At 55.0% G+C, this 57,318-nt stretch carries 48 protein-coding genes, 1 tRNA gene and 4 pseudogenes (2 of these 53 running past the window's edge); 34 read left to right on the top strand and 19 right to left on the bottom strand.

The annotated features are described in order from the left end of the window. Positions 1-58, bottom strand: partial view of a class Ia ribonucleoside-diphosphate reductase subunit beta gene (gene nrdB / locus JDW22_RS01985; protein ID WP_200521943.1) — the start only. It extends 1,076 nt beyond the left edge of the window; only the first 58 of its 1,134 coding nucleotides appear in the window; its start codon is at positions 56-58; its stop codon lies beyond the left edge, outside the window. Between the two features lie 239 nt (positions 59-297). On the opposite strand from nrdB, the gene JDW22_RS01980 reads away from it, so the two are divergent. Both JDW22_RS01980 and dinB read left to right on the top strand, forming a co-directional pair. Next, complete coding sequence (locus tag JDW22_RS01980) at positions 298-1,116, top strand: tetratricopeptide repeat protein (protein WP_200521400.1); 819 nt, start codon at positions 298-300, stop codon at positions 1,114-1,116. 78 nt (positions 1,117-1,194) lie between these two features. After that, on the top strand, positions 1,195-2,277 hold the full coding sequence (gene dinB / locus JDW22_RS01975; protein ID WP_003795471.1) for a DNA polymerase IV: 1,083 nt from the start codon (positions 1,195-1,197) through the stop codon (positions 2,275-2,277). On the opposite strand, the gene JDW22_RS01970 is transcribed toward dinB, so the two are convergent. Beyond that, on the bottom strand, positions 2,256-2,456 hold the full coding sequence (locus tag JDW22_RS01970; RefSeq protein WP_200521398.1) for a hypothetical protein: 201 nt from the start codon (positions 2,454-2,456) through the stop codon (positions 2,256-2,258). The two genes, dinB and JDW22_RS01970, sit on opposite strands and share 22 nt — an antisense overlap. A gap of 48 nt (positions 2,457-2,504) precedes the next feature. Here JDW22_RS01970 and fabI point away from each other — a divergent pair, with 48 nt between their 5' ends. Further along, entirely contained in the window at positions 2,505-3,293 is a 789-nt protein-coding gene (gene fabI, locus JDW22_RS01965; RefSeq protein WP_200521396.1) for an enoyl-ACP reductase FabI, read from the top strand. Between the two features lie 78 nt (positions 3,294-3,371). On the opposite strand, the gene JDW22_RS01960 is transcribed toward fabI, so the two are convergent. From JDW22_RS01960 to JDW22_RS01950, 3 genes are all read right to left on the bottom strand, one after another. After that, positions 3,372-3,761 carry a hypothetical protein gene (locus tag JDW22_RS01960; protein WP_200521394.1) on the bottom strand — a complete coding sequence of 130 codons (390 nt, stop codon included), beginning with the start codon at positions 3,759-3,761 and terminating at the stop codon, positions 3,372-3,374. 123 nt (positions 3,762-3,884) lie between these two features. Further along, positions 3,885-4,379 (bottom strand): Holliday junction resolvase RuvX, encoded by a 495-nt coding sequence (gene ruvX / locus JDW22_RS01955; protein WP_200521393.1) that lies wholly within the window; start codon positions 4,377-4,379, stop codon positions 3,885-3,887. Continuing rightward, positions 4,372-4,920: a YqgE/AlgH family protein gene (locus JDW22_RS01950; RefSeq protein ID WP_003795484.1), complete on the bottom strand. Its 549-nt coding sequence runs from the start codon at positions 4,918-4,920 to the stop codon at positions 4,372-4,374. The genes ruvX and JDW22_RS01950 overlap by 8 nt, the downstream gene beginning before the upstream one ends. Before the next feature lie 200 nt (positions 4,921-5,120). Between JDW22_RS01950 and JDW22_RS01945 the strand changes: the two genes are divergently transcribed. Beyond that, positions 5,121-5,921 carry a flavoprotein gene (locus tag JDW22_RS01945; RefSeq protein ID WP_200521391.1) on the top strand — a complete coding sequence of 267 codons (801 nt, stop codon included), beginning with the start codon at positions 5,121-5,123 and terminating at the stop codon, positions 5,919-5,921. A 289-nt stretch (positions 5,922-6,210) separates the two neighbouring features. Here the strand turns inward: JDW22_RS01945 and proB are convergent, their stop codons facing one another. Beyond that, the gene (gene proB / locus JDW22_RS01940; protein WP_200521389.1) at positions 6,211-7,332 is read right to left on the bottom strand and encodes a glutamate 5-kinase; all 1,122 of its coding nucleotides are present in this window, start codon (positions 7,330-7,332) and stop codon (positions 6,211-6,213) included. On the opposite strand from proB, the gene JDW22_RS01935 reads away from it, so the two are divergent. The 5 genes from JDW22_RS01935 (at position 7,331) to JDW22_RS01915 (ending at position 10,732) form a co-directional block, all read left to right on the top strand. After that, positions 7,331-7,561, top strand: coding sequence for a hypothetical protein (locus tag JDW22_RS01935; protein WP_200521387.1), 231 nt, complete (start codon positions 7,331-7,333; stop codon positions 7,559-7,561). The genes proB and JDW22_RS01935 overlap by 2 nt on opposite strands. Before the next feature lie 86 nt (positions 7,562-7,647). Further along, positions 7,648-7,723, top strand: a tRNA-Phe gene (locus tag JDW22_RS01930). Positions 7,724-7,859: 136 nt separating this feature from the next. Next, a complete protein-coding gene (locus JDW22_RS01925) occupies positions 7,860-8,999 on the top strand; it encodes an ATP phosphoribosyltransferase regulatory subunit (RefSeq protein ID WP_200521386.1) in 1,140 nt (379 codons plus the stop codon). 3 nt (positions 9,000-9,002) lie between these two features. Then, a complete protein-coding gene (locus JDW22_RS01920) occupies positions 9,003-9,311 on the top strand; it encodes a CBU_0592 family membrane protein (protein WP_003795498.1) in 309 nt (102 codons plus the stop codon). A gap of 122 nt (positions 9,312-9,433) precedes the next feature. After that, positions 9,434-10,732 (top strand): adenylosuccinate synthase, encoded by a 1,299-nt coding sequence (locus tag JDW22_RS01915; RefSeq protein WP_200521384.1) that lies wholly within the window; start codon positions 9,434-9,436, stop codon positions 10,730-10,732. A 363-nt stretch (positions 10,733-11,095) separates the two neighbouring features. Here JDW22_RS01915 and apbC read toward each other — a convergent pair. Continuing rightward, a pseudogene (gene apbC, locus JDW22_RS01910) lies at positions 11,096-12,169 on the bottom strand (iron-sulfur cluster carrier protein ApbC); the annotation flags it as partial. A gap of 253 nt (positions 12,170-12,422) precedes the next feature. Between apbC and JDW22_RS01905 the strand changes: the two are divergent. Together JDW22_RS01905 and JDW22_RS01900 are read left to right on the top strand one after the other, a co-directional pair. Beyond that, on the top strand, positions 12,423-13,298 hold the full coding sequence (locus tag JDW22_RS01905) for a DMT family transporter (RefSeq protein ID WP_200521380.1): 876 nt from the start codon (positions 12,423-12,425) through the stop codon (positions 13,296-13,298). A 364-nt stretch (positions 13,299-13,662) separates the two neighbouring features. Beyond that, positions 13,663-14,283, top strand: a complete 621-nt coding sequence (locus tag JDW22_RS01900) for an FmdE family protein (protein WP_200521942.1) — start codon at positions 13,663-13,665, stop codon at positions 14,281-14,283. A gap of 93 nt (positions 14,284-14,376) precedes the next feature. Here the strand turns inward: JDW22_RS01900 and JDW22_RS01895 are convergent, their stop codons facing one another. Continuing rightward, positions 14,377-15,627 carry a D-alanyl-D-alanine carboxypeptidase family protein gene (locus JDW22_RS01895; RefSeq protein WP_200521378.1) on the bottom strand — a complete coding sequence of 417 codons (1,251 nt, stop codon included), beginning with the start codon at positions 15,625-15,627 and terminating at the stop codon, positions 14,377-14,379. A 324-nt stretch (positions 15,628-15,951) separates the two neighbouring features. On the opposite strand from JDW22_RS01895, the gene ilvA reads away from it, so the two are divergent. Further along, a complete protein-coding gene (ilvA, locus tag JDW22_RS01890; RefSeq protein WP_200521376.1) occupies positions 15,952-17,487 on the top strand; it encodes a threonine ammonia-lyase, biosynthetic in 1,536 nt (511 codons plus the stop codon). On the opposite strand, the gene JDW22_RS01885 is transcribed toward ilvA, so the two are convergent. Next, entirely contained in the window at positions 17,436-17,627 is a 192-nt protein-coding gene (locus tag JDW22_RS01885) for a hypothetical protein (RefSeq protein ID WP_200521375.1), read from the bottom strand. The two genes, ilvA and JDW22_RS01885, sit on opposite strands and share 52 nt — an antisense overlap. A 65-nt stretch (positions 17,628-17,692) precedes the next feature. On the opposite strand from JDW22_RS01885, the gene JDW22_RS01880 reads away from it, so the two are divergent. From JDW22_RS01880 to rlmB, 6 genes are all read left to right on the top strand, one after another. After that, the gene (locus JDW22_RS01880) at positions 17,693-18,337 is read left to right on the top strand and encodes a hypothetical protein (RefSeq protein WP_200521373.1); all 645 of its coding nucleotides are present in this window, start codon (positions 17,693-17,695) and stop codon (positions 18,335-18,337) included. A gap of 505 nt (positions 18,338-18,842) precedes the next feature. Then, the gene (locus tag JDW22_RS01875) at positions 18,843-20,033 is read left to right on the top strand and encodes an amino acid aminotransferase (protein WP_200521371.1); all 1,191 of its coding nucleotides are present in this window, start codon (positions 18,843-18,845) and stop codon (positions 20,031-20,033) included. 169 nt (positions 20,034-20,202) lie between these two features. After that, complete coding sequence (locus tag JDW22_RS01870) at positions 20,203-20,694, top strand: hypothetical protein (RefSeq protein ID WP_003795521.1); 492 nt, start codon at positions 20,203-20,205, stop codon at positions 20,692-20,694. A 77-nt stretch (positions 20,695-20,771) separates the two neighbouring features. Next, positions 20,772-21,437 carry a 2'-5' RNA ligase family protein gene (locus JDW22_RS01865; protein WP_200521368.1) on the top strand — a complete coding sequence of 222 codons (666 nt, stop codon included), beginning with the start codon at positions 20,772-20,774 and terminating at the stop codon, positions 21,435-21,437. Between the two features lie 6 nt (positions 21,438-21,443). Then, entirely contained in the window at positions 21,444-22,835 is a 1,392-nt protein-coding gene (gene nhaC, locus JDW22_RS01860; protein ID WP_200521366.1) for a Na+/H+ antiporter NhaC, read from the top strand. A 285-nt stretch (positions 22,836-23,120) separates the two neighbouring features. Continuing rightward, positions 23,121-23,873, top strand: coding sequence for a 23S rRNA (guanosine(2251)-2'-O)-methyltransferase RlmB (gene rlmB / locus JDW22_RS01855; RefSeq protein ID WP_200521365.1), 753 nt, complete (start codon positions 23,121-23,123; stop codon positions 23,871-23,873). Positions 23,874-24,361: 488 nt separating this feature from the next. On the opposite strand, the gene JDW22_RS01850 is transcribed toward rlmB, so the two are convergent. Beyond that, complete coding sequence (locus tag JDW22_RS01850; protein ID WP_200521363.1) at positions 24,362-25,690, bottom strand: MFS transporter; 1,329 nt, start codon at positions 25,688-25,690, stop codon at positions 24,362-24,364. 269 nt (positions 25,691-25,959) lie between these two features. On the opposite strand from JDW22_RS01850, the gene JDW22_RS01845 reads away from it, so the two are divergent. The 4 genes and pseudogenes from JDW22_RS01845 to JDW22_RS01830 all read left to right on the top strand — a co-directional run. After that, complete coding sequence (locus JDW22_RS01845) at positions 25,960-26,526, top strand: peptidylprolyl isomerase (RefSeq protein WP_329610684.1); 567 nt, start codon at positions 25,960-25,962, stop codon at positions 26,524-26,526. A gap of 76 nt (positions 26,527-26,602) precedes the next feature. Next, the gene (locus tag JDW22_RS01840; RefSeq protein ID WP_200521361.1) at positions 26,603-27,112 is read left to right on the top strand and encodes a peptidylprolyl isomerase; all 510 of its coding nucleotides are present in this window, start codon (positions 26,603-26,605) and stop codon (positions 27,110-27,112) included. 226 nt (positions 27,113-27,338) lie between these two features. Continuing rightward, positions 27,339-27,884: a DUF4189 domain-containing protein gene (locus JDW22_RS01835; protein ID WP_200521359.1), complete on the top strand. Its 546-nt coding sequence runs from the start codon at positions 27,339-27,341 to the stop codon at positions 27,882-27,884. Positions 27,885-27,967: 83 nt separating this feature from the next. Further along, a pseudogene (locus JDW22_RS01830) lies at positions 27,968-28,243 on the top strand (Y-family DNA polymerase); the annotation flags it as partial. A 591-nt stretch (positions 28,244-28,834) separates the two neighbouring features. On the opposite strand, the pseudogene coaBC reads toward JDW22_RS01830, so the two are convergent. Next, a pseudogene (gene coaBC / locus JDW22_RS01820) lies at positions 28,835-29,998 on the bottom strand (bifunctional phosphopantothenoylcysteine decarboxylase/phosphopantothenate--cysteine ligase CoaBC); the annotation flags it as partial. Between the two features lie 377 nt (positions 29,999-30,375). On the opposite strand from coaBC, the gene JDW22_RS01815 reads away from it, so the two are divergent. Then, complete coding sequence (locus JDW22_RS01815; protein ID WP_200521350.1) at positions 30,376-34,200, top strand: DUF3683 domain-containing protein; 3,825 nt, start codon at positions 30,376-30,378, stop codon at positions 34,198-34,200. A 107-nt stretch (positions 34,201-34,307) separates the two neighbouring features. Continuing rightward, positions 34,308-34,793: a DUF4303 domain-containing protein gene (locus JDW22_RS01810; protein ID WP_040558194.1), complete on the top strand. Its 486-nt coding sequence runs from the start codon at positions 34,308-34,310 to the stop codon at positions 34,791-34,793. Positions 34,794-35,086: 293 nt separating this feature from the next. Here the strand turns inward: JDW22_RS01810 and JDW22_RS01805 are convergent, their stop codons facing one another. Continuing rightward, positions 35,087-35,710, bottom strand: a complete 624-nt coding sequence (locus JDW22_RS01805) for an L-threonylcarbamoyladenylate synthase (RefSeq protein WP_407929570.1) — start codon at positions 35,708-35,710, stop codon at positions 35,087-35,089. 644 nt (positions 35,711-36,354) lie between these two features. Next, positions 36,355-37,851, bottom strand: coding sequence for a ribonuclease G (gene rng / locus JDW22_RS01800; RefSeq protein WP_200521348.1), 1,497 nt, complete (start codon positions 37,849-37,851; stop codon positions 36,355-36,357). 275 nt (positions 37,852-38,126) lie between these two features. Between rng and erpA the strand changes: the two genes are divergently transcribed. From erpA to JDW22_RS01780, 4 genes are all read left to right on the top strand, one after another. Then, positions 38,127-38,474, top strand: a complete 348-nt coding sequence (erpA, locus tag JDW22_RS01795; protein ID WP_003795554.1) for an iron-sulfur cluster insertion protein ErpA — start codon at positions 38,127-38,129, stop codon at positions 38,472-38,474. Positions 38,475-38,663: 189 nt separating this feature from the next. Further along, positions 38,664-40,814: a polyribonucleotide nucleotidyltransferase gene (gene pnp / locus JDW22_RS01790; protein ID WP_200521346.1), complete on the top strand. Its 2,151-nt coding sequence runs from the start codon at positions 38,664-38,666 to the stop codon at positions 40,812-40,814. A 216-nt stretch (positions 40,815-41,030) separates the two neighbouring features. After that, positions 41,031-41,222: a hypothetical protein gene (locus tag JDW22_RS01785; RefSeq protein ID WP_235964668.1), complete on the top strand. Its 192-nt coding sequence runs from the start codon at positions 41,031-41,033 to the stop codon at positions 41,220-41,222. A gap of 53 nt (positions 41,223-41,275) precedes the next feature. Continuing rightward, complete coding sequence (locus JDW22_RS01780) at positions 41,276-42,277, top strand: quinone-dependent dihydroorotate dehydrogenase (protein ID WP_200521344.1); 1,002 nt, start codon at positions 41,276-41,278, stop codon at positions 42,275-42,277. A 369-nt stretch (positions 42,278-42,646) separates the two neighbouring features. Here JDW22_RS01780 and rfbC read toward each other — a convergent pair whose 3' ends face one another. The 3 genes from rfbC to JDW22_RS01765 form a co-directional block, all read right to left on the bottom strand. Continuing rightward, positions 42,647-43,189: a dTDP-4-dehydrorhamnose 3,5-epimerase gene (gene rfbC, locus JDW22_RS01775; protein ID WP_003795563.1), complete on the bottom strand. Its 543-nt coding sequence runs from the start codon at positions 43,187-43,189 to the stop codon at positions 42,647-42,649. 101 nt (positions 43,190-43,290) lie between these two features. Further along, complete coding sequence (surE, locus tag JDW22_RS01770; RefSeq protein WP_200521342.1) at positions 43,291-44,049, bottom strand: 5'/3'-nucleotidase SurE; 759 nt, start codon at positions 44,047-44,049, stop codon at positions 43,291-43,293. Between the two features lie 3 nt (positions 44,050-44,052). After that, complete coding sequence (locus JDW22_RS01765; RefSeq protein ID WP_200521340.1) at positions 44,053-44,739, bottom strand: tetratricopeptide repeat protein; 687 nt, start codon at positions 44,737-44,739, stop codon at positions 44,053-44,055. 167 nt (positions 44,740-44,906) lie between these two features. Here JDW22_RS01765 and JDW22_RS01760 point away from each other — a divergent pair, with 167 nt between their 5' ends. The 4 genes from JDW22_RS01760 to JDW22_RS01745 all read left to right on the top strand — a co-directional run bounded on the left by JDW22_RS01760 (position 44,907) and on the right by JDW22_RS01745 (position 48,301). Then, a complete protein-coding gene (locus tag JDW22_RS01760) occupies positions 44,907-46,610 on the top strand; it encodes a proline--tRNA ligase (protein ID WP_200521338.1) in 1,704 nt (567 codons plus the stop codon). 74 nt (positions 46,611-46,684) lie between these two features. Further along, on the top strand, positions 46,685-47,164 hold the full coding sequence (locus tag JDW22_RS01755) for a DUF302 domain-containing protein (RefSeq protein ID WP_040558460.1): 480 nt from the start codon (positions 46,685-46,687) through the stop codon (positions 47,162-47,164). Positions 47,165-47,220: 56 nt separating this feature from the next. Next, positions 47,221-47,532, top strand: coding sequence for a hypothetical protein (locus JDW22_RS01750; RefSeq protein ID WP_200521337.1), 312 nt, complete (start codon positions 47,221-47,223; stop codon positions 47,530-47,532). A gap of 514 nt (positions 47,533-48,046) precedes the next feature. Continuing rightward, positions 48,047-48,301 carry a hypothetical protein gene (locus JDW22_RS01745; protein ID WP_200521335.1) on the top strand — a complete coding sequence of 85 codons (255 nt, stop codon included), beginning with the start codon at positions 48,047-48,049 and terminating at the stop codon, positions 48,299-48,301. Here JDW22_RS01745 and dinG read toward each other — a convergent pair. Then, positions 48,285-50,417: an ATP-dependent DNA helicase DinG gene (gene dinG, locus JDW22_RS01740; protein WP_200521333.1), complete on the bottom strand. Its 2,133-nt coding sequence runs from the start codon at positions 50,415-50,417 to the stop codon at positions 48,285-48,287. The genes JDW22_RS01745 and dinG overlap by 17 nt on opposite strands. Positions 50,418-50,774: 357 nt before the next feature. After that, entirely contained in the window at positions 50,775-52,424 is a 1,650-nt protein-coding gene (pqiB, locus tag JDW22_RS01735) for an intermembrane transport protein PqiB (protein ID WP_003795585.1), read from the bottom strand. A gap of 164 nt (positions 52,425-52,588) precedes the next feature. Here pqiB and purL point away from each other — a divergent pair, with 164 nt between their 5' ends. Next, positions 52,589-56,485, top strand: a complete 3,897-nt coding sequence (gene purL, locus JDW22_RS01730; protein ID WP_200521331.1) for a phosphoribosylformylglycinamidine synthase — start codon at positions 52,589-52,591, stop codon at positions 56,483-56,485. A gap of 5 nt (positions 56,486-56,490) precedes the next feature. Here purL and JDW22_RS01725 read toward each other — a convergent pair whose 3' ends face one another. Then, complete coding sequence (locus JDW22_RS01725) at positions 56,491-56,646, bottom strand: hypothetical protein (protein WP_155803079.1); 156 nt, start codon at positions 56,644-56,646, stop codon at positions 56,491-56,493. 378 nt (positions 56,647-57,024) lie between these two features. On the opposite strand from JDW22_RS01725, the pseudogene JDW22_RS01720 reads away from it, so the two are divergent. Continuing rightward, positions 57,025-57,318, top strand: a pseudogene (locus tag JDW22_RS01720) (GntP family permease) (it continues 1,095 nt past the right edge of the window).

Here is a 57,318-nt window from a genome sequence, read left to right as displayed (position 1 = left end):
GAAACATCGGTTCCAGCAGGGCGTTGTTGGGGGTTTTGGGGAAGGTGCTGTATTGCATGATGAGGTGTTCGCAAGACATTGGGGTATCCTTTTGTTTTGGGCGTGTCAAAAAACGGGCGGATTATAGCATTTTCAGGCTGCCTGATTGGGAACTTCAACCGGCGGGGCAGCCTAAAATGCGCACGCCCTTTTTCAGGCTGCCGCAAGTGCGCTAAAATCCGCGCTTTTGTTTAAACAAACGCAGCCTGAAAACGCGTTAACAGGTTTTCAGGCTGCCTCAATATACGAAAGACTGCCATGTCGTACTCGCTGAAAAATCTGCAACTCAACACTGCGTTCGCGCACATTGAAAAGGGCAACTACAAAGCCGCCGCGCCCATCATCCGCCGCTTTGCCGAGCAGGGCGATGTGGACGCGCAATATCAGCTGGCGTTTATGTATGAGCAAGGCTTGGGCGTGAAAACCGACTTTGCCGCCGCCGCCAAGTGGTACAACGCTGCCGCCGAGCAGGGCGATGCGGCCGCGCAAATGAACATCGCCACGCTCTACGAAGACGGGCTGGACGGGCTGCCGCAGGATTACGCCGCCGCGCTCAAATGGTACGGCGCGGCTTTTGAGCAGGGCGAATGGGACGCCGCCAATTCGCTGGCGCGTTTATACGCTGAAGGGCTGGGCGTGCCACAAGATTACGCCAAAGCGGTGCAATACTGGCAGGCCGCCGCCGAGCAAGACGACGATGAAGCCTTGTATAACTTGGGCGTGTGCTACGACGACGGCTTGGGCGTGAAAAGCGATTACGCCCGCGCCGCGCAGTATTACCGGCAAGCCGCCGAGCTGGGCAACAGCGATGCGATGGTGAATTTGGCAATGCTTTACCAAGAAGGCTACGGCGTGGAAAAAGACGAAGCCGTTGCCGCGCAATGGTTTCGCCAAGCCGCCGAGCTGGGCGATGCGGATGGGCAGTTGAACTTGGGCTTGTCCTACGCCGAAGGCTCGGGCGTTGAATGCGATTACCAAGAAGCGCAAAAATGGTGGCGGCTCGCCGCCGAGCAAGGCAACAAAGAAGCCGTTCGCGCGCTGGCGGCGTTGGACAAACTGCTTCAAGGCGAAAGTTGAATACTTTGAGGCAGCCTGAAAACGGGCAAAGCGAAACGCCGCTGCATACATTTTCAGGGTGCCTCCATACCATTAACCATGACCTCTCCACGCAAAATCATCCATATAGACATGGACGCGTTCTACGCATCGGTAGAACTGCGCGAACAGCCCCACCTGCGCGGCAAGCCCGTTGTGGTGGCGTGGGACGGCGCGCGCTCGGTGATTTGCGCCGCCTCGTATGAAGCCCGCAAATACGGCTTGCGCTCCGCCATGGCGGTCGCCACCGCCAAACGCCTGTGCCCGCATGCCGTTTTTATCCCGCCGCAATTCGCGCTCTACCGCCAAGTCTCCCGGCAAATCCACCAAATTTTCAGGCTGCATACCGACCTTATCGAACCGCTCGCGCTGGACGAAGCCTATTTGGACGTAACCTGCAACAAGCAAAACATCGCATACGCCCGCGACATCGCCCTCGCCATCCGCGCCGAAATCCACCGCCAAACGGGGCTAACCGCTTCCGCAGGCATCGCGCCCAACAAATTTCTCGCCAAAATTGCCTCCGATTGGCGCAAGCCCAACGGGCAATTTGTGATTGCGCCGCAAAATGTGAACGCGTTTTTGCACACCCTGCCGCTGGGCAAAATATCGGGCGTGGGCAAAAAAACGCTCGCCAAGCTCAACGCCCAAGGCTGGCGCACCGTGGGTGATTTGCAGCGCGTGCCGCTGGGCATGCTCATCAACCTGTTCGGCAGATGGGGCTACCGCTTGCACGACCTCGCGCACGGCGTGGACAACCGCCCCGTCGAGCCCGAGCGCGAGCGCGTGCAAATCTCCACTGAAATCACTCTGCCCGACGATTTGCCGCTGGGCCAAATCGTCCGCCACATTCCCGATTTGGCGCGGGACTTGGCGCAGCAGATGCAACGCCGCCACACCATCGGGCAAACGCTCACGCTCAAACTCAAAACCAGCGACTTTCGCACGCTCACCCGTTCGCAAACCTATTCGTCCGCCCTGCCCAGCGCGCAAACCCTGATTCAGGCTGCCCAACAGCTCGCCAAGCGCATGCCCAGCGAACACGAATACCGCCTCATCGGCATCGGCATCAGTCACCTGCAAGACGAAAACCGGCAGCCTGAATTGCCCGAACTGGCGTTTCAGGCTGCCTCGGCAGAGTAAAGCAGGCAGTCGCGCCAACGCATCGGGCAGCCTGAAAAACACCCGCGCGGAACGCTCGCCACCGCCACCGCCCGCCCGTTTTCAGACTGCCCGCCGCCTGCTGTTTTGACCCAAATCAAATCCGACCCATCCCAACAGCCAACTCCATTTTTCAGGCTGCCTAAAACCATAAAAACCACTATAATACGCGTTTTTCCCAATTTCCCCAATCAATCGAAGGATACAAAATGACCATGTTGCAAGGCAAAAAAATCCTGATTACAGGTATGATTTCCGAGCGCTCCATCGCCTATGGCATCGCCAAAGCCTGCCACGAACAAGGCGCGGAGCTGGCGTTCACCTATGTGGTGGACAAACTGGAAGAGCGCGTGCGCAAACTCGCCGCCGAATTCAATTCCGAACTCGTGTTCCGCTGCGACGTGCAAAGCGATGAAGAAATCGCGCAAACGTTTGCCAGCTTGGGCAAGCATTGGGATGGCTTGGATGGCTTGGTGCACGCCATTGCCTTTGCGCCCAAAGAAGCCCTGAACGGCGATTTTTTAGACAGCATCAACCGCGAAGCCTTTAACATCGCCCACGAAGTTTCCGCATACAGCCTGCCCGCGCTTGCCAAAGCCGCCCGCCCGATGATGCGCGGGCGCAACGCCTCCATCTTGGCATTGACCTACCTTGGCGCAGTGCGCGCGATTCCCAATTACAACGTGATGGGCATGGCAAAAGCCAGCTTGGAAGCAGGCATCCGCTTCACCGCATCCTGCTTGGGCAAAGACGGCATCCGCTGCAACGGCATTTCCGCCGGCCCCATCAAAACCTTGGCGGCATCGGGCATCGCCGATCTCAGCAAGCTGCTGGCGCACGTTGCCGCGCAAAACCCCTTGCGCCGCAATGTAACCATCGAAGAAGTGGGCAACACCGCCGCATTCTTGCTGTCTGACCTCGCATCGGGCATTACCGGCGAAATCACTTATGTGGACGGCGGTTACAGTATCAACGCGCTCAACGACGGCGACGAATAAGCCAAGCAAATAACGCAAAGGCAGCCTGAAAACGGAAATTCTCGTTTTCAGGCTGCCTTTTTGTGTTTTGTTTGGCGGTTATTCAATGCACACGGAAACTTTGCCGCCGCGGTCAAAGCGAACGGCGTAGCTGCCCGCTTCGGGCAAATCGGCAAAATGAAATGCTGCGCCGCTGTCGGTATCGATGCCGCGCGCCATGTATAAGGTTTCGCCGTCGGGGGCGGTGAGCACGCCGCTCGCGCTGCTGTGCAGGGCTTTGCCCTCATCGGGCACGAAAAAGCGGTAGCTGCCTTTGCCGGCGGTGAAGTGGGCGCAGCCGTTTGCTTTGAGCGGCAAGGCGTTGCCCGAGGCTTGGGCGGCGTGGCGGGCTTTGGGGCTTGCTTTGGCGTGGCGGGTTTTTGCTGTTGCCGTGCCTGCGCTTAGGCTGAGCGATAGCGCGCAGAAAATCAGGGCGAGGGATGTTTTCATGATGATTCCTTTGCTGGATGGGAGAAGTGAATGGTAGGGCGGATTGGCGCGTTCGGCAAGGTTTGCGGCGGATTGCGCCGTTGGCACGAACAACAGGGCAGCCTGAAACGCGCCCATCCGTTTTCAGGCTGCCTCTGGCTTGTCGCTGTCGTCCGCATCTGCTTGGCGGTCAAAAAAATCTACCGCGCCGCTGTCAAAAAAACTTTGCAAAATGGCTTGCGCGGCAACTTGGTCCAGCACGGGCTTTTGTTTGCGCCCGCGAACGCCGTTTTCGCGCAACAGCTCTTCGGCGTAAACCGACGATAGCCGTTCGTCCACCCAATACACGGGCAGCCTGAAACGCCCGTTCAGGCGATGCCCGAATTTGCGGGCGAGCTGAGTGAGCGCGTGTTCGCTGCCATCGATGTGTACGGGCAGGCCGACAATCAGGTTTTCAGGCTGCCATTCTTGAATCAGCGCGGCGATGCGGGCGAATTTTTCATCGTTGCTGTTGCCGGTAATCGTGGCGATGGGGTGGGCGATGCGGATGCGGCAATCGCCTTGCGCTGCACCGATGCGTGTTTCGCCGAAGTCGAAGGCAAGGCAGCCGCCGCTGGCGGGTGCGGCAAAATCAGGCATGACCCATCGCTCCGGCAAAGTTTTCGCGGCGGATGCCCAGTTTGCCGAACGCGGCGGCATAGCGTTCTTCGGGCGGGATGCCGAACAGAATATGCGGGTCGGCGGGCACGGTAAGCCACGAGTTTTGCGCGATTTCTTGTTCAAGCTGCCCCGCGCTCCAACCGGAATAGCCGATGGTGAGCACTGCGCCTTGGATTTCGTCGTCTTGGTGCAAGCCTTCGATGATGTCGCGCGAGGTGGTGAGTGCGATGCTGTCGGTGATGCTCAAACTGCTGTCCCAGTTGCCGATGGGCGTGTGCAGCACGAAGCCGCGCTCGGTTTGCATCGGGCCGCCCATCATCACATATTGGTTTTTAAAGCGCGCGGGCGTGTCTTTGCCGATGGCGGCGAACACCACGTTCATGGTTACAGGCGAGGGTTTGTTCACGATAACGCCCATTGCGCCGTTTTCGCCGTGTTCGCACAGGTAAATCAGGCTGCCTGAAAATAAGGAATCTTCAAGATTGGGCATGGCAAGCAGAAAATGGTTGGCTAGGTTCATGATGGTGCCGTGGTGGATGGTTTGGCTGTTTATATTGGGCGCGGGCGCGGTTTTTCAAGGCAGGCGGGGCCGCTGTTTTCAGGCTGCCGCGGCGGGGTGGGACGAAATTGTCTCTATAAATTGAGTAAAAGCAGTTGAAATTGTTTAGGCAAACTATTATATTACGCACTTCGTTTGTTAATCTTAACTCAGGGAAGAGTATGAAAACTGTACAAGAAATTCGTTTTGAAAACTTTGAATTGTTGATTAAAGAAGCGGGCACGATTGCCGAATTGGCGCGCAAAACGGGCTACGACAAGCCTGCGTATTTGTACCAACTGCGCGCGCAAGTGGTGAAACCCAACGGCAAGGCGCTGCAATTGGGCAGACGCGTGGCGTTGCGCTTGGAGCAGGGCATGAACAAGCCCGCGGGCTGGATGGATATTGACCACGCCAGCGAACCCACTTTGGCGGCCGTTGCGGTTTCAGGCAGCCTGAAATCAACCGGCAACAGAGTGGGCGTGGCATTGACTTCGCCCGAAAGCGCGGTTTACGGCGCGGCGGTGATTCGTGCGCTGCTGAGCGCGGGCAAACAAGTTTGCCTGGCATTTAACGATGCGGCGGAGCGCGCGTTTGCGCAAACGGGCATTGCGCTGGACGACGCGGCGGCGGTGCGCAAACATTTTTATGCGACCGAAGCGCAACTGAGTTTTGCCGATGAGCATTTGTCGCCTTTCGCTTTGAATGCGGTGGTAGTGCCTGCGGCGCGTGGCGGCAGCTTGGCTTTGATTGCCAACGGCGCAACCCAATCGCCCGCCGCGCGCATGGCGGAATTGGCGTTGGCAACCAAACGCCCTGTGGTGATTGCGCCTTGCGAAGCGGTGCTTTCCGCGGCGCAGTTGCACAATCTGCAAACTTTGTCGGCGCAAGGCGCGGTGATTTTGCCCGTTTCGGCAGCCGCTTCTGCGGAGCAGGCCGAGTTTTTGACTGCTTGTGTGTTGGCACAACTGGGCTTGCAATAAGCGCGCATGGAAGGCTTGTATGAACTCGTTTCGCTGCTGGTGCGCTTTGTGGCTTGGTTGATTAGCTTGCTGCCGCGCGGCGATTCCTGAAACGGGTAAAACGATTTTCAGGCTGCCTCAACCCTTGTTTGCAAGGGAAAGGCAGCCTGAAACGTTTGTTGCGAACGGGTTTTGCGGCGTTTGATTGACCATTGAGCCTTTGGGCGTTTTCAGACTGCCTCCGGTTTAACCGCCGAGGCAGCCTGAAATCTAATCTAAATAGAGCGGCGGCTCGTTGCCGATGGCTGCATCACCAATGCGCCATATTGTCTCGATGCACCAGCTCGTCTTCGTGCGCGTAGCCCAGTTTGGCGGCGATTTCGTCGGCATGGCAGCGCAGGATTTTCTCCGCTTCGGCGCTGCTGTAATTGCTCAACCCGCGCGCGATTTCCTTGCCCGCGCTGTTCACAATGGCGATGAGTTCGCCGCGCTGAAAATGCCCGTTCACGCGCACGCAGCCCACGGGCAGCAAGCTGCTGCGGCTTTGTTGCAATGCGGTTTCCGCGCCCGCATCCACCACAACGCTGCCTGAAATTTGGATATGCCCCAGCAGCCATTGTTTGCGCGCGTTCACGCGGCTGAATTCGCTGGTGAACAGCGTGCCGATGCTCTCGCCCGCGCACAGCCGCACCAACACATCAGGCTCGCGCCCCGAGGCGACCACGGTGTTGGCGCCGCTCAATGCCGCGCGTTTTGCCGCCAGCACTTTGGTGTACATCCCGCCCGTGCCCACGCCTGTGCCCGCGCCGCCCGCCATGCTTTCCAAATCGGGATGGGCGGCGGAAATTTGGCTGATAAACTGCGCTTGCGGGTTTTTGCGCGGGTCGCTGTCATACAAGCCGCGCTGGTCGGTGAGAATCACCAGCGCGTCGGCATCCACCAGATTGGTAACCAGCGCGCCGAGTGTGTCGTTGTCGCCCAGCTTGATTTCGGCGGTGGTTACGGTGTCGTTTTCGTTAATCACGGGCACGATATTCTGCGCCAGCAGCGTTTGCAGCGTGCTGCGCGCGTTCAGATAGCGCGTGCGGTCGCTCAAATCTTCGTGCGTGAGCAGGATTTGCGCGGTGTTGAGCCGGTGCGCGGAAAACGCGTGTTCATAGGCTTGCGCGATGCCCATTTGCCCTACGGCGGCGGCGGCTTGCAGCTCGTTTAACGCGGTGGGACGCTTTGCCCAGCCCAGCCGTTTCACGCCCTCGGCAATCGCGCCGCTGGATACCAGTATCACGTTGGTGCCGCTGCGTTTGATGGCGGCGATTTGCGTTGCCCAGTTATCCAGCGCGGTTTGGTCTATGCCGCGCCCCTCGGCGGTTACGAGGCTGGAACCGACTTTCACAACGATGAGCTTGGCTTGGGATAGGGTGGTGTGGGTCATGGTGGTTTGCCTTTTTGAATACGAAAAAGAAATTTCAGGCTGCCTTGTTTACATGGTTCACACGATAAGGCAGCCTGAAAACAGGAGCGCGATTTTACCCGATTTTGCGCAGCAATGCGCTGGGCGGTGCTTTGAATCGTGTTCATCGCAAGCCCAATCGCGTTTCAGGCTGCCGCAATGGTTTCAGGCTGCCTCAACGCACCCGCTTCCCCGTGCCCGAGCAAAATAAATGCTTTACAAAACAACCCCCGCTTAACAAAACCCAACAAATCGCTTGCGCCCCGCCCCAAGCCTGCATACAATGCGCAGCTTCTCGGCCAGATAGCTCAGTCGGTAGAGCAACGGATTGAAAATCCGTGTGTCGGCAGTTCGATCCTGCCTCTGGCCACCAAATTGCAGCCTGAACAGCAAATGTTGTTTGGGCTTTTTTGTTTTGCCCGTTTTCAGGCTGCCCTCAATGTTATTTTATGTTAAAGTCCACCCTTTCCTTTGCCTCATAAACTTGCTTCATAAACAGGACAATAATCATGCAAACGTGGCAGCTTCCCGAACACATCGCCGACATTCTCCCCGAACGTGCGCGCCAACTAGAAAGCGTGAAAGAACAGATACTCGCCCAGTTCCGCACGCATGGCTTTGAGCTGGTGCAGCCGCCTTTGATGGAATACAGCCGCTCGCTGCTCACGCACATCGACGACGGCCTATCGCTGAAAACCATCCGCCTTGCCGACCAAATCACAGGCTGGCAGCTTGGCATCCGAGCCGACATCACGCCGCAAGTGGCGCGGATTGACGCGCATTTGTTGATGAAAAACCAAGGCATTAACCGCTTGTGCTATTCAGGCAGCGTGTTGCACGCCCAGCCCGATGGCTTGCTGGCAACGCGCGAGCCGATTCAAACGGGCGCGGAGTTATACGGCTGCGCGGATACCGCTGCCGATGTGGAAATTATTGATTTGATGATGAAAACGCTGAAAGTGGGCGGGCTGGGCAATATTATTTTGTCGCTGGGGCATTTGGGCGTGTTCCGCGCGATTGCAGCCGCCGCGCAGTTGGGCGAGGCGCAAAGCCGCCAGCTGCTCGCGCTGATGCAGGATAAAGATGGCAACGCGGTTCGCCGGTTGGCGCAACAATGGCAGTTGGACAACATTTGGATTGACGCGCTGGCGGCGCTGCCCGAGCTCTACGGCAGCCGCGATGTGTTGGACAAAGCCCGCGCACGGCTGCCGCAGCTGACCGCCGTGTCGCAGGCGTTGGATGTGCTGGCGCAGGTGTGCGCGGCGTTTCCCGAGCAGGCGGTGCATATTGATTTGGCGGAAGTGCGCGTGGACAACTACCACACGGGCTTGCTCTACGCCGCCTACACGTCCGATTACCACGACGCGGTGGCGCGCGGCGGGCGCTACGACGGCTTGGGCGCATACTTTGGGCGCAGCCGCCCCGCCACGGGGTTTAGCTTTGATTTGCGCTTGTTTGGCGCGTATCTGGCCGCCAGCCAACGCCCCGAAGCGGTGCGCGTGGCGCAGAAAGATTATGCGGCGGCGAAAAATGCGGTGGATAAATTGCGCGCGCAAGGCGTGTGCGTGGTGGTGGATTATGGCTTGCCCGACAATTCGGGCAGCCTGAAAACGCTGGTTCAATGTAATGATGAATGGAAAGTAGAATAAGCAATGGGTGTTTTACAATGGTTTGATTTGAGCGAATCTGCGCTGCACATGCTGAGCCTTGCTGCGCATATCATCGGCTTTGCGGGTATGGGCTGCGTGGTACTGGCGTTTTGGCTGGTGGTGAGCGAAAAATGGAAGCCCACTTCGCTGTCGTATAACTTGCTCAACGGCTTGGGCGCGGTGCTGCTGATTTTGAGCCTGTGCGTGCATTTCAATTTAGGCTCGTTTGTGATTGAGATTTTTTGGATTGCGATTTCGGCGATGGGGATTGCAAAGCATTGCAAACGCCAAAGGCAGCCTGAAAACGAATGAAATGAGTTTCAGCGGAGCTAAAACGAGTAGCCCCCCAACCCATCCTTCCCCTTTTCAGGCTGCCTAACCCATCCAAAGGCAGCCTGAAAACCCACTTTCTCTAACCTAAAAGGTAATCAAAAATGGCACAAAACGTAGTCGTTATCGGCGCACAATGGGGCGACGAAGGCAAAGGCAAAATTGTGGACTGGCTGGCGGAGCAAGCCACGGGCGTGGTTCGCTTTCAAGGCGGGCACAACGCGGGGCACACGCTGGTGGTGAACGGCAAAAAAACCATATTGCGCCTGATTCCCAGCGGCATTTTGCATGAAAAGCTGGACTGCTTTATCGGCTCGGGCGTGGTGCTCTCGCCCGAAGCCCTGCTCGGCGAAATCGACGAACTCAACGCCGCAGGCGTGCCCAATGTGGAACAGCGGCTCAAAATCGCCCGCACCGCGCCGCTAATTTTGCCTTACCACATCGCGTTAGACCAAGCCCGCGAGCAATCCAAAGGCGACAAAAAAATCGGCACCACAGGGCGCGGCATTGGTCCTGCCTACGAAGACAAAGTGGCGCGGCGGGCGGTGCGCGCGGGCGATTTGTTTAACATGGAGTTGGTTGCCGAAAAAGTGCGCGCCAATTTGGCGTTGTATAACGTGCAACTGGTGCATCTGCACGGCGCGGCGGCGATTGAGTTTGACGATGTGATGAAGCAAATCGACGGCTTCCGCGCGCGCGTGTTGCCGATGATTGCCGACGTGCCGCGCACGCTGTACGACAAAAACCAACGCGGCGAACGCCTGCTGTTTGAAGGCGCGCAAGGCACGCTGCTGGATATCGATTACGGCACTTATCCGTTTGTAACGTCATCCAACTGCTTGGCGGGCGCGGCATCGGCAGGCGCGGGCGTGCCACCGCAAATGCTGCAATATGTGCTGGGCATCGTGAAAGCCTACACTACGCGCGTGGGCGGCGGGCCGTTCCCCACCGAATTGTTTGACAACATCGGCGCGGGCTTGGCGGAGCGCGGCAACGAGTTTGGCTCGGTAACGGGCAGACCGCGCCGCTGCGGCTGGTTTGATGCTGCCGCGCTCAAACGCTCCATCCAAATCAACGGCATCACGGGGATGTGCATCACCAAATTGGACGTGATGGACGGCATGGACGAAGTGAAAATCTGCACGGGCTACACCTTGCCCGATGGCAGCACCACCGACATCCTGCCTTTCGGCGCAGACGCGGTTTCAGGCTGCACGCCCGTTTACGAAACGATGGCGGGCTGGCAGGAATCCACCTTTGGCGTGCAATCGTATGACGCGCTGCCCGAAAATGCCAAAAAATACCTGCGGCGGATTGAAGAAGTGTGCGGCGCGCCGATTGCGATGGTGTCCACAGGGCCCGATAGGGAAGAGACGATTTTGATTCAGCATCCGTTTGCGTGATAGCGCGAGGCGCAGCGCATAGAAGGCAGTCTGAAAATGGGTTTTATCCGTTTTCAGGCTGCCTTTTGTTGTGCGTTGAACGAGTTAAATTGTAATGACGGCATTTCTTGTTTTTCAGGCTGCCTTTGGGCAAATGGCGCATATTGCGGAGTAAACAAGAAACGCCCAATTTAATCAGCGCGTAGGATGTGTGCCACAGGCACGCACGCGGATTTAGATTGTGATTGAACTTGTGTAAACCGCCTGCGTGGCAAAGTCGCACTCTACTTATTGTGTCGTTATGATTTTGTCTTGCTTACAGCAAAGGCAGCCTGAAAACGATTAAACCCGTTTTCAGGCTGCCTTGATTGCGTGGGGAACGCCTTACGACTCAATCACAATTTTCGGAAACTTGCTGCTGAAATCGCGTCCTTTATCCGCCACCGCCAGCACAATCTGGAACGCGGCTTGGGTGTAGATTTCGGCAATGGCGGGCTGGTTATCCAGCAATGCGCCCGCTGTGCCCGCGTCCATGGCTTCGCGCACGGGCAGCGACAGCGGCAGTTGCCCCAGCAGCGGCACGTTTAATTTTGCCGCCAGATTTTTGCCGCCATCCGCGCCAAACAAGGCTTCGCGATGCCCGCATTGGCTGCAAATGTGCACCGACATATTTTCCAGCACGCCCAAAATGGAAATGTTCACCTTGTTAAACATATCCACCGCCTTGCGCGCGTCAATCAGCGCAATGTCTTGCGGCGTGGTAACCACCACCGCGCCCGTTACAGGGATTTTTTGCGACAGCGTGAGCTGAATATCGCCTGTACCAGGGGGCAAATCCACAAACAAATAATCCACATCATCCCATTGGCTTTGCATCAAAAGCTGTTGCAAGGCTTGCGACACCATCGGCCCGCGCCACACCACGGCTTGGTCGGTGTCCACCAAAAAGCCGATGGACATCACTTGAATGCCATCCGCATTGGTTACGGGGATGAGCTGTTGCGCTTGTTTTTCAGGCTGCTGCGTTGCCACGCCAAGCATGGTGGGCTGGCTGGGGCCATATAAATCGGCATCCAACACGCCCACGCGCGCGCCCATTTTTGCCAGCGCGGTAGCCAAGTTGGCGGTGGTGGTGGATTTGCCCACGCCGCCCTTGCCCGATGCCACGGCGATGATGTTTTTCACGCCTTTAATCGTGGGGATGCCATTTTGCACTTTATGCGCGACCACGTTGTGCGTGATTTCCAGCTTCACGGGTTTGCCCGTGGCGGCGGCGATGGCTTCGTGGATTTGCTGCGCGATGTGGGCAACGGGATAGCCGAACTCCAACGCCACTTTCAGGCTGCCGTTTTCTTCGGCAACGCTTTTTACGGCTTTTTCGCTGCCGAGCGTGCGCTGGGTGGTGGGGATAAGGATTTGTTCTATTTGTGATTTCATGGTGTTTCCTCTTGTTGTGGGTGTTTGCGTTGTGAATGTTGTGAATTAGACAGATAAAGCCATTTTCAGGCTGCCTAACCGTAAACATGAATGCGAGATGCAATTTTACGGCAAAACCCGCCTGCGCGGGCGACGTTTTCATGGTAGGCAAAATGTTTTACCGCGCTTGATGCCGTTTCAGGCTGCCTTATCCCATCATGATTAGGCAGCCTGAAAGCTACAAAACCGCGCCAACAAAGCGTATCATCACGGCTTCTTAACCACCGCCACCGCCATGTTCTACCAAATCGCCGCCATGATGATATGGAGCAGCGCATTCATCGCTGCCAAATTTGCCGAAACCATGCTAGACCCGATTTTGCTGGTGCAATTTCGGCTGCTGATTGTTGCCGTTATCTTGCTGCCCATCGGCATCCCGATGTTTCGCAAGCTGCCCAAAAGCGCGTGGAAACCGCTGATTTGGCTGAGTTTTTTGAACTACATCGCCGTGCTCATCTTGCAATTTAAAGGTTTGCAATACACATCCGCGTCCAGCGCATTAACCATGCTGGGGCTAGAACCGCTGCTGGTGGTGTTCATTGGGCATTTCTTTTTTGACGACAAGGCACGCAGGTATCACTGGATTTGTGGCGTGTTGGCGTTTATTGGCGTGTTCACGCTGATTTTGGGCGGGCAACACGCGGGCAAGGGCGGCGAAATTAGCCTATTGGGCTGCGCGATGGTGTTATCGGGGGGCATCGTGTTTTCTGCCATCCTGCGCCCCACGCAAAAATTTATGCGCCAAATCCCCGCCAGCACTTATACCACGCTGTCGTTTATCATCGCCGCGCCGTTGTGCCTGCCGTTTACCGCCGTGCTCACCGAAAGTTGGCACATCGCATGGAGTTGGCAAGGCATTTTGGGCATGGCGTATTTGAGCATCGGGTGCAGTTGGCTGGCTTATTGGCTGTGGAACAAGGGCATGGACAGGGTGCCCGCCAATTTAACAGGGCTGCTGATTACGCTGGAACCCGTGTTTGGCATTTTGATGGCGGTGGTGCTGCTGCGCGAGCCGATTAGCGCGCTGTCGTGGCTGGGGATTGCCATTGTGATTAGCGCGACCGTGTTGGCAAGCATGATGCCCAGAATTTATAATCGTGCTCGTAAATAGTTTTCAGGCTGCCTATTGGGAATGATAGGGCAGCTTGAAATTAAGAACCTGTATTCACTATTTTCATAGGCATCTTTTATGCCCTAAAAACGCGGCTACCGCGTTAAAAATGCTCGCAAGGTGTACAACCTTGCTGTGCTTTTTGCCTTGTATCCGCGCTTTTATTTCATAAAATCTGTCTATGTAAATAATGAATACAGGTTCTAAGTTTAGCCAGGCTCAAACCTATTTTCAGGCTGCAACTTGGCAAAATTGGTCATCAATGAAGCGTTTGCCCGCGCCGACATCTTGTCCATTTGGCGACGAGCCGTCGCCGCTCCATTTTAGTTTTCAGGCTGCCTATTCATCCACGAGAGGAAACCCCATGCAACTGCAACCCTTTTTCAACCAAGCCCCCAGCATCCAGCTTTACGACCCGCTCGCCCAATTTCTCGGCGCAACGCCCGATGGCGTGCTGGAATACCACTATGCCGATGCCGTGAAACTGTGCGGGCATTCCTGCCCCACCGTAGCCAGCGCGTGGCTGATGGTGATTAAAGCCCTAGCCGCGCTGTATTCGCCCGACGAATTGCCCGAGCGCGGCAACATTGAAATCGGCATGAGCGGCGAGCGCGACGCAGGCGTAACAGGCGTTATCGCTTCCGTTGCCCAGCTCATCACAGGCGCAGCCCCAGAAACAGGCTTTGGCGGCATCGGCATGGCAGGGCGTTTCGCCCGCCGCAACCTGCTCGCCTTTGGTGCGGGCGGCGATGCCGATATGACCGTGAGCCGCCGCGACACAGGCAAAGCCGTGCGCGTGTCGTTTAACGGCAGCGTGGTGCCCTTTGCGCCCGAAATGCGCGACATCATGCCGCAAGCGGTGGCGGGCATGGCAAGCCCCGAAGAATTGCAACGCTTTGGCGAATTGTGGCAAGCGCGCGTGTATGCGATTTTGGTGGAGCAGGTGGATAACCCCGAGATGATTGTGGTGGAAGCAGTGGCGTAATCGCGCGAAACCGCTTGGCAACATAAAGGCAGCCTGAAAACGCATTCAATACGTTTTCAGGCTGCCTTTCACGCTTCTGTGTAAACCGCGCGATTACCCCGCAAACACCGATTTAAACCACAACACAATGCTGTCCCACAGCCGCCCAAAAAAGCCCGCTTCTTCCACATTTTTCAGCGCCACCACAGGCTGCTCCGCCAGCACTTTATCGCCGTCCATCAGTTTGAGCGTGCCCAGTTTTTGCCCCGCTTGCACAGGCGCGACCACAGGCTGCATGGTTTCCAGCACGGTTTTCACGCGCTCGCCTTGCCCGTGCGGCAGGGTAACATAAGCATCTTGTTGAAAGCCCACTTCGGCTTCGCTGTTCGCGCCTTTATACACGCGCACTTTGCCCACCACTTGCCCCGCTTGATACATTTTCGGCGTGTCAAAGCCCTGCAAGGCGTAGTTCAGCAATTTGCTGCTTTCGGTGGCGCGGGCTTCGGCGCTGGCTGCGCCAATCACGATGCTCAACACGCGGCGGTTGTTGCGCTTGCTGGTGGCGATTAGGTTGTAGCCCGCGCTGGATGTATGCCCCGTTTTCAAACCGTCCACGCTGTCATCGCGGAACAGCAGCAAATTGCGGTTTTCTTGGGTGATGTTGTTATAAGTGTAGGATTTGTAGGAATAAACCTCGTAATACTTGGCGGGCAAATCGCGGATGATGGCGTTGGACAAAATCGCCAAGTCGTTCACGCTGGTGAGATGCTTGGGCGCGGGCAAGCCTGTGGCATTGACAAAATAGGTTTGCGTCATGCCCAGCCGTTTGGCTTCTTCGTTCATCATTTGGGCAAACGCCTCTTCGCTGCCCGCGATGCCCTCGGCAAGCGTAATCGCCGCGTCGTTGCCCGAAACCACAATCAAGCCGCGCATCAAATCCCACACGGGCACTTCGCTGTGCGCTTTGAGAAACATCCGCGAGCCTTCCACTTTCCATGCTTTTTCGGATACGGTGAGCTTTTGGTCGGGCTGTAATTTGCCTTCTTCCAACGCTTTAAACGCAAGGTAGGCGGTCATCAATTTGGTGAGCGAGGCGGGCTCGATTTGTTGGTCGGTATTCTTGGCAACCAGCGTTTGATTGCTTTGCAAATCGCGCACCAAATAGGCGGTGGCGGCGATTTCAGGCTGCTTTAAGGCTTCGGCGGCGTTGAGCTTGGGCGCGGCGGGGCTAGATGCGGCAGCGGCAGAAGCGGCAGCAGGCGCCGAGGCGGCGGGCGCGGCTTTGGTTTTTTTCGGCGCGCGGGCGGCAGCGGGGGTAACGATTAAAGCGGAAAGAGTGAGAACGGAGAGAATTTTTTTGACCATGTTGTGTTACTCGTTTGATGGGGTTTAGGCTGCGCCGAGGTGGATAAATGATTGAGGCAGCCTGAAAACGGAAAACGGCAGCAATCTTAATCAACAAGCTGCGCGTATTGGATTTTCAGGCTGCCTTATTGCGCCCAAGCGTTGTTACGCGATGGCATCGGCAGCCGCAAAAGGCTGCGATTATACCCACAAAACTGCGTTTTACCTATTTTCAGGCTGCCTAAACCCATTTTGGCAACAATAATTAACTTGCGTTTACACAATCACGGCGTTAAGGTTACGTTTTCTTACTTAATCGCAACAATTCGCTTCAAATCAAATCACATGAACACAGAACGCTTCCCCGCTTACCGCCACTATCTCACCCGCATTCTCACTTCCGCCGTTTACGATGTCGCCATCGAATCGCCGCTAGACCTCGCCAGCAATCTGTCGCATCGCTTGGGCAACAAAATCCTGCTCAAACGCGAAGATTTGCAGCCCGTGTTTTCTTTCAAACTGCGCGGGGCGTATAACAAAATGGCGAAACAGCCCGAAGATTTGTTACGCAAAGGCGTGATTACCGCCAGCGCAGGTAACCACGCGCAAGGCGTTGCCCTTGCCGCGCAACGATTGGGCTGCGCGGCAACGATTGTGATGCCCGAAACCACGCCCAAGATTAAAGTGGACGCGGTAAAAGCGCGCGGCGGCAATGTGGTGCTGGCGGGCGTGTCGTACAACGATGCCTACGACCACGCGATGAAACTGGTTGCCCAAAGCGGTTTGACCTACATCCCGCCGTTTGACGACCCCGAAGTCATCGCGGGGCAGGGCACCATCGGCATGGAAATTGTGCGCCAACACGCCAAGCCCATCCACGCCGTTTTTGTGCCGATTGGCGGCGGCGGCTTGGCGGCGGGCGTTGCCGCGTTTATCAAGCAGGTGCGCCCCGAGATTAAAGTCATCGGCGTGCAAACCAGCGACAGCTGCGCGATGAAAGCATCGGTTGCCGCAGGCGAGCGCGTGGCGTTGAAAGATGTAGGCTTGTTTGCCGATGGCACGGCGGTGAAGTTGGTGGGCGAGGAAACGTTCAAAATGTGCCGCGATTTGCTGGACGACATCATCACGGTGGACACCGATGCGGTGTGCGGCGCGTTGAAAGATATTTTTGACGACACGCGCAGCATTTGCGAACCATCGGGCGCGTTGGCGCTGGCGGGGCTGAAAGCCTACATCGCGCAGCATCATCTTGCCGATGAAACGCTGATTGCCGTGTGCAGCGGCGCGAACATGAATTTCCACCGCTTGCGCCATGTGTCCGAGCGCAGCGAATTGGGCGAGGGAAACGAAGCGATTTTTGCCGTGTCCATCCCCGAACGCGCGGGCAGCTTCCGCGAGTTTGTGAACGTGGTCGGCGCGCGCAGCATCACCGAGTTCAACTACCGCTACGGCGATGACGATGTGGCGCATATTTTTGTCGGCATCCAAACCGCGGGCGCAAAAGACATCGCGCAAATCAGCCACCAATTTGATGCCGCAGGCTTGCCCTATATTGATTTGAGCAACGACGAAATGGCGAAAGTCCACCTGCGCTATATGGTGGGCGGGCGCACCCACAAGGTGCAAAACGAGCGGCTGATTAGCTTTGAGTTCCCCGAGCGGCCGGGCGCGTTGGCAAAATTTTTGAACACGCTGCAAAGCGATTGGAACATCAGCCTGTTCCACTACCGCAACCACGGCGCGGACTACGGGCGCATTTTGGTGGGCATCGACGTGCCGCCCGCCGACAGCGCGGCGTTTGACGCATTCTTGGCGCAGCTGGGCTATGCCTATGAAGAGCAAACGGATAACGCGGCGTATCGGCTGTTTTTGTCGGCGTGATGGTGGGATGGGATGATGTTTTCAGGCTGCCTTTGCGGGATAACAAAGGCAGTCTGAAAATAATCATGGCGCGTGGGCGATGGGGTAGGGTGTGTGGCTTTGCCACGCACCATTTGTTGAACAGGGCTAAAATGTGCCATTCTTTTTGCTTCCCGCAATGTTTGGCACATAGCTCATAAATGCGTCTTAGGTTAAAGGAGTAAGAATGAAGTCAATTAGCGATTTGATTTTCAGTAAACTAATTAGCTTTGAACCTAATATCAATCCTGTTTCAAGAGAAGAAATCATTGATTTTTTTACAAAAGAGCAAAGATTTATACGAGAAGACCATATTAAATTTTTGATGGAATATGGTGGCGAACCATCTCCAATTTGCTTCGATGAAACATACATAGACTGTTCTTTTAAGGAGATTAAAGAACTAATTGAAGATGAAAAAGAATATGGCAGAGAAATTCCTAATGATTTTCTATATTTTGGCAACCCCGTTGCTGGCTCGCAGATTATTATTAATGATAACAATGGCGCGTTATATAGATTAGGAAAACACTCTATTGGTCAGGAGGTTTGTGGAAATATTAAAACATTTACTTGGATCGCTTCATTATCATATATAGAGAAAATATCCCTTAAATCTCTAACAAAATCCGACTTGACGGATGACCAAATATATGTCTTTTTAAAACTAAACAACAACTATTTGTTATCTGATTTAATATCACCAGATATGCAGTACTATTTTAAAAATGACACCATGTACAGTGTTTCTATTAAGGGAAACTACATCATTTCACATAAAATAAAACCAGAAATAGTTGAATACATAAATGTTAATATGATGCGTAACTAGTTAAGTTGTCTAGTTAAGAATTTAAAAGAATCCCGATTCTACACTTTCAACACATCTTTCTTATCATCATAAGTTAGTCGGTAATCGGGCAAATCATTGCTGGCAACCAACTCCTTAATTGCCTGTTTAAAACGGCGCAACGTTGCCGTGATGTCTGATTTTCATGGTGAGTTACTGGCTTACCGACATAATTTGTTTGATGACACGCAACGCTTTATTTTTTGAACGCGCATTTGGCAACAAAGGCAGCCTGAAACCCAATCCACCACCCCAAAACCACAAACCCCGCCATCCCTACAAAAGCCATTTCCTGCCAACATTCTCCGTTAAACACAAAATAATTGCCAACCACCCCGTCTATCCTCACACATAAAGCATAAAATTCCACCCCATCCCGCCCATTAAATTTTCAGGCTGCCGTATTTTTTGCCCGCGCAACCGTTTCAAAGGCAGCCTGAAATCTTTTATACTTACATTTCTTAACGCCACGCAGAAAGCCCAACCCATGTTTCAGCATCTCGCCCCGTATGCAGGCGACCCCATTTTAAGCCTTGTGGAAACATTTAACCGCGACCCCCGCGCCCATAAAATCAACCTGTCCATCGGCATCTATTTTGACAACAACGGCAAAATGGCGCAGCCTGAAAGCGTGAAAACCGCCGAAGCGCGCGTGGGCATCGGCGCAAAAGCCTATTTGCCAATGGAAGGACACGCAGGGCTACGCGCCGAATTGCCAAAATTATTGTTTGGCGACAAGCATCGTGTCATCACCGAAAACCGCGTAACCACCGTGCAAACGCTGGGCGGCTCGGGCGCATTGAAGTTGGGCGCAGATTTTCTGCACAATTGGTTTGGCGAGAGCAAAGTGTTTGTGAGCGACCCGACATGGGACAACCATCGCGGCATCTTCGCTGCAGCGGGCTTTGAAGTGGGCGATTATCCGTATTACGACCCTGCCACCATCGGTGTTAAATTTGCCGAACTGTGCGCGTTTCTCAACAGGCAGCCTGAAAACACTATCATCCTGCTGCATCCTTGCTGCCACAACCCCACGGGCGTGGATTTATCGCCCGAGCAATGGGATGAAGTGTTGAACATCATCGCCGCGCGCCGTCTCATTCCGTTTATGGATATTGCCTACCAAGGCTTTGGCGATGATTTTGAGCGCGATGCTTATGCCATCCGCCGCGCGGCGGATTTGGGCTTGCCGCTGTTTGTGAGCAGCTCGTTTTCTAAGAATATGTCGCTGTATGGGCAGCGGGCGGGCGGCTTGATGGTGGTGTCGCCCAATGCCGAAGAAGCAGCGCTGGTGTTGGGGCAGCTGCAATTGGGCGTGCGCCGCATTTATTCCAGCCCGCCCGCGCAAGGCGGCTTAACCGCGTATCACGTTTTAAGCGACGCGCAACTTGCCGCGCAATGGCAAAGCGAAGTGTATGCCATGCGCGACCGCATCCGCGCCATGCGCCAGCGCATTTACGACGTGCTGCAAAGCAAGCTGCCCGAGCGCGATTTCAGCTATTTTGTGAAACAGCGCGGGATGTTTAGCTACACGGGTTTGAGCGTGGCGCAGGTGCACCGCCTGCGCGACGAATTTGCCATTTATCTGCTGGACAGCGGGCGCATGTGCATCGCGGGGCTAAACGATGGCAATGTGAACACGGTGGCGGATGCGTTTGCGGCGGTGTTTAAAGGGTAGGGCGGTAGCGTGGTTACGCCGTTTCAGGCTGCCTCAATCCACCGCCGCATAGGCAGCCTGAAAACCGAAAACAAAACCCGGCAACGCCAAACGTTGCCCGGCCGCGCATTATCCGAATAACCATTAAGCGACAAGCCCGTGCCGCTTCATTTTCAGGCTGCCTCATCCGATGCAACCCAATCGTCCCAACCTTTTATTTACGCTGATTGCCATCGCCCTCTTGTTAGCCGCAGGTTTTTCCGTGCATTACGCGCTTGTGCCGTGGCTGCTTGCCTTGCCATGGTTGCTGTGCACGCCCGTCCATCTTTTTTGGCTGCATTCGGGCAAGCATTTCTCTTGGCGCAACTGGCGGATACAGTTTGCGATGTGGCTGATGGCATGGGCAACGGTTTATTTCGGGCAACAGCATATTGAGCAACGCATCCGCCAAGATGCCGTGCAAATTGTGGCGCAGATTGAGCAGTATCACGCCCAACATCATCGCTACCCCGCCGCGTTGGGCGAAGTCTATCCGCGCAACACGCTGTATCACGAGCGGCGCGTGCGCTATCAAATGCCCGCCCCGCAACAGCCGCCCATCTTGGAATACGAAAGCATCATCCCGCTGGATTGGCATCGTTATGATTTCGCCCTGCGCCAATGGCAATATATGTCTGATTAGTTTTCAGGCTGCCTATGCGGCTAGCTGAGGCAGCCTGAAAACCACACTCCCGTCAATCACCCAATAAAGGAACAACCATGTCTCATAAAAAACACTTAATCGCCCTTGCCGCGCTGCTGCTTGCCCGCGCCGCCTTCGCTGAAACGGTAAACTACAACGTGTTCGTGAAGCTGGACAACACCGCCGAAAGCCGCGTGAACGACATCTCGCAAGCGCTTGCCCGGCAAGGCGTAAACTCGCTGTTCGCGCAGGGCTATCAAGTGCACCTCACGCTTTATCTCACCGAATACGACAGCAAAAGGCTGCCTGAAATCCAAAAAATCGTCAGCCAATTTGCCCGCCGGCAAAGCAAATTCACCATTTCGTTCACCGGGATGCACAGCACCGCAGGCAAATGGCTGATGCTGGACAACCAACCCTCGCCCGAATTGCAGCAGCTTGCCGATGAAATCACCGTGCAGCTCGTTAAACTGCGCGACAAAAACGCCAAGCTGCCCGATTGGGTGAGCGCCTATCCCGAAAAGGTGAAAACCTTTGAGCGATACGGCTCGCCCAATGTGTTCGCCCAGTTCAACCCGCACGTTACCCTGCTCACGCCCAAAGAATTTAACGACGGCGTTGCCAAATTTGAAGCAGGCTATGCGTTCCGCCCGTTCAGCGCGCAAGCCGTGGGTATCGGCATCGCCCAAGTGGACGCGCTGGGGCAAGCTAAAAATGTTTTATATTTCAAACCGTTTAAGTAAACCATCATGCTATCCAAACAATCTTTGCTCAATATTTCCCTTTCCGAAGCCATTATCGTTGCCGCGTGCGCCATCGCCATCATGGGCTACACCATTATCTCGTTTGAATGGGTGCCGCATTTGTCCATTTTGCTGGCTCTGGTTGCGCTGATGCTGTATGGCTTGCTGCGCGGCGCAACATGGCGCGACATGATTAAGCGCATGGCAGCGGCGGTGGAACAAGGCATGGGCGCGATTTATCTGTTTTTTTTCATCGGGCTGCTGGTTGCCGCGATGATGATGAGCGGCGCGATTCCCACGCTGATGTATTACGGCTTTGGGCTGATTTCGCCCGAATATTTTTATCTTTCCGCGTTTTTGCTGTGCGGCATCATCGGCATTTCCATCGGCAGCAGCTTGACCACTTGCGCCACCATTGGCGTGGCGTTTATGGGCATGAGCGAAGCGTTTCACGCTGTGCCCGCGATTACCGCAGGCGCGGTGGTTTCGGGCGCATTTTTTGGCGACAAAATGTCGCCGCTGTCGGACACCACGGGCATCGCCGCGTCCACCGTGGGCGTGGATTTGTTTGAACACATCAAAAACATGAGCTACACCACCATCCCCGCCTTGCTGCTCACCGCCGCTGCGCTGGTGTGGGCGGTGCCCGATGTGGTTTCAGGCAGCCTGAATTCGGTGCAAAAGCTCAGCGGGCAATTGCAAGCGAGCGGCTTGGTGCATGGCTACGCGCTGTTGCCGTTTGCCGTGCTGGTGGTGCTGGCGTTGTTTAAAGTGGACGCGATTTTAACCATGCTCGCCACCATCGCCGTTTCCATCGCCATCACGTTTGTTCACACGCCGCTATCGGCGGGGCAACTGGGCGGCTGGCTGTTTGCAGGCTTTAAGCCCGAACATGTGGGCGAAGGCATCGCTAAACTGGTGTCGCGCGGCGGCTTGGAAAGTATGTTTTTCACGCAAACGGTGGTGATGCTGGCGTTGAGCTTGGGCGGCTTGCTGTTTGCGCTGGGCATTGTGCCCGCCTTGCTGGACGCGATGCGCCGCTTTCTCACCAACGCGGGGCGCGCCACCTTTTGCGTGGCGATGACCAGCGTGGGCGTGAATATTTTGATTGGCGAGCAGTATTTGTCTATTTTGCTGGCGGGCGAAACCTTCAAGCCCGTGTATGCCAAACTCGGCTTGCATCCGCGCAACCTATCGCGCACGCTGGAAGACGCGGGTACGGTGATTAACCCGCTGGTGCCGTGGAGCGTGTGCGGCGTGTTTATCGCCAAAGTGCTGGGCGTGAGCGTGTTGAGCTATCTGCCCTATGCGTTTTTCTGCTACCTGTGCTTGATTTTAACCGTGCTGTTTGGCTTTACGGGCGTTACGTTGAGCAAAGTGGAAACGGAGCAGAAATAGGTTTCAGACTGCCTAATCGGTTAATGCTAAGGCAGCCTGAAAACCTTTGCGAAACCTAAAACACAACAAGAAATAGTAACGTCCGTCATTCCCGCGCAGGCGGGAATCTTGGTTAAATTCACGCAATAGATTGTTTTTGCACACATTTATGAATGTTTGACAAGATTTCCGCCTGCGCGGGAATGACGGCATTTCTGTGTTTTCAGGCTGCCTAATGGGAGTTATGACAAGGCAGCCTGAAAACCACGCCAACCACAATCAACCCCCATCCCATAAGGAACCCCCATGTCCAACCAACGCCTTATCTACGGCTTCCACGCCATCAACGCCCGCTTGTGGCAAAACCCCAAATCCATCGTAGAGCTTTACGTTTTAGAAAACAAAAACGACACGCGCACGCACGAAGTGCTGGAAAAAGCATCCGCCGAGCGCGTGCGCGTGCATTTTGCCGACATAAACCGCCTGAACACCATCGCCAAAGGCGCGCGCCATCAAGGCGTGGTCGGTTTTATTGACGCATCCAAAAACCATGTTCACTTGGAAGACGTGCTGGAAAACCTGCGCGAACCCGCATTCTTGCTGGTGTTGGACGGCATCACCGATCCGCACAATCTCGGCGCTTGCCTGCGCACGGCAGACGCAATGGGCGTGCACGCCGTAATCGCGCCCAAAGACAAAAGCGCGGGGCTGAACGCCACCGTAAGCAAAGTTGCCTGCGGTGCGGCGGAAACCGTGCCCTATATCACCGTAACCAACTTGGCGCGCACCCTGCGCGAGCTGAAAGAATACGGCATCTGGGTGGTTGGCACCGATATGGGTGGTGAAGCGGATTTGTTCCATTACGACATCCCCGAAAACGTGGCTTGGGTGATGGGCAACGAAGGCGATGGCATGCGGCGGCTCACGCGCGAGCATTGCGATGCGCTGGTGTCCATTCCCATGTTTGGCACGGTGGAAAGCATGAACATTTCCGTATCCGCAGGCATGGTGATGGCTGAAACACGGCGGCAGCGCGTGCTGCGCGGGGAAGCGGGGTAAATCCCCCAGTAAACAGAATAGGCAGCCTGAAAACGAGTTTTCCCGTTTTCAGGCTGCCTATTATGATTGCTCTGGTGTGATGCCTTATTAAGGCAGCCTGAAACCTAAAATGGAGCGGCGACGGCTCGTCGCCAACGTTTATTAAACAGCGCATAACTGATTTATCAAAATGTCGGCGAGCCGCCAACGCTCCATCGGTTACAGGTTTTGCAAAGGTTTCAGCCTGAAAGCCAACCGCACGACAACGAATTGCCAAATGGTGCATGGCAGAGCCGCACCCTCTTGCTTTACAAAATTTCTGATGCAGCCTGAAAATCAAAATGGCGCGACAACGGTTTGCCACCATCCACCGCCAACATCGCGGCAAAACCGTAGGTCGGGCATTGATGCCCGACCTACCCGCAGTGTTACCACACCCATTCAACACACAAAAAGGCAGCCTGAAAACGAGTATTTCCCGTTTTCAGGCTGCCTATTCGTTCACACAACTACTTCGTCAAATCCACATCTTTCGTTTCGTGCGTTGTCCACAGCGCAATCAGCGTCATCACACAGTTCACCGCCAAATACGCGCCCACGCCAAAAATGCCGTAGTGCAGGTTCAGCTCAATCGCCACCATCGTAGCAATGGATGCGCCCACAATCGCTGCCAAGTTATACGCCAGCGATGCGCCCGAATAGCGCACTTCGGTAGGGAACAGCTCGGGCAACAGCGCCGCCATCGGGCCAAACGTCATGCCCATCAACACCATGCCAATCAGCAAAAACGCCAGCACCGACATTGGCGTGCCGTTGGTCAAAAACAGCGGCATGCACAAGCCAAACACCAAAATCGCAGCGGTAACCAGCAGCAAATAACGGCGACGCCCAATCTTATCGGCATGGATGCCCGATAGGCTGATGGAAATGCCAAATATCACCGCCGCAATCAGCAAAAAGCCTGTGAACGTGTTGGCGGGGATGCCCAAGCCGGTCGGATGCCCCCATTCGGAAACGCCCACCTTGGTTTTGGAATACACCTGCACAAACGCAGTCATCACATAAAACAACACATAAGTCGCCGTCATAATGAACGTGCCTTGCAAAATCGGTTTCCAGTGTTTGGTAATCACTTCCTTCACCGGCGCGTTTTGCGTTTTGCCTTTGGCTTCCGCTTCGCGGTAAACATGGCTTTCATGCAAGGTCATCCGCATCCACAAGCCCACAATTACCAGCACAAACGACAACACAAACGGAATGCGCCAGCCCCATTGCACCAATTCGTCATGCCCCACCAGTGCGCTGATGGTGAAGAACGTGCCGTTTGCCATAAACAAGCCAATTGGCGCGCCCAGTTGCGGGAACGTGCCGAACCATGCGCGTTTGCCTTCGGGCGCGTTTTCGGTGGCAACCAAAGCCGCGCCGCCCCATTCGCCGCCCAAGCCCAAACCTTGCCCGATGCGGCAAACACACAATAAAAGCGGTGCCCAAAAGCCGATTTGGTCATAAGTGGGCAGCAAACCGATGCACACGGTAGACAAACCCATGGTAAGCAGCGAAGCGACCAGCGTTTTTTTGCGCCCAATCTTGTCGCCAAAATGCCCGAACAGCGCCGAGCCAATCGGACGGGCAAAAAACGCCAACGCCAAAGTAGAAAGCGACAGCAAGATGGCGACGTTGTGGTCGGATTTGTCAAAAAATTGGGTGTTGAACACCAGCACGGCGGCCGCCGCGTAGATGTAGTAATCGTAAAATTCAATTGCCGTGCCCACCATAGAAGCGATGGCAACTTTATAGGGGTTATTGCGCAACTGCGCCTGCGTTTGTGTGGCAGTCATTTTTTTATCCTTAAAATTATAGGTTTCAGGCAGCAGCGATTCCTTTTGAGAAGCGTATCTTCGGTTAAGGCTGGCTGGGAGTGCGCCACGCCTTGCTGTTACCAACCGAAGGCGCGAATATAGCGGAGTTTACAAAAAACGTCTAGATGTCAATATTTGCTAAACTTTGTCTGTTTTTATTCAAAGCGCGGGCGAAATGTAAATTTAGAAATTGTCCGCATCGGGCATCTCACATAAAATGCGCGTTTTTCAAAGCACAAGGAAATCCCGTGAACATCGCTTCCAAAATCTTGTTATCCGCGCTGATGGGCGCAGCCAGTTTCGCCGCCCAAGCCGAAACCCGCGCCGTGATTGAAACCGATCTGGGCAATATTGAATTGAGCCTAGACGAGCAAAAAGCGCCGAAAACCGTTGCCAATTTTGTGAACTATGCCAACAAAGGCTTTTACAACGGCACGATTTTCCACCGCGTGATCGACGGCTTTATGATTCAAGGCGGCGGCTTCACGCCCGATATGTTGCAAAAATCCACCGATGCGCCGATTGCTAACGAAGCCGCCAACGGCTTGAAAAACACAGTCGGCACAATCGCCATGGCGCGCACCGCCGCTCCGCATTCCGCTACCAGCCAGTTTTTCATCAACGTTGCCGACAACACTCCGCTCAATTACACCGCGCCCACCCCGCAAGGCTACGGCTATGCCGTGTTCGGCAAGGTGAACAAGGGCATGGATGTGGTCAATAAAATCGCCAAAACGCGCACGGGTTACAAAATGGGGCATGGCGATGTTCCCCTGCAAGCCATTAAAATCAAAAAAGTTTATATTGTTAAATAACCCAAAGGCAGCCTGAAACTGGATAAAACGGCTTTCAGGCTGCCTATTCTTTCCACCCAGCATAAGGACAAATCCCATGATTAAACTGCACACCAATCTCGGCGTAATCAGCATTGAGCTAGACCACGAAAAAGCGCCCATCACCGCTGCCAATTTTGAGCAATATGTGAAAGACGGCTTTTACAACGGCGTGATTTTCCACCGCGTGATTAACGGCTTTATGATTCAAGGCGGCGGCATGACGGCAGACATGAACGAAAAAGCCACCCGCGCCGCGATTGAAAACGAAGCGCACAACGGCTTGCCCAACAACAAATACACCATCGCCATGGCGCGCACATCCGACCCGCATTCTGCCAGCGCGCAATTTTTTATCAACACCAAAGACAACCATTTTCTGAACCACCGCGCCAAAGAAATGCACGGGCGCAATGTGGTGCAAGAATGGGGCTACGCCGTGTTTGGCAAGGTGGTGGATGGGCAAGATGTGGTGGATGCGATTGAAAAAGTTGCCACCACGCGCAAGGGCTATCACGATGATGTGCCTGTGGAAGCGGTGGTGATTGAGAAGGCGGAGATTGTGTAGCCGCTGTTGGCAGCGGATGTAGAGTCAGCCTGAAACCTTTGCAATGCAATAAAAATAGTCCATTTTCCGTTATTCTTGCGTAGGCGGAGATGATGACATTTCTTGCTTTTCAGGCTGCCTTTAACCCATATATAGGATGGGTAACTGGTTGCTTATTAGAATGTTAGCCAATGGTTTTGGGCAATTCAGCAATTAAAAATTAACGATAGAAATGGAAGGAATAATAATGGTTAAGCGTAGTTTTATGGTTTCTTTGTTATTGTTCGCAAGTTCAGGGGTGTTAGCGCAAGTTTGCGACCCATCTAACGCAACAGGGCAATGTGGTTTTCGTGATGCCAATGGAAATTTGGTTCGTTCACCAGAGGAAGTGTATTCTTCATATCAACAACAAGGCAGGACAGCATATAACCCCCCCCTCCCTCCGAGAATTGTGATGTTGCCCGATAGGTTTGGGGCTGTCGCTGTTGCAATAAATAATCATGGGTTTAGCTCTGTTTATAATATGAACTCCAAACGGGAAGCCAAAGAGAAGGTTTTACAGCTTTGTAAAAAAGAAAATGCAAGCCCCTGTAAGATATATCTTGAATATGGTAATGGTTGTATAAGCATGGCTTCTGGCAAAGGTCGGTTTAACCGTTATTATCCCGTTTATTCATTTTCTCGACAGCAAGGGCAAACTCAAAGAGATGTAATGGAGCAATGTTCAGCTCAATACAGCGATTGTGGTATTGCAATTGAAGAAGAATGTTCTATTGCACGACCGCCACGCTAGTAGATTTTGGGTTGAGTCAATGCTAAGGCAGCCTGAAAACCTAAATCCCATTTTCAGGCTGCCTTTTGCACGCCATGCCCACCATGACCCCACGCAAAATCATCCACATAGACATGGACGCATTCTACGCATCGGTAGAACTGCGCGAACAACCCCAGCTGCGCGGCAAGCCCGTGGTGGTGGTTTGGGATGGCGCGCGCTCGGTGATTTGCGCCGCGTCCTACGAAGCCCGCAAATACGGCTTGCGCTCGGCAATGGCGGTAGCGACGGCGAAACGGCTTTGCCCGCACACCATTTTTATCCCGCCGCAGTTCGCGCTTTATCGCCAAGTCTCCCAGCAAATTCACCAGATTTTCAGGCTGAAGCCTTTGCAAAACCCCAATGGCAGCCTGAAACCTAAAAATGGAGCGGCGACGGCTCGTCGCCAAACTGCTTATTAAATATCGCATTACTGATTTGCTAAGATGTCGGCGAGCCGCCGACGTTCCATTGGTTACAGGTTTTGCAAAGGTTTCAGGCTGCCTTTGGGCGATGGCAACGGTGCATAAAGCCATAAACATAAAGGCAGCCTGAAACCATATTTCTACCGTTTTCAGGTTGCCTTTATCACGCCAGCTTGATTATTCAATAATAATCACACCATCATCTTCGTCTTCATACACCACAGCGGGGATGATTTTCTTGTGCTCTGGCTGGTGAACAGGCGTGGCGGCTGGTGCGGGCTCATCGTCTTGCACCGTGATAACGTCATCATGGGCATCGTTATGCACAGGCGTGGGTTGTGCGTGAACAGGTGCAGCGGGTTGAGCTACGGGGGCGGGTTGGGTTGCCATTGCTTGCGCGTGAACATGAGCTTGCGCGTGTGCTGCCGTTGCCGTAGAAGTTGCTGCCGCAGAAGCCGCCATCGCAGGTTTAACAGGCGCAGCCGCTTTTTTCAGCGTGGCGGTTTGCAATGCCGCCGCCAGTTTCACCACCAGCATTTGCGCCGCTTTCTCTTTGCTCATTTCGGGCAGGGCGGTTTCGTTTTCATCATCAATAATGGTGATTTTGGTGGTTCCCTTGCCCATTGCATCGGCAATATCGTTGGCAATCATCATCGGCACGCCTTTTTTCAGGCGTTTTTCCCGCGCGTTTGCTAACACGTTTTCGCTTTCCGCCGCAAAGCCCACGCAAAACGGCGCGGAGGCAAACGAAGCCACTTCCTGCAAAATATCAGGATTTTCAATAAATTTAACCACAGGCATCATGCCGTATGCGCCTTTTTTCAGCTTCTCTATGCTGCGGTTTTTCACGCGATAATCCGCCACCGCTGCCACCGAAATAAACACATCCTGCCCCGCGTCAAGCTGTTTGAAAATCGCATCGCGCATATCCATCGCACTTTCCGCGTATTCGGTGTGCGCCATGCCAAACGGGATTTCCGCCGTCATTTTGCCGTGCACAAGGCTTACTTTCGCGCCCGCACGGCGGCAAGCGCGCGCAATCGCCACGCCCATTTGTCCGCTGGAAATATTGGTGATGCCGCGCACGGGGTCAATCGCCTCGTAAGTTGCGCCCGCGCTGATTAACACGCGTTTGCCGCGCAAGGGCTTCGGTGTCCACACATCGGGCAACACTTCCACAATATCCGCAGGCTCAACCATGCGCCCCACGCCCACTTCGCCACAGGCTTGCTCGCCCGAAGCGGGCATCAACACGCGAATACCATCTTTGTGCAACTGCTGGATATTGCGCAGATTGGCGGGCTTTTGCCACATTTCCACGTTCATTGCAGGCGCAAGTACCAACGCACATTTGCGCGCCGAAGCCATTTCGGTAATCAAATTATCGGCAAAGCCATGCGCCAATTTGGCGATGGTGTTTGCCGAAGCGGGCGCAATCAGCATCAAATCTGCCGCGCGGGTGGCGTTGATGTGCGCCATGCTGCCGTTGTTTTCGGTTAAAACAGGGTTGCCGCTCAACGCTTCAAACGTTTGCGCCGACACAAATTCGCTCGCCGCTTTGGATAACGCTACGGTAACGCTGTGCCCTTCTTTTTTTAACAAGCGCACCAGTTCGCAAGATTTATATGCCGCGATGCCGCCCGTAACCGCCAATAAAATTCGTTTTTGCATTTTGGATTCCCTGAAATTTGAAAAAGCGACATTGTAGCCCAGCCGCGTAAATTTCGTTTCAAAATCGTTAAATTACGCCAAATTTGGGCAAGAAAACGGATTAAAAAACAACAAAAAGCAGAGGGCGATTTCAGGCTGCCTTTAACGAATATTTACGTTAAAATGCGGCTTCGTTTTGCCAGAGGCAGCCTGAAAAGGCTGAAACGATATGCAGACGATGGCGTATGGTGTTTTCAGGCTGCCTTTAACGCATCGCAAACGATAACGCTTATCCCGCACACACCCCAAAGGTAGCCTGAAAAAGCCACCACAAACAAAAAAAGCGGATACCAACCCCAATCCGCATTACCAAAGCACAACCCACAAGGAACACACTCATGACCCATCCCCAGCGCATCCGCGAAATCCCCTACAACTACACTTCCTATTCAGACCGCGAAATCGTCTGCCGCTTGCTGGGCGAAGATGCTTGGCAAACTTTGGAATCCCTGCGCGGCGAGCGCAAAACGGGGCGTTCGGCACGGATGTTGTTTGAAGTGCTGGGCGATATGTGGGCGGTGGTGCGCAATCCTTATTTGGTGGACGATTTGCTGGAACACCCCAAGCGCCAAACCGCGCTGGTTGCCGCCATGCGCCATCGTTTAAACGAGATTAACAAACGCCGCGATGACAACGAACGCGTGTTGCGCCTGATTCAGGCTGCCGAAAGCGCGGTGAACCAGTTTGACAACAGCTTTGCGGCAACCAAATCAAAACGCGCGCAAATCCTGTCGCGCCTGTCAAAAATCACGAAAAAACATAATATTATGTTTGATGGCTTGGCACGCGTTACCCACGTTACCGATGCCACCGACTGGCGGGTGGAATATCCGTTTGTGGTGGTGAACCCCGATAGCGAAGCCGAAATCGCGCCGCTGGTTCGCGCCTTGATTGAGCTGGATTTAACCATCATTCCGCGCGGCGGCGGCACGGGCTACACGGGCGGCGCAGTGCCTTTGGATGCGATGTCTGCCGTAATCAACACCGAAAAATTGGATAAACACCACGGCGTTGAGTTGGTGGAACTGGCAGGGCTGGATGGCAAGCATCCGATTATCCGCTGCGGCGCAGGCGTGGTTACGCGACGGGTGGAAGAAACGGCGCACGCGGCAGGTTTGGTGTTCGCGGTTGATCCCACATCGGCGGATGCTTCTTGCATCGGCGGCAATATTGCGATGAACGCGGGCGGTAAAAAAGCCGTGCTGTGGGGCACGACGCTGGATAATTTGGCGTGGTGGAAAATGGTGAACCCGCAGGGCGAGTGGCTGAAAATTGAACGCGTGCGCCACAATTTCGGCAAAATCCACGACGAAGAAACCGCGCTGTTTGACGTGCACACCTTAAAAGAAGACGGCGAAACCATCGTCCACACCGAGCGTTTGGCGATTTCAGGCTGCCGTTTTCGCAAAGTGGGCTTGGGCAAAGACGTTACCGACAAATTTCTCAGCGGCTTGCCTGCGGTGCAAAAAGAGGGCACAGACGGCATCATCACCAGCGCGGCATTCGTGTTGCACAAAATGCCGCAGCACACGCGCACCGTTTGCTTGGAATTTTTTGGCACGGTTGCCAACGCCACGCCGTCTATCGTGGAAATCCGCGATTTTTTGCTGTCGCATGAAAGCGTGCGACTGGCGGGCTTAGAGCATTTGGATTGGCGATACGTTCGCGCGGTGGGCTATGCCACCAAAGCGGCGGGCAAAGGTCGCCCCAAAATGGTGTTGCTTGCCGATGTGGTGTCGGATGACGAAGCCGCCGTTCAGGCTGCCGCCGAGCAAATCGTTCGCTTTGCCCAAGCGCGCGATGGCGAAGGCTTTATCGCCATTTCGCCCGAAGCGCGCAAAACCTTTTGGCTAGACCGCAGCCGCACCGCCGCCATCGCCAAGCACACCAACGCCTTTAAAATCAACGAAGACGTAGTCATCCCGCTGGAACGGCTGGGTGAATATTCCGACGGCATTGAGCGCATCAACATTGAATTGTCTATTAAAAACAAGCTCAAACTTTGCGCTGCGCTGTTGCAATACCTTTCAGGCAGCCTGCCTGTTGAACAGTTTGACGGCTTGCCCAAAAGCGATTTGCTGGGCGAGCGTGCCAATTATGCCGCTGCCCACGTTGCCCAAGTGCAGGCGCGCTGGCAATGGCTGCTGGACAATTTGGACGCGCCGCTTGCCGATTACCAAGCGCGTTATGGCGACAAAATCCACGCCGCGCCCGAAGCCAATCCAGCCGAGAGCTGCTTTATCGCCTTTCGCGATTTCAGGCTGCGTGTGTCCATTAAATCGGATGTGATGACCCCGCTGGCGGAAATTTTCAGCGGCAAGGCAGACACCAAAATCATGGCAGGCTTGGGCAAAATCCACGCGCAAGTGGTGCGCGGCAGAGTGTTCGTTGCGCTGCACATGCACGCGGGCGATGGCAATGTGCACACCAATATCCCTGTTAATTCAGACGATTACGAAATGCTGCAAACCGCGCATCAGGCGGTCGCCCGCATTATGGACATCGCCCGCAGCCTGAACGGCGTGATTTCGGGCGAACACGGCATCGGCATCACCAAGCTAGAATTTCTTACCGATGAAGAAATGCAGCCCTTTTGGGACTACAAAGCCAAAATCGACCCTAAAGGGCATTTCAACCGCCACAAGCTGATGCGCGGCGCAGATTTGCGCAACGCCTACACGCCCTCGTTTGAGCTGCTGGGCTTTGAAAGCCTGATTATGGAGCAGTCGCATCTGGGCAAAATCACCGACGCCATCAAAGACTGCCTGCGCTGCGGCAAATGCAAGCCCGTGTGCAGCACCCATGTTCCGCGCGCTAATTTGCTATACAGCCCGCGCAACAAAATCCTCGGCGTGGGGCTGCTTGCCGAAGCGTTTTTATACGAAGAGCAAACGCGGCGCGGCGTGTCGCTGAAACATTTTGACGAGCTGGGCAACATCGGCGACCACTGCACCGTGTGCCATCGCTGCGTGAAGCCTTGCCCTGTGAACATTGATTTTGGTGATGTAACCGTGGACATCCGCAACTTTTTGCACCAAACAGGGCATACGCATTTCAACCCCGCTGTGGCGGCGGGCATGGCGTTTTTGAATGCCAAAAATCCAACTGTTATTAAAATCTTGCGCGCGGGTGTGGTAACCGCAGGCTTTAAAGCGCAAACCATTGGCTACGATTTGGGGCAGCAGTTCCACATCGGCGCCAACAAGCAAAAACGCGCACCCAAAGCCACCACACAGAAAGCCGCGTTAAAAGAACAAGTTATCCACTTTATCAACCGCCCCTTACCGCGCAACGTGCCGTTGAAAACCGCGCGTTCTCTGCTGGGGCTGGATGGCGATGGCAGCACCGTGCCGATTATCCGCAACCCCAGCCTGCCCGAAGATGCCGAAGCCGTGTTCTATTTCCCAGGGTGCGGCTCGGAGCGATTGTTTAGCCAAGTGGGGCTGGCAACCCAAGCCATGCTGTATCACGCGGGCGTGCAAACCGTGTTGCCCCCCGGTTATCTTTGCTGCGGCTATCCGCAATCCGCGCATGGTGATGCAGGCAAAGCCAACGATATGGTTACCGAAAACCGTGTGCTGTTTCACCGCATGGCAAACACCTTGAATTATCTGGACATCAAAACCGTAGTCGTATCCTGCGGCACTTGCTATGATGCGCTAGCGGAATACCGCTTTGAAGACATCTTTTCAGGCTGCCGCATTGTGGACATCCACGAATTTCTGCTGGAAAAAAACATCAAATTAGACGGCGTGTCGGGGCAGCAATACCTGTATCACAACCCCTGCCACACGCCCATCAAAAGCATGGACGGCGCAAAACTCGCCAGCGAACTCATCGGGCAAAACGTGCCGTTGAGCGACCGCTGCTGCGGCGAAAGCGGCATGTTTGCCGTAAAACGCCCCGACATCGCCACCCAAGTGAAATTCCGCAAGCAAGAGGAAATTGAGAAAAACCTCGCCGCGCTGCCGCAAGGCGAACCGGTGAAAATGCTCACCTCCTGCCCCGCCTGTTTGCAAGGGTTAAGCCGCTACGCCGAAGACAACAACCTGCCTGCGGACTACATCGTGATTGAAATGGCGAAACGGATTTTGGGCGAGAATTGGCTGAACGAATTTGTGGAAACCGCGAAGAACGGCGGCGTGGAGAAGGTGTTGTTGTAGCAGGATGGGCGGCGGATAGGCAGCCTGAAACCGCAACCGCGCCATAAAAGCAAAAGGAAGCCCCATGCGCCACGCCGACCCCGACTTATGAAGCCTTAACCCGCGAAATCGCACAAGCCGTTTTTCAGGCTGCCGCAGACCTGTTTGCCGGCACGCGCGAGCGGTTTTACTTTTTCGCGCTGTGCACCACGGGCGAGGCTTTTCCGCCCTATGTCGCCGCATGGTCGCACGAAGCCTTGCAGCGCGTGCCGGCGGCAGAGCGGGCGGATGTGAAATGGGATACGTCTTCCAGCCCGTATTTTGCCTTTGGCGCGGAATATTTTGCCGGCGTGAACCGGGTGTTTGAAGCACGCGGCGAGCTGTTCGGCATGGACGACGCGGCTTCGGAGCGGGAGTTTGAGTTCAGAATCAACGCCATGATCGAAGCGCTGCGCCGTTGCGACCAACAAGGCATTTTTGCGCTGAACCAGCCGCGCGCGGAAATAGTGATTAATGTGGAACTGCTGCCGCCTGATGAAACCAACACCCTGCGCGCCAAACGGCTGAACCCGCCCGAAGCGCTGGGGCAATGGCTGATAGAGGCGGCAGAATAGGCAGCCTGAAACGGTGCAATCTTGTTTCAGGCTGCCTTTTTGGCTTGTTGAGATGCCGCAAGGGGGATAGGGCGCGGCTCGCGGTAGGCGGCGAAACGCCTGCGCTGTGCGATTAAGCGATGTTTGTTGGCGAGTTGAAACGGGTTTTGTCATCCGTATTCTATTGCCGTTTTTTGTTTTCAGGCTGCCGTATTCATGATTGATGTTTACGGCAGCCTGAAAACAAGGCAAGCCGCTCGGCTGCCATTTGCTGCCATTTGATTTGCGCGTTGCGGAACGGCGTTTCAAGCCGCCTAGCGCAACCGCCTGTTTTCCGCCCAATCCACAATCTCACTCGGCTGCTTACGCTTGCCCACGCGCCCGCCCACAATCCACAGCTTGCGCCCAAACAGCCGCCGCACTTCGCGCTCGCTTTTGCACGCGCGTTTGCCCGATTGGTTACACGAGGTGGACACCAGCGGCGTGCCTGCGATGCGACACAATTCCCGCGCAACGGCATGGTTGGGCACGCGCACGGCAAGGCGGTTGCGCTGGTTGCCACGCAGCAGCGGCAACACGCGCGGATGGGCAGGCAGTACAAAGCTAATCGGCGCGGGCCATGTGGCGCGCAGATGTTGGCGCACGTTTTCAGGCTGCCTTTGCAGCAGCGGTTCAAGCTGCGCCAAGTTATTGCCGATGGTGATAAAGCCTTTGTGCTGCGGGCGTTTTTTCAGGCGCAAAATGGCGCGCAGGGCGTGCGCGTGGCGGGGGGTTGCGCCGATGCCGTAGCAGGATTCGGTGGGGTAGGCGATTAAGCCGCCGCGTTGGATGTGGCGGCGGAGGGCGGATGGGGCGTGGTGGGTGAGTAGGCGGGGCATAATAGAATGATTGAGGGAATGGATTTGTGGGCTGAAATCTTTGCAAGGTAGGTCGGGCATTTATGCCCGACGTTTTTAGTTGTGGCGCATTTAAAGATAAATAGGTCAGCGTGTGTCGGGCATAAATGCCCGACCTACAAACAACAGTTTGTTTTTGCGGTAATTTCTGAATATCAAGCAAGATTCCCGCCTGCGCGGGAATGACGGCATTTCTTGTTTTCAGGCTGCTTATATGGAATGAATGCAATATCCGTTTTAATCGGCAGGTAGGGCGTGAACTTGTTCGCGCACCATTAAACAAACATTGCTAATTGCTAAACGGTGCGTGGCAGAGCCATACACCCTACGCCGATATTCCGATACGCAACCCGGTAGGCAGCCTGAAACAAAACTCGGCATCGCTCAAACAAACACGCCGCATAAAACGCGGGCGCACACGTTGGGCAGCCTGAAACGCTCTCCCGCGCTCTTACGGCTTGCCGGCAAACCGTGCGTCGGCAAAAGATGATGGACGGAACGGATTGGGCGGCGAATCATCGCTGTGCACCATTCGCTTTTTGCTGCATTAAACGCTGTTTTCACTCAACGCGGTTTCAGGCTGCCGTTTGTGGTAGCAATCCATTTTAGGTTTCAGATTAGGTAGCCTGAAACCCGAATCTTGCTTTTCAGGCTGCCTCAAATATCAAGCTAGTCAAACCGTTAAACTAAACCAGCACAATATCGTATTGTTCCTGCGTGTAAGCCGTTTCCACCGACAGCGAAATCGGCTTGCCGATAAAATCAATCAGCATCGCCAGCGATTGCGATTCTTCGTCCAAAAACATATCAATCACTTTGGGCGAGGCGATGATGCGGAACTCGCGCGCGTCAAAACGGCGGCTTTCGCGCACAATCTCGCGCTGGATTTCGTAGCACAGGCTTTGCGCGGTTTTCAGGCTGCCTTTGCCTTGGCAGGTGGGGCAGGGCTCGCACAAAATGTGTTTCAGGCTTTCGCGGCTGCGTTTGCGGGTTAATTCCACCAAGCCTAGCCGCGTGAAGCCGTTGAGGGTAACGCGCGTGCGGTCAAAGCTCAACGCTTTGGCTAGCTCCTGCAATACGGCTTCACGGTGCTCTTCCAGCATCATGTCGATAAAATCAATGATGATGATGCCGCCCAGATTGCGCAGCCGCAGCTCGCGGGCGATGGCGTGGCAGGCTTCCAAATTGGTTTTGAAAATGGTTTCGTCAAAATTGCGCGCGCCTACGAATCCGCCGGTGTTCACGTCTATCGTGGTCATCGCCTCGGTGGTTTCGATAATCAGATAACTGCCGAAATTCAGGTTTACACGCGGCTGCAAGGCGCGGTTGATTTCGGCTTCCACGCCAAACGTTTCAAACAAAGGGCGTTCGCCCTGAAAACGCTGCAATTTTTCCACCGCGCCTTGCACATATTGCTCGGCAAAATGCTTCATGCGGGCAAAGTTCTGGCGCGAGTCCACCAAAATTTCGTGCGTGTTGTTGTTAAACATATCGCGCAGCACGCGTTGCACCAGCGGCAAATCTTCATACAGCAGCGATTCGGGCGGCAACACTTTCGCCTGATGCTGGATATTGCCCCACAGCTTGGTTAAATAATCAACATCGGCTTGCAATTCGGCATCGCTGGCGTTTTCCGCGCTGGTGCGGATGATGTAGCCGTGGCAGGCGGTTTCAGGCAGCAGCGCGTTGAGCCGCTCGCGCAAGGTGTGGCGGTCAAATTCGTTGTCGATGCGCTGCGAAATGCCGATGTGTTCGTCCTGCGGCAAATGCACCAGAAACCGCCCTGCCAGCGAAATTTGCGTGGAAAGTCGCGCCCCTTTGCTGTTAATCGGGTCTTTAATCACTTGCACCAGCAGCGTTTGCCCTTCAAACAAAACGTGTTCAATGCGTTGATTGGATTCAGGGTTTTGCCGCTGCTCCACAATATCCATAATGTGCAAAAACGCCGCCCGCTCCAAACCCACGTCCACAAACGCGCTTTGCATGCCGGGCAACACGCGGCGCACAATGCCCAAATAAATATTGCCCACCAAGCTATGCTCGCTGTTGCGCTCAATATGCAGCTCGCAAATATTGTTCTCTTCCAAAATCGCCACGCGCGTTTCCTGCGGCGTGATGTTCACCAACACCGTTTCGGGCGGGCGCGGTAAATCCTTGGGCAAAGGGTAGGTTTCAAAAGCCATGATTCATTCCAATATGCAAAAAAATAGAAAAATGTTTTGCCATGGCGACTGAACCAATGCAGAAGTCATGGCAAAACAGTTTTCAGGCTGCCTCAAACGCGTAAATTATACGCGAAAATATCGCGCCGTTTTTTGGGATTACATTTGGCTATGCCCCGTTTTTACCGCGTATGTTCATTTTGCATGAACATTTGCTTTGGAGTAAAATCCGAGCCACTTGAATCTCGCGCGACACGCCCAAATCTCGCGCCCACAACACACTAAGGAGACACATCATGTCAGAAGAATTCGAATCCCCCATTAACTTCACCGATTCTTGCTGCACCAAAGTAGCCGAGCTTATCGCCGAAGAAGACAACCCCGAATTGATGCTGCGCGTTTTTGTGAACGGCGGCGGCTGTTCAGGCTTCCAATACGGCTTTACGTTTGACGAAATCAAAAATGACGACGACTTTGAAATTGAAAAAAACGGCTTGAAATTTCTGGTTGACCCCATGAGCTACCAATACCTTTTGGGCGCGGAAATTGACTACACCGACGGCTTGCAAGGCTCGCAATTCGTTATCCGCAGCAACCCCAACGCCGTAACCACTTGCGGTTGCGGTTCATCTTTCTCCGTTTAATCGCCTAACCATTTTCAGGCTGCCTAATCATTGCAAACAGGGTTAGGCAGCCTGAAAACGCATTTTGTGTTAAAATTCCACCCGTTTTTCAACCGCTCGCCGCCTGAAATACTACCCATGTTTATTGCCGTGTTTCGCAGTAAACATCGCTAGTGTTTTAGCGCGGGCAAATTTTTGCAAAGGTCTATTATGTTTAACAAACACATTAAATCATTCCAATATGGCAATCACACCGTAACCCTAGAAACGGGCGAAATCGCACGCCAAGCCGCAGGCGCGGTGAAAGTATCCATGGGCGATACCGTGGTTTTGGTTGCGGTAACCACCAATAAAGAAGTGAAAGAAGGGCAAGATTTTTTCCCGCTCACCGTTGATTATTTGGAGCGCACCTATGCCGCAGGCAAAATCCCTGGTGGCTTTTTCAAACGCGAGGGCAAACAAAGCGAAAAAGAAATCTTAACCAGCCGCTTGATTGACCGCCCGATTCGCCCGCTGTTTCCCGAAGGCTTTTATCACGACATCCAAATCGTAGCGATGGTGATTTCTTGCGACCCTGAAATTGACAGCGACATCCCTGCGATGATTGGCGCATCCGCTGCGCTGGTGTTAAGCGGCGTGCCATTTGCTGGTCCAATTGGCGCGGCGCGCGTGGGCTATGCCAATGGTCAATATTTGCTCAACCCCAGCAAAACCGAATTGGCGACTTCGCAATTAGACTTGGTGGTGGCAGGCACCAAACAAGCTGTGTTGATGGTGGAATCCGAAGCCAATATTTTGCCCGAAGACGTGATGCTGGGCGCGGTGGTGTTTGGTCATGAGCAAATGCAAGCCGTAATCAACGCCATCAACGAATTGGCAGACGAAGTCAACCCCGAAGTGTGGGACTGGAAAGCCCCTGAAACCAACACCGAATTGGTTGCCAAAGTGCGCGAAATTGCGGGCGCAACCATCGCCGAAGCGTTCAAAATCCGCCAAAAACAAGCCCGCAGCGCCAAATTGGACGAAGCGTGGGCAGCCGTTGAAGCAGCGTTAATTAACGAAGAAACCGACACGCTCGCCAAAAACGAAATCAAAGGCATCTTTAAGCAATTGGAAGCCGATGTGGTGCGCGGTCAAATTTTGGCAGGGCAGCCGCGCATTGACGGACGCGACACACGCACCGTGCGCCCCATCAACATCCAAACCAATGTGTTGCCGCGCACCCACGGCTCGGCATTGTTTACCCGCGGCGAAACGCAAGCGCTTGCCGTTGCCACGCTCGGCACTTCGCGCGATGAGCAAATTATTGACGCACTGAGCGGCGAATACACCGACCGCTTTATGCTGCACTACAACTTCCCACCATATTCAACAGGCGAAGTAGGACGCGTGGGCGCGCCTAAACGCCGTGAGATTGGGCATGGTCGCTTGGCAAAACGCGCTTTGGTGGCAGTGTTGCCCGATCCGGAAGATTTTAACTACACCATGCGCGTGGTTTCGGAAATTACCGAATCCAACGGCTCGTCTTCTATGGCAAGCGTGTGCGGCGGCTGTTTGAGCTTGCTCTCGGCAGGCGTGCCTTTGAAAGCACACGTTGCGGGCATCGCGATGGGCTTGATTTTGGAAGACAACAAATTCGCCGTGTTAACCGATATTTTGGGCGACGAAGACCATTTGGGCGACATGGATTTCAAAGTAGCAGGCACCACCGAAGGCGTTACCGCTTTGCAAATGGATATTAAAATTCAAGGCATTACCAAAGAAATCATGCAAATTGCGTTGGCGCAAGCCAAAGAAGCGCGTTTGCATATTTTGAGCCAAATGCAAGCCGCGGTGGCAGAGCCGCAAGAGCTGTCGCAACACGCGCCGCGCTTGTACACCATGCGCATCAACCCCGATAAAATCCGCGAAGTGATTGGCAAGGGTGGCGAAACCATCCGCAGCATCACCGCCGAAACCCACACCGAAATCAACATCAGCGATGACGGCGTGGTAACCATTGCCGCCACCACCGCCGAAGCGGGCGAAGCCGCTAAAGCGCGCATTGAGATGATTACCGCCGAAGTGGAAGTGGGCAAGGTGTATGAAGGCACAGTGGTGAAAATCTTGGATAACAACGTGGGCGCGATTGTGTCTGTGATGCCAGGCAAAGATGGCTTGGTGCACATCAGCCAAATTGCGCATGAGCGCGTGAAAGATGTGAACGATTATCTGAAAGTGGGGCAAGTGGTGAATGTGAAAGCATTGGATGTGGACGAGCGTGGTCGTGTGCGCCTGTCTATCCGCGCTTTGTTGCCGCAGCCTGAACGCAGTGCGCCTGCGCAAGAAACGGAAGCGGCTGGCGAATCATCCGCAGAATAATTGAGCGCACACAAAGGCAGCCTGAAAACGATTTCAGGCTGCTTTTTAGTATGGTAGTTTGGGAAAGCGGTGGTGTGTATGGGTTTGCGTTGCCCAATTTGCTTTCTAGAACAATCAATAGACAAGCACTTGATGCTCAACATCGCCCACCAATCAATAAGGAATTAGATTCATGGAAAAAATAACTGCTGATTTTGCTTATAAAGAATTAAAAAAATGATTAGTGAAAATTGTGATAATCAAATGATATCCAAATCTGCTACTAGTTTTTTTAATTTATGGTCAGATAGTGAATCTATAAATTCCCGCAATATTATTTATGATTTAGCCTTGCTAGATGAGCCTGGAATGGAGTTATCTCGTAATGAGGTAATTGAGTTAATTGAGAAATTAAGAAATGTGAAATAGGGTTACTCGCTTTCAGGCTGCCTATCCCGTCATTTTTTTAAGGAAATCTAAAGATGTATGCCACTTTTATCCGCCCCCTGCTGTTTAAACTTGACCCCGAGCAGGCGCACAACCTGACCATCCAAACCCTTGCCCGTGCCTATTGCCTGATGCCGCGCGTGAACCCGCACACCAAGCCCACCGCGCTGATGGGCTTGCATCTGCCCAACCCCGTGGGGCTGGCGGCGGGCTTGGACAAAAACGGCGAGGCGATTGACGGCTTGGCGGCGCTGGGCTTCGGTTTTATTGAAATCGGCACGGTTACGCCGCGCCCGCAAGAAGGCAATCCGCAGCCGCGCCTGTTTCGTGCGCCCGAGCATCGCGCCATCGTGAACCGCATGGGCTTTAACAACCACGGCATTGACGCGCTGATTGCCAATGTGAAACGCGCGCGCTATACGGGTATTTTGGGGATTAACATCGGCAAAAACGCCAGCACGCCGATTGAGCGCGCGGCGGATGACTATTTGATTTGCTTGGAAAAAGCCTACGAATACGCTTCTTACATCACCGTCAATATTTCTTCTCCCAACACGCAAAACCTGCGCTCGCTGCAAGGCGGCGACGAGTTGAGCAGGCTGTTGGGCAGCCTGAAAAGCAAGCAAGCCGAGCTTGCCGCGCGTGTGGGGCGGTATGTGCCGCTGGCGGTGAAAATCGCGCCCGATTTGGACGAGGCGCAAATCGCCGACATCGCCCATGTGGTCGTGCAAAGTGAAATGGACGGCTTAATCGCCACCAACACCACTATCGACAAAACCGCGCTGGGCGCATCGCCGCTGGCACAAGAAGCAGGCGGGCTGAGCGGCGAGCCTGTGCGCGAACCGAGCAACCGCGTGCTGGCAGCGTTTGCGCGGGAATTGGGCGGCAAAGTGCCGATTATCGGCGCAGGCGGAATTTTGTCGGGCGAAGATGCGGCGGAGAAAATGCAGCTGGGGGCGAGCGCGGTGCAGCTTTATAGTGGGTTGATTTATCGTGGGGCGGGATTGGTGAAGGAGTGTTTGCGGGCGTTGGGGTAGGTTTCAGGCTGCCTTCGGGGGATGAGGTTGAGGCAGCCTGAAAACGGTTTGCGTGCGGGGTGCAGGGGCTTGCCCCTGCTCGTGGTAGACGGCGAAACACCTGCGCGGGCAAAAGATTAGCTATGTTTAAAGGCAGCCTGAAACAGGGTTGGAGCGTTTTCAGGCTGCCTTTGGGTTGCGGCAATCAGAGTAAGCAGGCTGGGCACGTTATTGCCCCGTGGCATGTTTGCCGTGAAATCATCGCGGGCGACCGCTTGCCCAGCCTGCGGGCAGCGCAATTAAACAAACAGGCAGCCTGAAAACGCATTTGAACCATTCAAGCGTTTTCAGGCTGCCTTTTATCTGCGCGGTGGTTAGGCAAACAAACCTTTATTCAAACGTAACGGCTTCGGCAAGCGGTTTGCCGGCCAAGTCTTTGGCGGACAGGCTGGGCTCGCCGTTCAGTTGCCAGTCGATGCCGATGGTGGGGTCGTTCCAAATCAGCGAATGTTCGGCTTTTGGGTTGTAGTAGTCGGTGCATTTATAGACAAACTCGGTGTGGTCTTCCAGCACATAAAAGCCGTGGGCAAAGCCTTCTGGCACCCAAAGCTGGCGTTTGTTGTCGGCGGAGAGCACCGCGCCTGCCCATTTGCCGAAGGTGGGCGATGAGCGGCGCAAGTCCACGGCAACGTCTAACACGCTGCCTACAACCACGCGCACGAGTTTGCCTTGGGTGTTTTCAGTTTGGTAGTGCAAGCCGCGCAGCACGCCTTTGTTGGATTTGCTGTGGTTTTCTTGCACGAAGGTGCGGCGAGCAATGTGTTCGTTGAACCAGTTGTCGCGGAAGGTTTCCATAAAAAAGCCGCGTTCGTCGCCGAAGACTTGCGGTTCTAGGATTTTTACGTCTGGGATGGTGGTGTCGATGATGTTCATGGTTGTCCTTTGGGGGTGGGGCAGCTTGAAAGCTGCGTTGGGGGGGATTTATGTTTTTCAGGCTGCCTCATATAGATGGCGTTGAGGCAGCCTGAAAAGCGTTATTCAAACGTTAAGCCTTGCCAGTATTCATCCAAGGCGTGCATTTGCGAATAGGCGGTCAAATCAATTTGCAGCGGCGTGATGCTCACATAGCCTGATTCGCAGGTGGCAAAATCGGTGTCTTGTTCATTGTCGGCAACGGCGCCGACTGCGCCTATCCAGTAGATGTCTTCGCCGCGCGGGTTGGTGGCGTGCACGATGCTTTGGGTGTGGTGCCGCCTGCCCAGCCGCGCGATTTTGTGTCCGCGCAGGGCTTCGGGGGCGACGGCGGGGATGTTTACGTTCCATAAAATCGGCGCGCTAGGCGGGTTTTGCACGAGCTGGGCAACGATGTTCCACACGGCTTTTTCGGCGGTGGCGGCGTATTTGTGAAATTCGTGGCTGGTGAGCGAGAAGGCAACGGCGGGGATGCCCATTAGATAGGCTTCGGTGGCGGCGGCAACGGTGCCTGAATAGAGGGTGTCGTCGCCAAGGTTTGAGCCGTGGTTGATGCCTGATAACACGAGGTCGGGCTGGAAGTCGGCAAGGGCGTGCAAGCCCAGATGGATGCAGTCGGTGGGCGTGCCGCTCACATAATAAAAGCCGTTTTCCGCGCTGCGGATTTTGAGCGGGCGGTCGAGCGTGAGCGAGTTGGACACGCCGCTGCGGTCGCGCTCGGGGGCAACCACGCGCACGTTGGCAAATTCGCCTGCGATGCGGGCAAGGGTGGCGATGCCTTGCGATAAATAGCCATCGTCGTTGGAAATCAAAATATTCATGTTTTACCTTTGTTTGATTTGGTTGCGGGCACGGGATGCGGCGGGGCTTTTGGGATACTGCTGGATGATTTTGCGCCATGTGTCGCGGGCGATGTCTTGCTGCTGGATGCGCCATTGGCATTGGGCAACCAGCGATAGGGCTTCGGGCGCGTTCAGGCTGCCTGAAAAGCGGGTAGCATAGCGTTGCCCGATGTTGATGACGCTTTGGCAATGGTTGAGCTTTTGATGCACTTGCAGCAGCAGAAACATACTTTTTTGCGCGGTTTCGCTGCCATCGCCGCCGCTATCGGCTTCGCGCAGGGTGGCGGTGGCGGCTTGGTATTGCTGGGCGCGGTATTGCTGCTGGGCTTTGTCTAGCAAAGCGGTCGCGTTTTCCGTTTTCAGGCTGACTTGATGGCTGGCAAAGGGCGGCGCAATGGGTTTATTGCTGTGCACACGGGTGGGACGTTTTACCGACGCGGCGAGGCGTTGTTCTAGCTGTTCTACGCGCTCGTGCAGCTCGGCAACTTGGTTTTCCAAACGGCTCACTTGGATGGCAAGCTGCTCAAATTGCTCGTTAGCCGTGGTTTCGGGATAGGGCAGCGATGACGCGATTGGGGGTGTTTCAGGCTGCCTCGGCGGCGGCGTAGTGGGCGGGGTGGCGCAGGCGGCGGTTGCCAAAGCGAGTGCGGTAAGCGATAGGCGGTTCATGTGAGCGGTTGGGATGGCTTAAAAAAGGGGCGATTATGCCATTTTTGCGCGGCGCATGGCTAGGGTTGGCAGGGGCATTTTGCCACTTTCAGGCTGCCTCAACCCCACGAAGCGCAAGGGATTTTGCTATAATCCGCCCCTTTCGTTTTATCGCACAGGACACTCCCATGAAAGCCAGCCAATTTTTCATTTCCACCCTCAAAGAAGCCCCTGCCGAAGCCGCGCTTGCCAGCCATAAGCTGATGCTGCGCGCGGGGCTCATCAAAGCCAACGCCTCGGGGCTTTACACTTGGATGCCGATGGGCCTGCGCGTGCTGCGCAAAGTGGAAGCGATTGTGCGCGAGGAAATGAACCGCGCCGGCGCGATTGAACTGCTGATGCCCGTGGTGCAACCCGCCGATTTGTGGAAAGAAAGCGGGCGTTGGGATTTTTACGGCGACGAGCTTTTGCGCATCACCGACCGCCACGACAACGCCTTCTGTTTCAGCCCCACCTGCGAAGAGCTGATTACTGACATCGTGCGCAAAGAAATCAATTCATACAAACAGTTGCCCAAAAATTTCTACCACATTCAAACCAAATTTCGCGATGAACGCCGCCCCCGCTTTGGCGTGATGCGCGCGCGCGAATTTGTGATGAAAGATGCGTATTCGTTCCACGCCGATTTTGAATCACTCAAAGCCACCTATCAAACCATGTATGACGCTTATTGCCGCATTTTCAACCGCTTAGGCTTGGATTACCGCCCCGTGGCGGCCGACACAGGCAGCATCGGCGGCACAGGCTCGCACGAGTTCCAAGTGCTCGCTGATAGCGGCGAAGACGTGATCGCATACAGCGACGCTTCCGATTACGCGGCAAATGTTGAACTGGCGCAAACCTTGCCGCTTTCAGGCTGCCGTGCCACGCCCGCGCAAGCGTTAGCCAAAATCCACACGCCCAATGTGAAAACCATCGCGCAACTGGTTGAGTTTCTGAACATTCCTGCTGAGCAAACTTTGAAATCCATCGTGGTGGAAGGCGAAGCCGAGGGCGAATTGGTGCTGCTGATGCTGCGCGGCGACCACGAATTCAACGACATCAAAGCCGAAAAACTGGCGGGCGTGAAATCGCCGCTCACCATGGCATCGCCCGAAGCCATCGTGGCGCAATTTGGCGCAAACGGCGGCTCGCTCGGCTGCGTGGGCTTCGCGGGCAAAGTGTATGCCGATTTTGCCTGCGAAAAAGGCGCGGATTGGGTCATCGGCGCAAACGAAGACGACTACCACTACACAGGCTTCAACTTTGGGCGCGATGCCGCCGAGCCTGAATTTGTGGATTTGCGCAACGTTATCGCAGGCGACCCCAGCCCCTGCGGCAAAGGCAGCCTGAAACTGGCGCGTGGCATTGAAGTGGGGCACGTGTTCCAACTGCGCGACAAATATTCCGCCGCGCTAAACGCCAGCTTTTTGGACAACAACGGCAAAAGCCAAATCATGGAAATGGGCTGCTACGGCATCGGCATCACGCGCATCGTTGCCGCCGCCATTGAGCAAAACAACGACGAGCGCGGCATCATCTGGACAGAAGCCATGTCGCCGTTTACCGCCGTGATTGTGCCGATGAACTACAAAAAATCCGACAGCGTGCGCGAGGCGGCCGACCAAATCTACGCCGATTTGCAAGCCGCAGGCGTGGATGTGTTGCTGGACGACCGCGACGAACGCGCAGGCGTGTTGCTTAACGACAGCGAATTGCTTGGCATCCCGCACCGCATTGTGATTGGCGACAGAGCGCTCAAAGAAGGCAATGTGGAATATGCCGAACGCCGCAGCGGCGAAAGCATCAGTGTGCCGCTCAATGAAATCGTGGCAAAAATCTGCGCGATTTAATGCCAAGGCAGTCTGAAAGTGGGTTTTCAGGCTGCCTTAATATTGTTCACATTTATCTGAAAGGAAATCCTATGATTAAACCCGCCCTAACCGCATTGGCAACCGCCGCCAGCTTAACCGCTTGCGCACAAAACAGCGCGCCCGAAGCACCTGCCACGCAAGCCACAAACGCGCCGCGCATCCACACCGTTGCCAGCCAATACCCATTTGATGAAACGGTAACGCGCTTGCAAAACGCCATCCAAGCCAAAGGCATGACCGTGTTTGCCGTGATTGACCACCGCGCCGCCGCCCGTCAAAGCGGCTTGGAAATGCAACCCGCCACCGTGATTGTGTTTGGCACGCCCAAAGCAGGCACGCCGCTGATGGTGAAAGACCCCACCTTCGCGCTGCAACTGCCGCTGCGCGTGTTGGTAACGCAAACCCCAGCGGGCGTGCAAGCCGTGTTCACCGACACCCACGCGCTGATTGACGGCAGCCGCATTGAATACAGCGAAGTGGAAAACACGCTGGCAAATGCGGAGAAGTTGATACGCGCGGTAGTGGCGCAATAACCCACAATAGGCAGCCTGAAAACGGTTTCAGGCTGCATTCTTAAATCCAACCCATTATGCAAACCACCTTCAACCTTGTCTTTTCCCTGCTGCTCACCAAACTTTGCTTGGATGCCGCCACGTATTGCAGCGCGCTTTATCAACTGTTTCGGCAGCCTGAAACCGAGTCGCGCAGCGTTTCCACCAATATGCTGATTAACTTTGCGCTGATGCTGGCATCGGCTATATTGGCGGCTTGGGGCGGGGTGTCGCTGTTGGGGCTGCGCGTGTGGCAGACGGTGCTGGCGATTGTGTTGTCGCCCGTGTTGCCGTTTGCTTTGGCAATGGTGTTTGGCGCGGGGCTGAGTGTGATTTTGCGGCGGCGGTGAAGTGGGCAGCCTGAAATGCTGCACGCCCTACGCCAAATACACGATGCTGTTTTAACGATGATTTAACGATAACGAACGAATTTGTCGGCTAGCCGCCTACGCTCCATTTTTAATTTTAGCTTCGCAACTCCGCTACGTCCCGCAGGCTGCCTTGACGGATTGAGGCAGCCTGAAAATAATTTGTGCTTTGTGGTTGGCTTTGGGTGTAGGGGAAAGGGCAGTAGCATCAAGCAGTTGTGAAGCATTAGGCAACCTGAAACCATTGCCAAACCTAAGTAGGCCGGGCATTGATGCCCGACGTTTTTAAATTTCTGGCGTGTTAAGAGACAAATAGTATTTGTCGGGCATCAATGCCTGACCTACAAATGCCTTGATGGAATAGGCAGCCTGCGGAGCGTAGCGGCGTTGCGAAGCTCAAACCAATCTATCCAGCAAAAACCGCGTGGCAGAACACCAAGCGGTTTTTGTTTTTCAGGCTGCCTTTTGTTTATGCGATAAGGCAGCCTGAAACGGGATGCGGCGTGTGAACGCGGGCGCAAAGGTTGGGCAGCCTGAAAAGCTAATCCGCGCCTCTACGGCTTGCTTGCAAGCCGTGCGCCGGCAAAGGATGATTTGGCTGAATGGGCTGATTGGGCGGCGCGCCGCCGACACTCCATTGGATTGTTTTAACTTCGCAACTCCGCTATGGTTTCAGGCTGCCTATTGTGTATGCGACACACACAATAGGCAGCCTGAAACCGTATGCGCGGGGTTTACCCTAGCCGTTTAAACGGCGGTAAGCAGGCGAGCAGTTGTTGCCCGTAGCGTTGAGTGGTGATGCGGTTGTCTAGGATGGTGATGCGCCCGTAGTCGCTTTCGGTGCGAATCAGCCGCCCAACGGCTTGCACCAGTTTGATGCTGGCTTCGGGCACGGTGATTTCCATAAAGGGTCGCCCGCCGCGTTTTTCTATCCAGCGGCTTTGGGTTTTTTCTATGGGGTTGTCGGGCATGGAAAAGGGGAGTTTGACGATGATAACGTGCACGCAGGCTTCGTGCGGCAAGTCTAGCCCTTCGGCAAAGCTGTCTAGCCCGAAGATGATGCTGGGCTTGCCATCGGCAAGGTTTTGATGATGCTGGGCAAGCAGCTTGGATTTGGATTGTTCGCCTTGTATCAGCAGGTGCGGCAGGTAGTTTTCAGGCAGCCTGAAAGCGACTTCTTGCATTTGCTTGCGCGAGGTGAATAACACCAGCGTGCCTATGGGAGCGGTGTCGCTGATGAGCTTGGGCAGCCATTCAATCACTTCGTTGGTGTGAGCGACGGGGTCTTTGGGGCTGGCGCTGATGGGCGGGAGATAGAGTTCGCCTTGCTCGGCGAAGTTAAACGGGCTTTTGAGGGCGAGGGTGGTGGTTTGCGGCAGCCATGTTAAGCCTGTTTGGTTGAGCAGCAGCTTGAAGTTGCCGAGGCTTTGCAGGGTGGCGGAGGTGAGGATGGCGCCCGCTGCGCGTTTGAATAGTTTGTTGGCGAGCATGGTGGCGGCGGTGATGGGGCTGGCGTGGAATGTCCAATCTATTTTGTCGCTTTGCTGGCGGCTTATCCATTTGGCGAGCGGTTCTTTGTCTTCGCTGGGGGCGGTGGCGATGAGTTGCCACACGGCGGCGATTTGCTCGGTGCGGGCAACGAAGATGCCAAATTCGGTGCTGATGCGGTCTATTTGGCTGCTGTCTTGGTCTTTGTCGCGGCGGGCGGCGGCAAGCGCGTCGGCAAGCTGGCTGACGTTGTTGGCAAGGGCTTGGGCGGCGATGTTTGTGTTGTGAACAAGGTTTTCCAATTCGGGCGGGATGATGCCGTCTTGCCACAGCCAAATGGTTTCGTGCTCTTGCTCGCTGGCGGCTAATTCGGGCGCATCCATCAGGTGAAATTGCCATTCGTTTAGGCTGTCTAGCAGGCTGTTGGCGGCTTCGTTGGCTAGGTTGGCAAGTTCTAGCTTGTCGGTGAGCAGGGCGATTTTTTGCGTGTGCTGCGGCAGTTTTTCGGCTGTCCACATGGCGTGTAGCCAGGTGTGTTCGGCGGCAAATTGGTTCAGGGCTTTTTTCGGCAGATGATGCGCTTCGTCAATGCAGTAGAAGCTGTTTTCGGGCGCGGGCAGAATCACGCCGCCGCCCATGCTGATGTCGGCGAGCAGCAAATCGTGGTTGGCAACGATGACATCGGTGTGTTCCAGCGTGTCGCGGGCGAGGTAAAACGGGCATTCGGCGCGGTTGGGGCAGGCGGATTTCAGGCAGCCGTGGCGGTCGTTGGTTACTTGCTGCCACAGGGCATCGTCGATTTTTTCGCTCCATGTGTCGCGGTCGCCGTTGAATTGGCGGCTGGCAAATTGGTTTGCCATGTTTTGCAGAGTGGCGATTTCTTCGGCTTTGGGCTTGTTGCTCCACAGCACGGCGGGCTGTTCTATGCCGTCTAGGGTTTGCTGGGCGTTGGTTTGAGTGAGCTGGTAGAGTTTGTAGGGGCAGAGGTAGCGTCCGCGCCCTTTGGCGAGGGCGAAGCTCAGTTCCAGCCCGCTTTGCGCGACCACAAACGGCAAATCGCGTTCCACCAATTGCTCTTGCAGGGCGATGGTGGCGCTGGAAACGATTAGGCGCTTGTTGCGCGTTTGCGCCATGATGCCGCCTGCCAACAAATACGCCAGCGATTTGCCTACGCCTGTTGGGCCTTCGATAACGGCGATGCTCTCGCCTTGTCGCTCGGGCGCGTCGCCGCCTTCTTCGCGCGTGAGCGTGCGGGAAAAGGCGTTGGCAATGGCGGCAATCATTTCGCGCTGGGCGGGGCGGGGGCGAAAGTGGGGCAGGTTTTCGGAGATGGCGCGGTAGTGGTCGCGGATGGCGTTTTTTTCTAGGTCGGTGAGCATGGTGATTTGTTGGTTTGGTTTTCAGGCTGCCTTTTGGGGCAGCAAAGGCAGCCTGAAATCTAAAAATGGTGCGTTCAACTGGGCTTAAAAAGTTGCCAATATGTCGGCGAGCTGCCGATGTTCCATCGGTTGCAGGTTTGGCATGAAATAGAGTAGGGCGGGGATTAGGCGTTTCAGGCTGCCTGTTAGGTTAAGGCAGCCTGAAAACGGGAAAACAGTTGTAGAGCAAATGAAACAAGAGCAGGGCGATGCGCCACAGTGGCAGATAGGCAGCCTGAAACAGCTTTTGGCAAACAACCATTTTCTCATCTTTAATGATGCGTTCGCCAAGTTTCAGGCTGCCTATCCGCATCCGCCTTATTTACCCTTCGGAATCGGGTCTTTGCCGCCCCTGTTAAAAATCAACGCATTGGGCTGTTCTTTCAGCGTGCGGATAACGGGCTGGGCGGATTGCAAGGTGCGGTCTATGCTTTGCAGCGTGTTTTGCACGTCTTGATACACGGGCGATTGCGGCGACACGCCTTGCAGCGTTTGGCGCAGCTCGCGCAGGGTTTGGTTCAGCTCGGCGGGCAGGCTTTGCGTGCTGTTTTGCGCGATGAGTTTGTTTGCCGATGCCAGCATGGTCTGCGCGGATTTCAGCGTGCCGCGTAGCTCTTTCAGGCTGCCGTTAAGCTCGCCCACGGTTTTATCCAACGGCAGGGCGTTGAATTTGTCCAACAGCTTGGCTACTTGGTTTTGCAAATCATCCAAGCCGCCGCCGCGCGTGCCAATCACGATGTCGCCGCCGTATTCGCTGTGCGGTTTCAGCGGCGGCGTGCTGCTGGGGCTGTCGTTTAGCTCCACCAGCTTGCTGCCGAGTACCAAATTGTTGCTGCCCAAGCTGGCGGTTAAGCCGTTATCTAAGGCAGCCTGAAACGTGCTTTGCCAGTATGCTTTGCTTTGGGGCGTGTCGCCACGTTGTTCAATTCGGTCGGGGTCTATGCGAATGCGCACGGGAACGTAGCCGTGTTCAAACAATTTCGCGCTGTCGCCCGCTTGAAAATAGGGCACAGCGGCAACGTTGCCAATGCGGATGCCTTTGTACACCACGGGTGCGCCGATGTCTAAACCGCGTACGGAGCTGTTGAAAAAGGCAACGTAATACAAAGTGCGCTCGTTGGGCTGGTTTTCAATTTCGGCGCGGTCGTTGTGGATGGTGAAGGTGGTGCCGCTGCTCACATTGTTGGCAGAGGGGGGCGAGTCAAACGCAATTGCGCCCGACAAAATGGCAGAAAGCGGTGCGCTGTCCACTTTAATCCCGCCGCCGTCCAGCCGCACGTCTATGCCGCTGTCCAGCCAAAAATGGCTGCCCGAGTTCACAAGGCTTTCGTTGGGGCTTTGGATGAAAATGCTGTATTGCACGCTTTGCGTTTTCGGGTCAAATTTCGCGCTTTCCACCGTGCCCACGGTGTGATTTTCATACATCACGGGGCTGCCCGCGCCTATCATTTTGCGGTTTTTGCCCGTGAGCGTGAGGCGCAAGCCTGTTTGCCCTGCGGCGGAAATCGGCGGCAAGTCGGATACTTTAAATTCGTGTTCCACTTCGCTTTGCGGGCTGCCTGCGCTAAACGCGATGTATGAGCCTGAAAGCAGCGTGCCCAGCCCGGTTACGCCGTTTTGGTCTATGCGCGGTTTGACCACCCAAAACTGCGTGTCTTTACGCATCAAAGCCGCGCCGTCTTTGTCAATTTTGGCAGTAAGCTCCACACCTTTTTGGTCGGGCTGCAAGCGGATGCGTATCACGCGCCCCACTTCCACATTCAGCATCCGAATGGTGGTGTTGTTTACTTCAATGCCATCGGCGTTATCCATATACAGCTTGATTTCTGTGCCGCGCGAGCGAAAGCTGTCAATCAACAGATAGCCGCCCACAATGGCGGCGGCAAGGGGAATCAGCCAAACGGTGGAAACCAGCGTTTTGCTGGGGCGAACTTTGGCGGTGTGGGGATGGGGCGTGTGTGCAGTCATAAAATCGGCAAGATAAATGGCAGCCTGAAAATAGGCAGCCTGAAAAAAGCCGCTAGTTTACCGCAAAACGGCTAAATTTTCAGGCTGCCTCATCATGCGCAGCATCAATCTCGCGTATAATCCGCCTTTTCTCCAACCCCTTGTCTGAACGAAAGATTGAGACCATGTCTGTTGTTACTGCTTTTCGCGGCGAAACCGCGCTTTCTGCTTTCCGCATCAACAAATTGCTGCAAAAAGCCCAAACGCTCGGGCTGCCTGAACACGCTGTTGCCAGCGAATATTGGTATTTTGTGGCATCGGATGCGCCGCTATCAGATGCGGATGCGTTGCAATTAAAGGCTTTGCTGGCTGCTGAACGGGTAACTCCCCCAGATGCCACGCAAAGCCTTTTTTTAATCACCCCGCGCATCGGCACGATTTCCCCGTGGTCGTCCAAAGCCACCGACATCGCGCACAACTGCGGCTTGGCGCACATTGAGCGCATAGAGCGCGGCATGGCAGTACATCTTTCAGGCAGCCTGAAAACGGATGAGCGCGAACAATGGGCTGCCTTGTTGCACGACAGAATGACCGAAAGCGTGTTGCCCGATTTTCAGGCTGCCGCGCAATTATTCGCGCAACACAGCAACCAATCATTCGCCACGGTGGATATTCTGGGCGGCGGCAAAGACGCGCTGCTCGCCGCCAACGCCGAGATGGGCTTGGCACTTTCGTCCGATGAAGTGGACTATCTGCTGGAAAACTACCGCGCGTTGAACCGCAATCCAACAGACGTAGAACTGATGATGTTCGCCCAAGCCAACAGCGAGCATTGTCGACACAAAATTTTCAACGCCGATTTTGTGCTCAACGGCGAAAAGCAAGAAAAATCGCTGTTTCGCCTGATACGCGACACGCACGAAGCCAGCCCTAGCGGCACGATTGTCGCCTATAAAGACAATTCATCCATCATCGAAGGCGCAACCATCGCGCGGTTCTATCCCAGCGCAGCCCGCCACCAAGCCTACGATTTCCACAGCGAAAACACGCATATTTTGATGAAAGTGGAAACGCACAACCACCCCACCGCCATCGCCCCCTTTGCCGGCGCGGCAACAGGCGCAGGCGGCGAAATCCGCGACGAAGGCGCAACAGGGCGCGGAGCACGCCCCAAAGCAGGGCTAACAGGCTACACCGTTTCCAATCTGCAAATTCCCGATTTCAGGCTGCCTTGGGAACACGATTACGGCAAACCCCACCGCATTTCTTCCGCGCTGGACATTATGCTTGAAGCCCCCATTGGCGGCGCAGCGTTTAACAACGAATTTGGTCGCCCCAACTTGCTGGGTTATTTCCGCACCTTTGAGCAAGCCTTTAACCAACAGGTTTACGGCTACCACAAGCCGATTATGATTGCGGGCGGCTTGGGCAACATCCAAGCGACGCAGTCGCACAAAAACGAAATCCCCGAGGGCGCATTGCTGGTGCAGCTAGGCGGCGCGGGGATGCTGATTGGCTTGGGCGGCGGTGCGGCTTCTTCCATGGCAACAGGTAGCAACAGCGCGGATTTGGATTTTGACTCGGTGCAACGCGGCAATCCCGAAATGGAACGCCGCGCGCAAGAAGTGATTGACCGCTGCTGGCAGCTGGGCGAAGCTAACCCGATTATTTCCATTCACGATGTGGGCGCGGGCGGCTTGTCTAACGCCTTCCCCGAATTGGTAAACGATGCAGGGCGCGGCGCGGTTTTCAGGCTGCGTGATGTGCCACTGGAAGAGCACGGCTTGTCGCCCTTGCAAATTTGGTGCAACGAATCGCAAGAGCGTTATGTGTTGGCAATTTTGCCCGACGATTTGGATACATTCCGCGCCATTTGCGAGCGCGAGCGTTGCCCATTTGCCGTGGTCGGCACGGCAACCGACGACGGGCATTTGCGCGTGCGCGATGATTTGTTTGCCAACAGCCCCGTTGATTTGCCGCTCAACGTGTTGCTGGGCAAACCGCCCAAAACCACGCGCACGGACAACGCCGTTCGGCAGCCTGAGAAGCCGTTTGACGCCACGCAATACGATTTGCATGAGAGCGCGTATCGCGTGCTGCGCCTGCCCGCCGTTGCCGCCAAAAATTTCCTGATTACCATTGGCGACCGCAGCGTGGGCGGCTTAACCCACCGCGACCAAATGGTGGGCGCATGGCAAACCCCCGTTGCCGATTGCGCCGTAACCCTGATGGGCTTTGACACCACGCGCGGCGAAGCGATGAGCATGGGTGAAAAACCCGCGCTGGCAATTGCCAACGCGCCTGCTTCTGGGCGCATGGCGTTGGGCGAAGCGATTACCAACATCGCCGCCACCCACATCGGCGACATCGGCAACATCAAATTTTCCGCCAACTGGATGGCAGCTTGCGGCGTAGCTGGCGAAGATGAAAAACTGTATCGCACAGTTGAAGCCGTGTCGCAGGCGTGCCAAACGCTGGGCGTGAGCATTCCCGTGGGCAAAGACAGCCTTTCCATGAAAACCGTGTGGCAGGATGGCGCGGCGCAAAAATCCGTTGTGTCGCCGTTGTCGCTGATTATTTCGGCATTTGCGCCCGTGCAAGATGTGCGCCAAACGGTTACGCCCGAGCTGAAAAACGTGCCCGATAGCGTGTTGCTGCTGATTGATTTGGGCTTGGGCAAAGCGCGGATGGGCGGCTCGGCGTTGGGGCAAGTGTGGAACGATTTGGGCGGCGCAACGCCCGATGTGGACGATATAGGCAGCCTGAAAACGTTTTACACGCTGATGCAGCAGCTTGTGCGCGAAAACAAACTGCTGGCGTATCACGACCGCAGCGACGGCGGCTTGTTTGCCACGCTGGCGGAGATGGCGTTTGCCGCGCGCTTTGGCGCAAACATCAATCTGCAAGACGATTTTGCGATGGAGCGGCTGGTGAACAATTTGAGCGACCAAGCCATTTTGTTTAACGAAGAGCTGGGCGCGGTGATTCAAATTCAGGCTGCTGATTTACATTATGTGCAAGCCTTGTTTGAGCAACACGATTTTGCCGAAACGCTGTATCAAATCGGCACACCGCAGCCTGAAAGCAACACCATCCGCATTGATGATTACGCCTTTGATTTGACCGCGTTGCAAACCGCATGGCAAGAAACCAGCTACCGCATCCAACGCCTGCGCGACAATCCCGCCTGCGCCGACAGCGAATTCGCCCTGCTGCAAGACAACGCGCGCAGCAAACTGTTCGCCGATTTATCATTTGATTTGCAAGAAGATATTGCCGCGCCATTCGTTTCAGGCTGCATCAAACCCAAAATTGCCGTGTTGCGCGAACAAGGCGTAAACGGGCAAGTGGAAATGGCAGCGGCGTTCCACCGCGCAGGCTTTGAGGCGTATGACGTGCATATGTCCGACCTGCTAAGCGGGCGTACCGACCTTGCCGATTTTCAAATGCTGGCGGCGTGCGGCGGGTTCAGCTACGGTGATGTGCTGGGCGCGGGCGAGGGCTGGGCAAAAACCATTTTGTTCAACGCCAAGCTGCGCGATATGTTCGCCGCCTTTTTCGCCCGCCCCGACACATTGAGCCTGGGCGTGTGCAACGGCTGCCAGATGATGAGCAACCTTGCCGAAATCATCCCACATGCGAACCATTGGGCGAAATTCAAGCGCAACGAATCGGAGCAGTTTGAAGCGCGGTTCGGCATGGTGCGCGTGCCCAAATCGCCCTCGCTGATTTTGGCGGAGATGGCGGGCAGCGCGTTGCCCGTGGTGGTGAGCCACGGCGAAGGGCGCGCCGATTTTGCCCACTTGGGCGCGGGCGGCGGTGTGCCGCAAGATTTGGCCGTTGCCCTGCAATACATCGACGGCTTGGGCGAAGTTACCCAAGCCTATCCGCTCAACCCCAACGGCTCGCCCAACGGCATCGCAGGCATCACCACCCGCGATGGGCGCGTTACCATTATGATGCCGCACCCCGAGCGCACCTTCCGCACCGCGCAAATGAGCTGGCTGCCCGAAAGCTGGAAACAGCATGAGCTGGCAGGCTGGTATCGCTTGTTTGCAGGAGCGCGTAAGGCGTTGGGCTAGGGCGGTTATCGTTCAAGGCAGCCTGAAAAACGAAAAATGGAGCGGCAACGGCTCGTCGCCAAAATGTCGGCAAGCCGCCCATGCGCCATTGGATTATTTTTCAGGCTGCCTTTTGTTTGCACGATGAGGCAGCCTGAAAAATGAGTAGGCAATCGTTGCATTTGCCGTTTAAACGGTGATTAAACGATGGCAAACGAATTTGCCGGCGAGCCGCCAACGCGCCATTTTCCGTTTTCAGGCTGCCTCTACCCGCTTAATTAAGCCACATCCGCAACACCTCACGCCACCCTAACAACCATCTCCCGCTTAACCATAACAAAAAATTCTAAACAAATCTTTACACCGGTGCCATAATACCGCCAACACAGTTGAACCATCCGCGCGGCAGTTCGCGCCCCCAGCAACGCGCCCGCTGCGCCGTTTGCTTCGTTGCCTCCACGCCGCAGGGGCAGGGCGCAACACCACCCCCGCAACGGTTCATCCGGTTCTGATTTCTAACAATTATTTCCCACCATCCTTTGCTACAACAGGAGAATCCCATGAACGATTGGCATCAAACCCTAAGCTCAGGCACGCTGCTGCTGATTGCCGCCGCAGCTATCGCCTTAATTTTGTTGATGATTATGCGCTGGCGCGTTCACGCGCTGCTCACGCTCACCGTGGTGAGCCTGCTCACCGCGCTGGCAACAGGCATCCCCGCGCAAGCCATTGTGAACGATGTGTTGCTGAAAAATTTTGGCGGCACGCTCGGCGGCGTGGCGATTTTGGTGAGCTTGGGCGCAATGCTCGGGCGGCTGGTGGAAACATCGGGCGGCGCGCAATCGCTTGCCGAT

The organism is Kingella bonacorsii, assembly GCF_016623605.1.
GTDB classification, from domain to species: Bacteria; Pseudomonadota; Gammaproteobacteria; order Burkholderiales; family Neisseriaceae; genus Kingella_B; species Kingella_B oralis.
This window is presented reverse-complemented; position numbering and strand designations above follow the sequence as displayed.

Excerpts from the sequence above, each read along its gene's own strand:
- JDW22_RS01960 (WP_200521394.1), bottom strand. The coding sequence starts at position 3,761 with ATGAAAACATCCCTCGCCCTGATTTTCTGCGCGCTATCGCTCAGCCTA.
- ilvA (WP_200521376.1), top strand. The coding sequence starts at position 15,952 with ATGAACACAGAACGCTTCCCCGCTTACCGCCACTATCTCACCCGCATT.
- proB (WP_200521389.1), bottom strand. The coding sequence starts at position 7,332 with ATGACCCACACCACCCTATCCCAAGCCAAGCTCATCGTTGTGAAAGTC.
- JDW22_RS01865 (WP_200521368.1), top strand. The coding sequence starts at position 20,772 with ATGTCTCATAAAAAACACTTAATCGCCCTTGCCGCGCTGCTGCTTGCC.
- rfbC (WP_003795563.1), bottom strand. The coding sequence starts at position 43,189 with ATGAACATCATCGACACCACCATCCCAGACGTAAAAATCCTAGAACCG.
- pnp (WP_200521346.1), top strand. The coding sequence starts at position 38,664 with ATGTTTAACAAACACATTAAATCATTCCAATATGGCAATCACACCGTA.
- JDW22_RS01870 (WP_003795521.1), top strand. The coding sequence starts at position 20,203 with ATGCAACCCAATCGTCCCAACCTTTTATTTACGCTGATTGCCATCGCC.
- rng (WP_200521348.1), bottom strand. The coding sequence starts at position 37,851 with ATGGCTTTTGAAACCTACCCTTTGCCCAAGGATTTACCGCGCCCGCCC.
- erpA (WP_003795554.1), top strand. The coding sequence starts at position 38,127 with ATGTCAGAAGAATTCGAATCCCCCATTAACTTCACCGATTCTTGCTGC.
- JDW22_RS01915 (WP_200521384.1), top strand. The coding sequence starts at position 9,434 with ATGGCACAAAACGTAGTCGTTATCGGCGCACAATGGGGCGACGAAGGC.
- JDW22_RS01835 (WP_200521359.1), top strand. The coding sequence starts at position 27,339 with ATGGTTAAGCGTAGTTTTATGGTTTCTTTGTTATTGTTCGCAAGTTCA.
- JDW22_RS01885 (WP_200521375.1), bottom strand. The coding sequence starts at position 17,627 with ATGGCACATTTTAGCCCTGTTCAACAAATGGTGCGTGGCAAAGCCACA.
- JDW22_RS01880 (WP_200521373.1), top strand. The coding sequence starts at position 17,693 with ATGAAGTCAATTAGCGATTTGATTTTCAGTAAACTAATTAGCTTTGAA.
- JDW22_RS01935 (WP_200521387.1), top strand. The coding sequence starts at position 7,331 with ATGGTGGTTTGCCTTTTTGAATACGAAAAAGAAATTTCAGGCTGCCTT.
- pqiB (WP_003795585.1), bottom strand. The coding sequence starts at position 52,424 with ATGACTGCACACACGCCCCATCCCCACACCGCCAAAGTTCGCCCCAGC.
- JDW22_RS01765 (WP_200521340.1), bottom strand. The coding sequence starts at position 44,739 with ATGAACCGCCTATCGCTTACCGCACTCGCTTTGGCAACCGCCGCCTGC.
- JDW22_RS01850 (WP_200521363.1), bottom strand. The coding sequence starts at position 25,690 with ATGACTGCCACACAAACGCAGGCGCAGTTGCGCAATAACCCCTATAAA.
- JDW22_RS01900 (WP_200521942.1), top strand. The coding sequence starts at position 13,663 with ATGCAACTGCAACCCTTTTTCAACCAAGCCCCCAGCATCCAGCTTTAC.
- JDW22_RS01760 (WP_200521338.1), top strand. The coding sequence starts at position 44,907 with ATGAAAGCCAGCCAATTTTTCATTTCCACCCTCAAAGAAGCCCCTGCC.
- JDW22_RS01840 (WP_200521361.1), top strand. The coding sequence starts at position 26,603 with ATGATTAAACTGCACACCAATCTCGGCGTAATCAGCATTGAGCTAGAC.
- JDW22_RS01815 (WP_200521350.1), top strand. The coding sequence starts at position 30,376 with ATGACCCATCCCCAGCGCATCCGCGAAATCCCCTACAACTACACTTCC.
- JDW22_RS01725 (WP_155803079.1), bottom strand. The coding sequence starts at position 56,646 with ATGCAACGATTGCCTACTCATTTTTCAGGCTGCCTCATCGTGCAAACA.
- JDW22_RS01785 (WP_235964668.1), top strand. The coding sequence starts at position 41,031 with ATGATTAGTGAAAATTGTGATAATCAAATGATATCCAAATCTGCTACT.
- JDW22_RS01745 (WP_200521335.1), top strand. The coding sequence starts at position 48,047 with ATGCGGCGTGTGAACGCGGGCGCAAAGGTTGGGCAGCCTGAAAAGCTA.
- JDW22_RS01805 (WP_407929570.1), bottom strand. The coding sequence starts at position 35,710 with ATGCCCGACCTACCTTGCAAAGATTTCAGCCCACAAATCCATTCCCTC.
- nhaC (WP_200521366.1), top strand. The coding sequence starts at position 21,444 with ATGCTATCCAAACAATCTTTGCTCAATATTTCCCTTTCCGAAGCCATT.
- JDW22_RS01875 (WP_200521371.1), top strand. The coding sequence starts at position 18,843 with ATGTTTCAGCATCTCGCCCCGTATGCAGGCGACCCCATTTTAAGCCTT.
- JDW22_RS01950 (WP_003795484.1), bottom strand. The coding sequence starts at position 4,920 with ATGAACCTAGCCAACCATTTTCTGCTTGCCATGCCCAATCTTGAAGAT.
- fabI (WP_200521396.1), top strand. The coding sequence starts at position 2,505 with ATGACCATGTTGCAAGGCAAAAAAATCCTGATTACAGGTATGATTTCC.
- ruvX (WP_200521393.1), bottom strand. The coding sequence starts at position 4,379 with ATGCCTGATTTTGCCGCACCCGCCAGCGGCGGCTGCCTTGCCTTCGAC.
- JDW22_RS01945 (WP_200521391.1), top strand. The coding sequence starts at position 5,121 with ATGAAAACTGTACAAGAAATTCGTTTTGAAAACTTTGAATTGTTGATT.
- JDW22_RS01925 (WP_200521386.1), top strand. The coding sequence starts at position 7,860 with ATGCAAACGTGGCAGCTTCCCGAACACATCGCCGACATTCTCCCCGAA.
- JDW22_RS01920 (WP_003795498.1), top strand. The coding sequence starts at position 9,003 with ATGGGTGTTTTACAATGGTTTGATTTGAGCGAATCTGCGCTGCACATG.
- purL (WP_200521331.1), top strand. The coding sequence starts at position 52,589 with ATGTCTGTTGTTACTGCTTTTCGCGGCGAAACCGCGCTTTCTGCTTTC.
- dinB (WP_003795471.1), top strand. The coding sequence starts at position 1,195 with ATGACCTCTCCACGCAAAATCATCCATATAGACATGGACGCGTTCTAC.
- JDW22_RS01980 (WP_200521400.1), top strand. The coding sequence starts at position 298 with ATGTCGTACTCGCTGAAAAATCTGCAACTCAACACTGCGTTCGCGCAC.
- rlmB (WP_200521365.1), top strand. The coding sequence starts at position 23,121 with ATGTCCAACCAACGCCTTATCTACGGCTTCCACGCCATCAACGCCCGC.
- dinG (WP_200521333.1), bottom strand. The coding sequence starts at position 50,417 with ATGCTCACCGACCTAGAAAAAAACGCCATCCGCGACCACTACCGCGCC.
- JDW22_RS01905 (WP_200521380.1), top strand. The coding sequence starts at position 12,423 with ATGTTCTACCAAATCGCCGCCATGATGATATGGAGCAGCGCATTCATC.
- JDW22_RS01895 (WP_200521378.1), bottom strand. The coding sequence starts at position 15,627 with ATGGTCAAAAAAATTCTCTCCGTTCTCACTCTTTCCGCTTTAATCGTT.
- surE (WP_200521342.1), bottom strand. The coding sequence starts at position 44,049 with ATGAATATTTTGATTTCCAACGACGATGGCTATTTATCGCAAGGCATC.
- JDW22_RS01780 (WP_200521344.1), top strand. The coding sequence starts at position 41,276 with ATGTATGCCACTTTTATCCGCCCCCTGCTGTTTAAACTTGACCCCGAG.
- JDW22_RS01750 (WP_200521337.1), top strand. The coding sequence starts at position 47,221 with ATGCAAACCACCTTCAACCTTGTCTTTTCCCTGCTGCTCACCAAACTT.